Genomic DNA, 57,671 nt, shown 5'->3' on the forward strand with positions numbered 1-57,671 from the left:
GGTACCTGCTGCTGTGGTGGGCGTACCGATCGATTCCCACGCTGCCGCGAACGGCGTCGGTGTCGGTTCTCATGATCGGTGCCATCGAGCTCCAGGTCGCATCCCTGACCCGTCGCCGGCTGGAGGGGCGGCCGGGAACGCGGCCGATCCTCCCGCTCACGGTCGCCCGGCTCGCCGCGTTGGCCAAGGCGAGCTCCGTCGTCGGAGCGGCGCTCGCCGGCATCTGGGCGGGTGTGTTCGGCTACACCATGCCCCGCACGGGGGAGTTCCCGACCGCGGGCGGCGACGCGCTCACCGCGGGTCTCGGGTTGGCTGCGGCGATGGTGCTGTTAACCGGGGGCCTCATCCTCGAACGGGTGTGCCGGGTCAAGAAGCGTTAGCCCGGCCCGGCCCGGCCCGGCTCCGGGAGGAATGTCCTGATGGAACACCGAAAAGTGGTGTGATCACCGATGGGCCGCCTGTTCCGATTCGTATTGGTAGGACTACTCTGGGGTAGATTGCGATATATGACCGTGGTCGGTGTCGGGGTTGTCCTGGGCCACCTCCGTAGGGTGGTGATTGTCGGCGTTGTTCGCGTCGTCGGTGGATGGTGCGGTGACGTGGCGCCCAGGCGCCGGGGGTGGGAAGGGGCGGGTGATGGTCGCTGAGGGCAGGAACTCGCACGGTGGCACGCGCGCGCAGCCGCGACTGAACCATGGTCGGGTGGACCATGGTCGGGTGGGCGATGGCGCCGATCCCGGCCCACCCGCCGGTCCGGTTCGCGACCCGGCGCGGAACTTCTCGGACCCCGTGCGTGATCTCCCTGCCAACGCGGCTCGGGCCGCTCCCCGGTCGGGTCCGGCAGCTGAGGGAACCGCCGCGCCCCGGCGCCGCCAGCCGTCCGAGGGCCGGATCGTCGCGTTCAGCACGCTGGCGACGAGATCCGCCAGGAGGCCCGAGCCCCGCCACTCGCCGCGAGCCGCCGCGCCGACGTTCGACGGACCGGCGTACGGTGACAATCCAACACCGTACGATATCGTACAATCTCATACAGTGACGCCAGCGCAGGTTGATCGGCCGGCCTCGGCTTGGCGGCCCCCGGGCGGGCCGGTCCCGCCCGGGGAGCGGCCCGAGCCGGCGCAGCGATCCGAGCCGGCGCAGCGATCCGACCATCGCGGCGGTTGGCCCGACCCACGCGGCGCGGGTGTCTCCCCGCCGGGTGGGGNCGATGCCCCCCGGCACCGACCCGCGTATTCCTCGTCTCCCCCGGACCCGCGCGCGCCGTCCGGGCTGGACCGGGGATCTCCTCCGGACCCGGACGGCTTCTCCCGGGGCGGCGGTCGGCCGGGTTCCGGACTTCGGCCGGGTTCCGGGCTACTGGACGAGGTCAGCTTCACCGGGTACCAGCACGCGATCAGGGACGACGGCCCACGGACCGCCGGGGAACCCCGGCGCGCCCCGGATCGGATGTCACCGGGCGCTGCCTCCGGCCGGCCACGAGCGGACCCGCCGGGACAGGGTCGGCGGGGGAGTCCTGAAGTCGACGGGCCGGATGCCGGCGACGCTGCCGCCGTCTCGGAGCCGGCCCGCCCGCACGGCCGCGTGGCCGGTAGCCGAGCCCGTACCCGAGCCGGTACCCGAGTCCCGGCTGGAGGGGGCCGCCAGCCGCGTAACCCGGTACTCAGCGCGATTCAGGCGGCGGTGCTCGCGGCGGTCCTCGTCGTCGGCGTCTCGCTCGGCCGGACACTGGCCCTGCCCGGTGACGCCGGGACGATGTCCCGGGTCGCGGACTGGGGACGGGTGAACCATCTGTCCTTCCTCGTGGATCAGTTCGACCGGCGTCGTTAGGGCTTGGACCGGCGCCGTCGGCGGAGATTGGGCTTCGCGGCTCAGGCCCGTAAAAAGTTCGCAAAGATGGCATACAACGCAGAGGTTTGTCGACCAGAGAGCGATTGTTGTCACCGTTGCCGTACTTGTCGCTTTATGGTCTCCATTGAGTATGATCGAAGCAATGTCCAGGTAACCTGTGGATCCTCGGCCACGCGGACCATCCGGGCCGGCGGAGCAGGAGAAGCGGTCCCGGCGAAATTGGTTGCGCCCAGTTTGCCGAATCCTCTTGCATCCGATGGCCCCGGGCGTGTGAAATCGGTATCGGTAGGTCTGTCGCATTCCGTCGACCTCGCCGCGAAGAGGCCCGTCTCGGGCATCCTGGTCGCCGATGTTCGGCCGAGCGCGCGTCCTGGCCTGCCAAAGCATCCAGGGAGGCCACGTGCGTCCAAGACCCGCACCTTCTCCTGCGGCACCCCTGACCGTGAACAGTGGCGGCCAGGGGCGGGTGGGCCAGGACCGGGCCGGGCAGGGCCATGCCGGCAACGGCCGGGCCGGGCAGCTCCCGGACGCCTCCGACGGACCCGGCCGGCTGCCCACCGAGGCCGAGGCCGCCGCGATCACGGCGGCGGTCTTCGACAGCCCGCTGGTGTCCAGGGTGTCGCCGGATGGTCTGCGCATCACCGGCATCCGCACCTCGACCGGCGCACCCGACTGGGCGTTTGCGGTGTTGTCTCCGCTGGGCGGTACCGATCCGGCGATCGCGGTACTGCGGTGGGACACCAGCTGCGGATGGGTGCTCGATCAGGTGGGGACGGCCCGGGTCGGGATCGGCGGTGGAGCGGCTGGACGGCACGACGACCTGCCGCGCGGGGCCATCACCCGTCGCCGCGGTGCCGGTGTCCGCCGCGGTTGCGAATCCGGCATCCGCCCAGGTGACGCGGCACGGCCCGGCTGAGCGACGGCGCCCTGTCGGCCTGGCGTCGCGCCAGCTACCGTCGTGAGGGTGTCGATGCCGGCCGCCGAGGCCTCAGGACAGCGCCCGTGACCCTTGTGGACTGGTTGCGTGCGCTTCCGGATCAGGCGTTGACCCGGCTCTTCCTCCTACGGCCGGACCTGGCGACGCCGCCCCCACCGGACTTCGAGGTGCTTGCGGCCCGCCTGGAGATCCGGGTCAGCGTGGCCCGCGCGTTGGAACGTCTCGACACGGGCGCCTGCGAGCTCCTGGAGGCGTTGACGATCCTTCCCCGGCCGGTGTCCCTGGCGGAGCTGACAAGGTTCTGCGGGCATTCGGAGGTGTCCGAGCCGGTGGGCCGGCTTCGTGACCTCGGGCTCATCTGGGGCGACGATGCCGAGCTGCGGGTCACCGGGATGGTCGTCGACCTCCTCGGCGTGCGCCCGCTGGGGCTCGGCCGTCCCGTGCGAGCCTGCCTGACGACGTACCGGCAGTCCCAGCTCGCCCGGCTCCTGACCGCGGCCGGCCTGCCGGTGCCCCGGGGCGCGGTCGACGAGACGACGACCGGGGTCGCCGTCCGGGAAGCGATGATCGACGCGTTGAGCGACGCCTTCGCGGACGCGGATCGGGTGCGGGAGTGGATCGAGACCTGCTCCTCCCGGGCGCGGCAGCTGCTGGACCGGCTGGCCGCGGGTCCGGCGCTCGGCGCCACCACGGAGGCGGGCCGGTTGCTGGGGGTGTCCGCGGCCCGAACCCCGGTGGAGGAACTACTCGCCCGCGGCCTGCTCGTCGGATTGGACGAGGAGACCGTCGAGCTGCCGCGCGAGGTTGGGCTGGTCGTGCGCGGCGAGCATCCGGCCGGGGTCCTGCACCCGCATCCGCCCGCCGTCGAGGGAGAGGTCGTCGGGGTGGCGGCGGTTGACGCCGTGGCGGCCCTGGCGGCGGACACCCTCGTCCGGTGGGTCACCACCCTGCTGGACGCTTGGGGCGCGAGCCCGGTCACTCCGCTGCGCACCGGCGGGTTGAGCGTGCGGGACCTGCGGGCCGCCGCGAAACTGCTCGACGTTGACGAGCGGACCGCGGCCTTCGTGGTGGAGCTGGCCGCGGCGGCCGGCCTGGTTGACGCGACCGCGGGGGTTGACGTCCAGTACGTGCCGACCACGGCCTACGACCGCTGGGGCACCGACCTGGTGGCGGCCCGGTGGGCCGTACTGGTCGAGGGCTGGCTGCGCTCGCCGACCGCCGCCTGGCTGGTCGGCGAGCGGGACGAACGGGGCCGGCAGATCGCTCCCCTGTCGCTGGACGTGCGGCGGCCGGCCGTGCAGGACCTGCGTGCCCAGGTCCTGCGGGCGCTGGCCGCGGCGCCCGCAGGGGTGGTGCCGACCGCGGAGTCGTTGCGTGCCCTGCTGACCTGGCGAGCGCCCCGGCGCGGCGGAATGCTGCTCGCCGGGATGATCGACGGAACGATCGTCGAGGCCGAGCTGCTCGGGCTGACCGGCCGGGGCGCGCCGAGCACGGTCGGTCGGTTACTCGCCGCCCAGCTCGACGCGGAGAACGCCGATCCGACGCGGAACGTGGGCGTGCCGAGCCGATCGGCGGCTGGTGATCCAGGGCTGTGCGTCAGGCTCGCCGACGCGCTTGCGCCGCTGCTGCCCGAGCCGGTCGAGGAGCTGCTGCTGCAGGGGGATCTCACCGCGGTTGCCCCGGGCCCGCTGGTACCCCGGGTGGCTGCGGAGCTGGCGCGGATGGCGGATGTCGAGTCCGCGGGCGCGGCCACCGTCTATCGGTTCTCCGAGGCCTCGCTGCGTCGCGGCCTGGACTCGGGCCTGGTAGCGGAGGACATCCACGCGATGCTCGTCCGTCTCGGTCGAGGCGGGGNGCCGCAGGCCCTCACCTATCTGATCGACGACACCGCCCGGCGGCACGGCCGGTTGCGGGCCGGTCCCGCCGCGAGCTACCTGCGCTGCGAGGACACGGCGCTGCTCGCCGAGGTGGTCGCCAACCGGCGTACCCAGGCGTTGGGGCTGCGCCGGATCGCGCCGACGATCGTCATCTCCCCACTGCCGACCGCGGAGATGCTCGCCGGCCTGCGCAACGCCGGGTTCGCCCCGGTCGCGGAGGCCCCGGACGGGCGGGTGGTGCTGCGCCGGCCCGCCGCCCATCGGACGCCGGCGCGTCCCCGCGCGGCGTCGGTCGACGTGGCCGACACCCGGATCAACCAGCTGCGCGACGTGGTCCGGCTGGTCCGCCGGGGCGACGACAGCGCGCGGGCGGTCCGGGCGGCCGGCGAGGTTCCCGGCATCGAGGTCGGGCTCACCCGGTCCGCGCCGTTGATCCTGGTGCTGCTGCAGGGAGCCGTCCGGGACCGGCGCCGGGTGCTGCTGGGCTACGTTGACCAGCAGGGTGCGCCGAGCGACCGGATCGTGCGGCCCACCGTCGTCGAGGGCGGCTGGCTCACCGCGTGGGACGAACTCAGCGCCGGCCCGCGTCGTTTCGTCCTGCACCGGGTGACCGGCGTCGCTGACATCGACGACGCGTTCGGCGGACCGCCGGTGGCGGCGGACTGGTCGGCCGCCGCGGAGGATCTCGCCGATCCGCCATGAGCCGGGCGGGCCGGTGGGCCGGTGGGCCGGTACCTGTACCGGTACCGGTGTGCCCGCTTGCCCGCGGGACCCGCGGTGGTTTCGGTCGGGCTTCGGCCCCTCTGGTTACCGTGTCGGTGGTCGGCTGTACCGTCGAAGGGCGCCGGTGAACGAGCAGCGCGCCGCCGGTGTGATCGTGCCGGTGCTACGCCGGTGGCCCGCACCGCACCGATCGGTGCAGGGCGGCTCGTGTTGGTGGTTCACTGATGGGTCGATACCCACGGCGGAACCTACGGCGGACGGAAAGGGCGGTGGCGGGTGACGGACGGCCCGTTGATCGTCCAGTCGGACAAGACGTTGCTGCTCGAGGTCGAGCATCCCAGTGCTGTCGAGGCGCGGTCGGCCATCGCTCCGTTCGCCGAGCTCGAACGGTCTCCGGAGCACGTGCACACCTATCGGGTGACGCCGCTGGCGCTGTGGAACGCCCGGGCCGCCGGTCATGACGCCGAGCAGGTTGTCGATGCGCTGGTTCGCTTCTCCCGTTACGCCGTGCCGCACGCCCTGCTCGTCGACATCGCCGACACGATGGATCGCTACGGTCGGCTGCGCCTGGAAAATGACCCGGCCCACGGGTTGGTGTTGCGTGCTCTCGACCGGGTGGTGCTCGTCGAGGTGGCCCGGGCCAAGAAGGTCGTGCCGATGCTCGGCTCCCGCATCGACGACGACACGATCGCCGTGCACCCCTCCGAGCGCGGCCGGCTCAAGCAGGTGCTGCTCAAACTCGGGTGGCCGGCGGAGGATCTCGCCGGCTACGTCGACGGCGAGGCGCACCGGATCGACCTGCGCCAGGACGGCTGGGAGCTGCGCGACTACCAGAAGGGCGCGGTAGCCGGGTTCTGGGAGGGCGGGTCGGGGGTCGTCGTGCTGCCTGCGGGCGCCGGGAAGACCATCGTCGGCGCCGCGGCCATGGCCCAGGCCGGGGCGACCACGCTGATCCTGGTTACGAACACGGTCGCCGGCCGGCAGTGGCGGCACGAGCTGCTGCGCCGCACCTCGCTGACCGAGGAGGAGATCGGCGAGTACTCCGGGGAGCGCAAGGAGATCCGGCCGGTCACCATCGCCACCTACCAGGTGATGACGGCCCGGCGTAAGGGCGAATACCTGCACCTGGAGTTGTTCGGGGCCCGGGACTGGGGTCTGATCGTCTACGACGAGGTGCATCTGCTCCCGGCGCCGGTCTNCCGGATGACCGCCGACATCCAGTCCCGTCGTCGGCTCGGCCTGACCGCGACCCTCGTCCGGGAGGACGGCCGGGAGGGCGACGTCTTCTCGTTGATCGGGCCGAAGCGGTATGACGCCCCGTGGCGGGAGATCGAGGCACAGGGCTGGATCGCGCCGGCGCAGTGCACCGAGGTGCGCGTCACGCTCACCGAGGACGAGCGGATGGCCTACGCCGTCGCCGAGCCGGAGGAGCGGTACCGGATGTGTGCCACCGCCCGCAGCAAGCGGGCGGTGGTGGAGCGTCTCGTCCGCCAGCACTCCGATGACCGGGTGCTGGTGATCGGCGCGTATCTCGACCAGCTCGACGAGCTCGGGGAACTGTTGGACGCCCCGGTCATCCAGGGTTCCACCCGTAACCGGGAGCGGGAGCGACTGTTCGAGGCGTTCCGGACCGGGGAGATCACCACACTGGTCGTTTCCAAGGTCGCGAATGTCTCCATCGACCTGCCGGAGGCCGGGGTGGCCGTGCAGGTCTCGGGCACGTTCGGTTCCCGCCAGGAGGAGGCCCAGCGGCTCGGTCGGGTGCTGCGGCCCAAGGCCGACGGCCGCACGGCGCACTTCTACACGGTGGTGGCCCGCGACACCCTTGACCAGGAGTACGCGGCGCACCGCCAGCGATTCCTCGCCGAGCAGGGCTACGCCTACACCATCGTCGACGCCGACGACGTCTGCTAGCCCCGCACGGGCCTTCGGCGGGCTTCCCGGGGTAGCGGTCGGCGTCGCGCCATCACTCCGAGTCGGGCGGGTCGATCAGCTCGGCCGGCTGGATCGCCACCGGAAAGGGCTGGGTGGCGGTGAAGGTCTCCTTCCCGCTGACCGTGCGGGTGGCGAGGTACGCGTCGGCGACCAGGTCGTACGCCTCGATGGTGGCGGTGTCCGGGTCGATCAGCCAGCAGGACGGCACGCCGCGTTGCCGGTAGAGATCGAGTTTGAGGGTGCGGTTGTAGCGCCGGGTGCTGGCGTCGGCCACTTCGATGACGAGGGACGGGGTGTCCCGGAACCGACGGCCGGTGTCACCACTCGCCGCCGCCACCACGACGTCCGGCACGAGCAGACTGCGGGGGGACAGCTCCACCCCGATCCCGGCCGGCAGGATATGAGCTCCGGAGGTGGCCGTGTCCGCCAGGATCCGGACCAGGCGCGCCGTGACGCGGGCCCGCAGCGGTGTCGGCCATGGTCGCAGGACGCACAAGCCGTCCAGGAGTTCGAACCGAGCGTCGTCATGCCCGCCCGTGTCGAGATCTTCCACGGTGACCGGGGGGGTGGGAACGGTCATCGAGGGGCGATGGGAGCGCNGCTGTGCGGGGGCCTGAACCACGATGGCTATCGTGCCTGTTGCCGTGGCCGCTGTCTAAAGCTGGCATGCGTTAATTGTCCGTGTCGCGACAAAAGGTCGAAGTCTAACGAAGACGACCTTCGAATTGTTCAAAAGGAGTGATATAAAGCTCTTGTCTCTTGGATTACCCGATGATAATTTGGTCGCCGTCGATGGCGGCCGAGAAGAGCGTTCTTGGAAAGATCGTCTTTGGGAGTGCCTTCCGGCGTTCGCTCCGTCCCGAGTGGCGCCCGGCTCCCACGCCAGAGAGCTTGCCCCCGCGGAACCTCCCGTCCGCGGGGGCAAGCCTTTCCCCGCACGGAGCCTTCGGCCGTGATGCACGGGCGAACGCACGAGGGCGGCCCCGGGAGAACCGGAGCCGCCCTCGTCCAGACGGTGGTGCAGGGTACAGCGGGTGACGAGCTGGACTAGAAGTCCATGTCGCCGCCGCCGCCCGGGACTGCCGGGGCCGGGTTCTTCTCCGGCTTGTCGGCGATGACGGCCTCGGTGGTGAGGAACAGGCCGGCGATCGACGCGGCGTTCTGCAGGGCGGAGCGGGTGACCTTGGCCGGGTCGATGATGCCGGTGCCGATCAGGTCGACGTACTCGCCGGTGGCCGCGTTCAGGCCGTGGCCGGTCGGCAGGTTGCGGACCTTCTCGACCACGACGCCGCCCTCGAGACCGCTGTTGAAGGCGATCTGCTTGATGGGCGCCTCGAGCGCGAGCCGGACGATGTTGGCACCGGTCGCCTCGTCGCCGGACAGGTCCAACTTCTCGAAGGCAGTGATCGACGCCTGGAGCAGCGCGACGCCGCCACCGGCGACGATGCCCTCCTCGACAGCGGCCTTCGCGTTGGACACCGCGTCCTCGATGCGGTGCTTCTTCTCCTTGAGCTCGACCTCGGTGGCCGCGCCGACCTTGATGACGGCGACGCCGCCAGCCAGCTTCGCGAGCCGCTCCTGGAGCTTCTCGCGGTCGTAGTCCGAGTCCGACTTCTCGATCTCGTTGCGGATCTGGCTGACCCGACCGGCGATCTGGTCGGGGTCGCCGGCACCCTCGACGACGGTCGTCTCGTCCTTGGTAACGACAATCTTCCGGGCACGGCCGAGCAGGTCGAGCGAGGTGCTCTCGAGCTTGAGGCCGACGTCCTCGGAGATGACCTGACCACCGGTCAGGATGGCGATGTCGCCCAGGATCGCCTTGCGGCGGTCACCGAAGCCGGGGGCCTTCACCGCGGCGCTCTTGAAGGTGCCGCGGATCTTGTTGACGACCAGGGTGGCCAGCGCCTCGCCCTCGACATCTTCGGCGATGATCGCCAGCGGCTTACCGGTCTGCATGACCTTCTCCAGCAGCGGGAGCAGGTCCTTGACCGCGGAGATCTTGCTGTTGACGATCAGGATGTACGGGTCGTCCAGGACGGCTTCCTGACGGTCCGCGTCCGTGACGAAGTACGGCGAGATGTAGCCCTTGTCGAAGCGCATACCCTCGGTGAGCTCGAGCTCGAGGCCGAAGGTGTTGCTCTCCTCGACGGTGACGACGCCTTCCTTGCCGACCTTGTCGAGCGCCTCGGCGATGAGGCCGCCGATGGCCGAGTCACCCGCGGAGATGGACGCCGTGGAGGCGATCTGCTCCTTGGTCTCGACCTCCTTGGCCTGCTTGGACAGCTCCTCGGAGACGCGCTCGACCGCGACCTCGATGCCCTTCTTCAGCCCGAGGGGGTTGGCGCCGGCGGCCACGTTGCGCAGACCCTCGCGCACCAGGGCCTGGGCCAGGATGGTGGCGGTGGTGGTGCCGTCACCCGCGACGTCGTTGGTCTTCTTCGCGACTTCCTTGACGAGTTCCGCGCCGATCTTCTCGTACGGGTCCTCGAGCTCGATCTCCTTGGCGATGCTCACACCATCGTTGGTGATCGTGGGGACGCCCCACTTCTTCTCCAGCACGACGTTGCGGCCCTTCGGCCCGAGCGTGACCTTGACCGCATCGGCCAGCTGGTTCATGCCGCGCTCCAGGCCGCGCCGAGCCTCCTCGTCGAAGGCAATGATCTTCGGCATGGTTTCTGGGTCCTCCCAGTGGGATGGCAGGTTCGATGGCCTGGCCCTAACGACGCCCGCGACGGACGGCTCCCGCCTGCTCCGGACCCGGGTGATGCACCTCGGACACAGCGCGGATCGGGCAGCCTCGCCGTTTCAGCCTTGGCACTCCCTAGGCGAGAGTGCCAGGTCTTGTTTAGCACTCGGCCTGGGTGAGTGCAAGCTGGCCCATGGTTCCGCGTGCCCGACGCCGATCCCCCGCGGCACCCCGCCGTCGTCCGCGGCCCTTCCGTTGGTCCGGCGTGGTCCACGAAGTTCGTCGAATGCGCTGTGCCGTGCCGGGCCCGAGTCAGTCGTCGCCGAGGCCGGCGGCCTCGAAGGCGCGCAGCGACGGCTTGATCGTCGCGGTCGGTCCGCCCGTCTCGACGAGGGGGTCGAGCGTCTTCAGCCCATCGCCGGTGTTGTAAAGGACGGTTTCGGCGGCCGGGTCGAGCAGCCCCTCGCGCAGCAGCCTGCGCAGGGTGGCCACGGTGACGCCACCGGCCGTCTCGCCGAAGACGCCCTCGGCGCGGGCGAGCAGCCGGATCCCGTCGATGATCTCCTCGTCGGTCACGTCCGTGATANCCCCGCCGGTCCGCCGAGCCACGTCGAGGGCGTAGGGGCCGTCGGCCGGGTTGCCGATCGACAGCGACTTGGCGATTGTGGCGGGCCGGACCGGGGCGACCGTCTCGACGCCGCGGGCGAACGCGGCGGCCACCGGGTTGCAGCCGGCCGCCTGCGCACCGAACACCCTGTACGGCGTCGGCTCGACCAGGCCGAGCCGGCCGAGCTCACCGAAGGCCTTGTCGATCTTTGTTAGCAGTGAACCGGAGGCGATCGGCACGACGACCTGCTCGGGCAGCCGCCAGCCGAGCTGCTCGGCGACCTCGTAGCCGAGCGTCTTGGATCCCTCGGCGTAGAAGGGGCGGACGTTGACGTTGACGAACGCCCATTCGTACTCTCCGGCCAGCTCGCTGCACAACCGGTTCACGTCGTCGTAGTTGCCCTGGATGGCGACCAGCGTCCCGCCGTACACCCCGGTGGAGACCGTCTTGCCAGCCTCGAGGTCGTGCGGTACGAGCACCACCGAGCGCAGCCCGGCACCGGCCGCGTGCGCCGCCACCGACTGCGCGAGGTTGCCCGTCGAGGCGCAGGCGACCGTGGTGAAGCCCAGCTCACGGGCGGCGGTGAGCGCCACGGAGACGACCCGGTCCTTGAAGGAGTGGGTGGGGTTGGCGCTGTCGTCCTTGATATAGAGCGTCTTCATCCCCAGCTCCGCGGCGAGCCTCGGGGCCGGGCGCAGTGGCGTCCAGCCGGCCCCGAGGGAGACCCGCCGCGCCGGGTCATGCCCGGCGGGCAGCAGCCCGACGTAACGCCACAGGTTCGCCGGACCACGTTCGATGGACTCTCGGGTCACACGAGCCAGCAGGTCCGGGTCGTAGGCGATTTCCAGAGGAGCGAAGCATTCCACGCACACATGCGTAGGGGACAGCGGGTAGGTGGCGCCGCAGTGCCGACAGGACAGCGAGACCGCGGGGTTCGCGACCTCGAGGGTGGGACTGGTGGCACGCTCGGGCGCGAGTGTCATGAAGAAGCTCCTCATCTTTCCCGGGGCAGTCTGCCACCAGGCCGGAATTAGCACCTGCCGCGCACGGGATGCGGGTGGTTGCCGGGGCTTCGCTGGGCCGTTCCCTCTGCCCCTCTGGATGAGCCAGATGAAGTTGTCTGTCCGTACTGTAGACCGTGCGCGGGTGGTCGTGCACCGGTGTTGCCTCTGGTTGTGGACATGATATGGGTCGGTCGGAGGTTTCTCGGTGTGGTCCCACCGGTGCGGGCGGGGCCTGCCCGCTCCTACCGGCCGCGCGTGCCCCCATGCCCGGAGATCGACCCGATCATGCCAGAGCCAGGGAGTCTGTAACAGTGAGTATCCGCGTCGTCTATACCGATCTTGACGGCACGATGGTCGGTCCCAAGGGTTGTTTCTTCCGGGCGGAGGGGGGAGCGATCACGCTGGAGCCGGCTCGCGCGCTCGCCGAGCTGCACGACGCCGGCATTGCGCTGGTTCTGGTCAGCGGGCGTACCCGTCCGCAGCTTCTCGAGGCCGCGGCGATCTTCGGTGCGGACGGGTTCATCGGGGAGCTCGGCGCGATCGTCGGCTGGAACGAGGGGCGCGACAGCGAGATCCTGCGCGGCGCGATGCCGCCCGACTTCGACCAGGTACCGGAGTACCTGCTCGACCGGATGGTCGAGCGCTACCCCGGGCGGCTGGAGCTGCACACCCCCTGGCACTCCGGCCGGGAGGTCGACGTCATGCTTCGCGGGAAGATCGACGTGTCGGAGGTCGACGGCTGGCTCACCGAGACCGGATTCTCCTGGTTGAGCATGCGTGACAACGGGCTGATCTCGCCGGTCCACATGCCTGATCTTGGGGTGAATCCGCACGTCTACCATCTGGTCCCGGACGGTGTGGGTAAGGGGGACGCGGTCGCCTACGACCTCAAGCGGCGCGGGGTGTCACCGGCCGAGGCGATCGCCATCGGCGATTCCGCCAGCGACCTGGCCATGGCTCCCCATGTCGGGCGGATGCACCTGGTCGCGAACGCGGTGCGGCACCCGGACATCGCCGCCCTGCTGACGCGGTACGACAACGTCACGGTCGAGGCGGGCCCGGTCGGCGCCGGCTGGGCCAGCGCGGTGCGAGCGGCCGCCGCCGTCTGAACGCCGCCGTCTGAACGCGGTCCGCGCGTCGACGTTCGGCCCCGGCAGGGCAGACCGGACGGTCACCGNTCGGCGGCGAGGGCGTGCAGTTGGTCAGCGAACCAGCGCTGGGGCGGTAGCCGCCCGGCGACGGCGGCCAGCTCCTCGGCGCGCCGACGCCGTTCGGGGGCGGGCATCGTCAGGGCGGCGTGCAGGGCCCGCGCGGTCGCCTGGATGTCGAACGGGTTGACGACCAGCGCCGCCGTGCCCATCTCCGCGCAGGCTCCGGCCTCCCGGGAGAGCACGAGGACGGCATCCCTGGTCGAGACGATCGGCCCCTCCTTGGCGACGAGGTTCATGCCGTCCCGGATCGGGTTGACGACGAGCACCTCCGCGAGCGAGAGGGCCGCGATCGACCGGGGGTAGTCGTCGGTGATCTCCAGCCGCAGCGGCAGCCAGGTGTCCGTGGCGAACTCGTCCTCGATCTCCGCGGCCAGGCGCTGCACCGCGGCGGTGTACTCCCGGTACTCCGGCAGATCGTGCCGTGACGGGTAGGCGCAGACCAGGTGCATCACCTTGCCGCGCCATTCCGGACGGGTGCGCAGCAGCTCCCGGTAGGCGTCGAGACCGCGGACGATGTTCTTGGACAGCTCGGTGCGGTCGACCCGGACGATGAGCCGCCGCCCGCCGGCCAAGTCGACCAGCTCGGCGGCCCGGGCGGCCACGTCGGTGGCGGCGGCCCGGCCAAGCAGCTCGTCCGCGCTGACGCCGAGCGGATGCACCCCGATCCGCACCGTTCGGTGCCGCCCGGCCTCCCGTCCCGACCCGGCTCCCCGTCCCGACCCGGCCGTCCCGATGGTCACCGCCCGCCGGTCGATCCGCAGTCCGAGGAGGTCGCGGCAGCATTCCTGGAACGCGTCGGCCCAGGCGTCGGTGAGGAACCCGAGCCGGTCGGCGCCGAGCATGCCGCGCAGGATCTGTTCGCTGACGTCGTCCGGGAGAATCCGGAAGTACTCCGGCGGTGCCCAGGGAGTGTGGCTGAAGTGGGCGATCCGCAGATCCGCCCGCAGCGCCCGCAGCCGGGCCGCGACCAGGGTCAGGTGGTAGTCCTGGATCAGCACCGAGGCGCCCGGGGCGGCCTCGTGCGCGAGAGCCTGGGCGAACATCTCGTTGTAGGTCTCGTACGCCTGCCAGTCGCGGCGGAACGCCGGGCCGAAGACCGGCTGCGACGCCGGCGCGTAGAGCAGGTGGTGGATGAACCAGAGCGTGCGGTTCGCGACCGCGTTGTAAGCGCGGTCGAAAACGACCTGGTCGACGTCGAGCATCCGGACGGCGGTGCCGTCGGTGTCGTGGCCGGCGAGATCGAGGCGGCCGGCAGGCGCGGAACGCGCCGCCCGGCGATCGGCGTCACTGAGGGCGGCACACACCCACGCCATCGGACCGTCACCGTTGTCGGCCGCCACCCGGCTGAGGCCACTGACGAGGCCGCCGGCGCCCCGCCGGATTCGCAGCCTCCCGTCGTCCCCGACGGCGAACGCCACCGGCCCCCGGTTGGAGGCGACCAGCACCCGCGCGGTGCCGGTCGGCCACAGCCGCGGCAGGGTGTCTTCCTCGGCTCCCGGCATCCGACGCACACTGCGGAGAGTAGGCCATCCGCTCAGCCCTGTACGCCGGTCCATCAAGATCGTATTTTTGGGCGGCGGAGGCTCACGAATCGGCGACAGATGTCTCACGGAAATGCCCCTGGCTCAGGTTTTCCATCCAGAGAGATCACGTACAGTAATGAATCATCGAGTTGGTGGCGCTGACGAACACGCACCGGCGGGTCGTCGGCATTGAGATGCTGGTCGGCCCGAACCGGCCGTACGGCGGTGGCGCCGAGCCCACCCTGACGGCGTGGATCCGCCTGCGGGAGGACGACCACCCGCCGGACACGAACCGGCTGATGCGGGTGGGATGAGCCCCGGGCGGGCTGAGCGCGCCCTGCGGGGATGAGCGAACAGGGCGCGGGCGGTCAGCCGCTGAGCCGCTCGACCAGCACCTCCAGCAGGGCGACCATCCCGGGGGGCCCGCCCACGACCAGGTCGGCGCGTTCGCGGATCACGTCCGGGACCTCCGGGCTGTCGCTGCACACGGTGATACCGGGCAGCCCGCCCGCCCGTAGCTCGTCGACGGCCTCGAATGCCGGCAGATCGCCGTAGTCGTCCCCGGCGACCAGCACCGAGCGCGCCTGGCAGGCCGCGATGAGCCTGCGCAGCGCACCGCCCTTGTCGTGCCCGGGCGGACGCAGCTCCAGCACTCGCTTGCCCGGTGCCGCCTCCATCCCATGGTCTTCGGCGAGGGCCGTCAACGCCGGCGTGAGCGCGGCGAGCGCCGAGTCCGGATCGGCGGTGCGCCGCACGTGTACCACCAGCGCCTGGTGCTTGTCCTCGACGGCGGTGCCGACCGGGGCGTCGCGGAGCAGTTCGGGCAGCGCCGCGCGGACCGCGGCGACACCGGGCAGCGGCTCGGGACTGCTGATCGCGCGGCTGCCCGAGTCCCAGCGTTGCAGTCCGTACTGGCCAAGGATGATCAGGTTCCCGAAGTCGGGGATCTTCTCCAGCCCGGTCAGTTTCAGCAGAGAGTCCACCGGCCGTCCGGTGATGATGGCGAGGGTGCCGATCTCATGGGAGATCCGGCGCAGCGCATCCATCGCCCCCGGCGCCGGGACGGCGTCCGACGGCCGCGGGACGATCGGCGCGAGGGTGCCGTCGTAGTCGAGGGCGATCAGGGCGCGTTCGGGCGCGGTGAGCAGGGCGGCGAGTCCAGCGCCCCCGGCGGGTGTGCGGGGGGCGGGNGGGCTGTTCGGCGCGGATTCGGTCACTGGGCCTTCCTCGGTCACGGGTCGAGGTGGTCGGGCGCCGGTGAGGAGCGCGGCGCGGCGGTCAAGTGATCATTTTTCCGGATGGGCGGGGAAGTCGCGGGTGATCACCAGGATCAGTGTGTCGGTGGAGACGATTCTGGTCTTCGACCGGGGCACGATGCTCTCGATGCCCGGCATCGCCTCCTTCAGGGCGCGGGCGGCGTCGGCGTCGGCGTCGTCGTAGAAGACCGTCGTCACCGGGACGTTGTAGATCGACTGGTAGTTGCCCACCCGCTCGACCCGGAACCCGGCCGACTCGACCTGCTTGGCGGCCACCTCGGCGAGTCCGGCGATCCGCGAGTTGTTCAGGACGACCACCGGGGCTGTGGCCTTTGGTCCCGGCGGGGCCGGCGGCTTCGTCGCGGTGGACGCGGACGGCGCCGGCGTCGGTTTCGGGGACGCCGGCGCCGTCTTCGTGGCCCTCGGGCCGGGGGCCGGGGCCGCCGCGCGGTGCGGCGGCGGGGCCGGAGTGGTCCGGCCGCCGCCGGCTTGGTCCGTGCCCGGCCGCGCCGAGCGCGTCGGGGCCGCGACCTGGGTGGTGGAGCCGTCCGTGTTGGACGAGCCGTTCAGCAGATTGACCACCAGGATGCCCGCGAGTACGGCGAGAACCGCGACGACGCCCGCGCCGAGGGTGTGGAGCCGGTCCGGGCGCCACCGGTGGGGACGCCGCTGCGGTGCGTTCGTGGCATGTGTCATGCGTGGTCTTACCTCTCGGCCCGGTCATGTCGGCCGGATCGGGCCGCCCGGCGTTGCTCCCGCAGCCGGCGCAGCCGGCGGACCAGCATCGGATCGGCTATCAGCGCGGCTTCCGAATCGATCAGCCGGTTCAACAACTGGTAGTAGCGTGTTGATGACAGTCCGAACTCGACCCGGATCGCCTCCTCCTTGGCTCCCGGGTGACGCCACCAACCCTGCTCGAAGCGCAACATGCGACGATCGCGATCGGACAGTTCGTTCGGCGGGACGTCCGCCCGCGCCGGTTTCTCGGGCGCCGGTTTCTCGGGCGGCAGTCTCTCGGGCGGCAGAGGATGTGCTGCCTCCACAGCGGGACCTCCTCGGGACGCATCCGGGACGATGGGCGCGATGGTGCGCCGACGTACCACGCCCGGTATGGTGCGCCGCCCACTATTTCACCCCGTGGGTCCGACATCTTCGGCGTCTCCGGCGACACACGTCCCGCCCACGGCCCGGCCGCCCGGCGCGGATACGATGAGATGTTCGCGGGAGGCCCCCACCCGGTTCCGGCCAGCTCCGAGTTCCGGCCAGCTCCGAGGGCCCCGATTGGCTACCGTTGGCGCTGATTGACTTCCGGGCAGGCGGGGCACGCCGTGTGGTGGCCTACCCTTGGCCGGTGAGCCGGCGCTTCACCCGCACCACCGAGGACTTCGTCTGCCTGGTCTGCGCGACGGCCGTGCGTGGTGACGGGTACACCAACCACTGCCCGTCCTGTCTGTCGTCGCGGCACGTCGACGTCAACCCCGGCGACCGGGCGGCGCGGTGCGGCGCTGTGATGCGGCCGGTCGCGGTGGAGAGCCGTACGCACGATCTGGTCATCACGCACGTCTGCGAGCGGTGCGGGCATCGGCGCCGCAACCGGTCCGTCCCGGCGGACGATCACGACACGCTGCTGGCGGTCGCCGCCGCGGCCGCGCAGGCTGCGACGGCCCCAGGGCTGCCGGCCCCAGGGGCACGACCGCCGCGCCGCCCGGGGCGCGCGCGGCGGTCATGACCGCCGGTCAGGGATACAGACCCCGGGTCCGGTGGGCGTCGGCCACCCGGCCGACCCCGATGACGTGCGCGGCGTTGCGCATGCTGATCTTCTGGGTCGTGGCCAGCAGGGAGACCTCGCGGTACGCGCGGTCCATCAGCGCCCGGAGCCGGTCGCTGACCTCGTCCTCGGACCAGAAATACGCCTGGATGTCCTGCACCCATTCGAAGTACGAGACCGCCACCCCGCCGCCGTTGGCGAGGATGTCCGGCACCACCAGGACGCCCCGGTCGTCCAGGACCTGGTCGGCCTCGGCGGTCACCGGGCCGTTGGCACCCTCGACGATGATCGGCGCGCGGACCCGGTCGACGTTCTCGACCGTGATGACGCCCTCCAACGCCGCGGGGACGAGCACGTCGACGTCGAGCTCCAGGAGCTCGTCGNTGGTGATCGTGTCGGTTCCCGGGTAGCCGACGACCGTCTCCGCGCCGCCGGCGAGATGGCGGATGAGGGCGGCCGGGTTGAGTCCCTGCGGGTTGTAGATCCCGCCCTTCACGTCCGAGACCGCGACCACAGTGCAACCGGCGTCGTGCAGGTACTGGGCCGCGAGCGCCCCCACCTTGCCGAAGCCCTGGACCGCGATCGTCATCGCGTGCGGGTCGCGCCCGGTCTCGCGCAGCGCGGCGAACACCGAAAGCTGCNCCCCCAGGCNGGNCNCCCCGNCCCGNCNGGNGNAACCGCCGATGGACAGCGGTTTGCCGGTTACCACACCGGTGGTGGTGTACCCGGTGTGCGCCGAGTAGGTATCCATGATCCAGGCCATGGTCTGCTCGTCGGTGCCCACATCCGGTGCCGGGATGTCCTTCTCCGGTCCGATCAACGGGACGAGTTCGGCGGCGTAGCGCCGGGTCAGGCGTTCGCGTTCCGGCAGGGAGAGCATCGCCGGTTCCACCGCGATGCCGCCCTTGGCCCCGCCGTAGGGGATCCCCATCAGCGCGCACTTCCAGGTCATCCACATCGCCAGCGCCTTGACCTCGTCGAGGTCGGTGGTTGGGTGGAAGCGGATCCCTCCCTTGCCCGGGCCACGGGCGAGGTTGTGCTGGACGCGATAGCCGGTCAGCACGGTCAGCTGACCGTCGTCGCGCTGTAGCGGAACGCTGACGGTGATCGCCCGGCGGGGCGTGCGGAGCAGGTCGTGCATACCGTCGTCAAGGCCCAGATGACGAGCCGCGTTCGCCAGTTGAACGCAGGCCGTGTCCCATGCTGAGCCGGATCCGAGGATCACAGGCACCTCCGCGGCGCGTTTCGAGCCACCCTTCGCCGCCGAACGCGCCGCCCGGTCCGCCGGCCACGGCGCGCTCCGTTGCGCGCCGCGGTGGTGACTCGATATGGCGCAAACAATAGGTGACGGGAGATGCCGTCCGTCAGGTGCGCGCAGGGCGCGCCATCGCCCACCAGGCACCTGCGGGTACGGTCGCGAGCGTGCGCGCGGACCCGTCGAGCCGCCTCCCGGTGCCGCGGCGCGCCGGGGGGCCGGCTTTGTCCGCACCCGGACGGCCGGCCGCGCTCGCTCGTCCCGGAGCCGGCACCCCCGACCGGTCAGCCCGGCGCCTCTGGGCATGGTGGCTGGTCAGCCGTGCCGTCCTCGTCACCCTGGTGGTGACCGACCAGGCGTTCGGCATGCAGCAGAGCGTGCTCGGCGATCTACACATCTATGCGGAGTGGGGCCGCGGGCTCAGTCGCGGCGAGGGGATGCCCACCGGTGACGACCGTTGGCAGTATCCGCCGGGCGCGGCAGTTGTGTTCGTGTTGCCCGACGTAACTCACGCCTATCTGGGATTGCCCTATCGAGCGGTGTTCGTCGGGATGATGGTGGCCGTCGACGCCGTCCTGACCGCCGCGCTGGTGCGTCGCTCGGTCCCGGCGGCGGGGTTCTGGGTGGCGGGTCTCACCGCGTTGGGACCGGTGGCGCTGGCCCGTTTCGATCTGCTGCCGGCCGCGGCGGCGGTCGCGGCCGTGCTCGCGCTCGCCGCGGGCCGGTTCGGCCGGGCGGGATTTCATCTCGCCGCGGGTGCGCTGCTCAAGATCTGGCCGGTCCTGCTGCTGATCGCCCTGTCCCGTCCGCCGCTCCGGTCCCCGGGTCGGTCGGCGTCCATCGATCCGCCCCCCGATCCGCCCCCCGGCCGGCCCACCGGTCGATTCCCGGCGCCCTCGCCGGACTGGTTGCGTCTTGCCGCCGGCGTCCTGTGCGCCGTCGGGGGGCTCGCGGCGCTGTTCGCGCTCACCGGGTGGTGGCGGGACGCGTTCGGGTTTCTCGGCGCGCAGCAGGCCCGCGGACTACAGGTGGAGGCGGTGGCCGCGACGCCGTTCGTCGTCGCCCACATGCTCGGCCATGGAACGGCACCCGGCTATTCCTACGGTTCGCTCCAGTTCGACACCCCGCTGGCCCGCGGCGTGGCCACCGCATGCTCGTTGACCGAGATCGTAGTGATCGCCATTTCGGCCCTGTGGTGGTGGGGGTGGGCGCGTCCGCCCGCGGCGGCGGACGGCGCGGGCCGGGCCGGTGTGCTCGTGGGGCGCACGCTCGCGCTGCTGCTTGTCGTGGTCGTGACCGCCCGCGTGCTCAGCCCGCAGTACCTCGTGTGGATCATGGCGCTCGTCGCGGTCTGGATCGCGATGGCCCGGCCCGCCGGCTCCGGCGGCCTGACCGTCCCGGCTGGTGGACCGGCTGCCCCCGTCCCGGCCGGTGGACCGTCGTGGCGGTGGGTGGCGCTGCTGCTGATCTGCGTTGTGCTCTCCCAGGTCGTCTATCCGTGGCGGTACAACGACGTCGTCCAGGGACGGATCATGATGAGCCTGGTCCTGGTGGTCCGCAACGTCGGACTGGTCACCGTCTGCGGGTGGGCGTGGCGTGCCGCCGCCGGATCGCGACCAGCGTGATGACCGTTCCCGCGGCCGCAAGGCCGGCGCAGCCGATGACGGCCAGGGACGTCTCGACGCGCCCGAGCAGCCGCCAGGTCGCGGCGAGCGGCGCGAGGGTCGTCAGGCACAGCCAGGCCGACGTGACGACCACCAGGGCGATGGTCCACCCCCCGACCCCCCCGACGATCCGCTCGACGGCCGCCCCGAGACGCCTCATGCGGCGTGGTTGCATCCCCGGCGTCCTGGGACGGGCCGTTCCAGGGTGGGGCGTCGGCGGGGTTGACCGGGCGAGGGCCACGACGACCGCGAGTGCCGGCAGGCACAGCGCGAGGTACCAGGGGTAGAGCACCGGGCTGCCGAGCGCCACCGCCAGCCCGCCGTAGCCGAGCACGATCAGGTCGTGCCGACGGCCGGTGTACCCGTCCCGGTCCCGCCAGGCGCGCAGGGCGAGCCAGGCCACCACCAGCGCCGCGCCGGCCAGGCACAGGGCCCGAGTCGCCCGCTGCGTTTCGGCGCCGGACGGATGGCGGCCGACCGGACCAAGCATGCCGTCGACCCCGTCGACCGCCGCGGCGAGAATCGAGGCCGGTGCGGTCCCCGTGGTCAGGGTGCCCGACGTGGACAACGCGTGGATCCAGGTCGGGCCGAAGCCGCCAGCCACCATGCTCAGCCCCGCGGCGAGCGCGACCGCGGCGGCATCGGCCGCGAGCAGCACGGCGCCGGCGCGGATCGGACGCCGCGCCGACCGGGCGGCCCGCAGATGCGCCAGCACCAGCCAGGCGACGCCGAGGAGGGCGGTCGCCTTGACGCTTCCGGCCACGCTGACCAGCGCCGTCGCCGCGGCGCCGAGCGCGGCCTGCCGAGCCGTCGGCGTGCTCCTTCCCTCCGGGCCGGGCGCCGGTGCCGAGGCGAGCCGTCGGCGGTCCACCACCAGCGCCGCCACGAGCAGCGCCGCGGCCGTTGCGTCGAGGTGGGCTCCGCCGATCAGGTGCACGACGACGACCGGATTGGCCGCGACGAGCACCATGACCAGGGCCCGTCGGCCCGGCTCCGGTCCGGCGAGCCGTAGCGTCAGGACGACCATCGCGATCGTTGCGAGGATCGCGACTATCTTGAGCAGCGCGACCGTCCCGGCCGGCCCGCCGCCGAGGGCCGCGGCGCTCTTCTCCACGGTGACCGCGGCACCGCCATAGGGCGCATGGGTGTTCCACCACCGGGGGTCAACGGCCCGGACGAACGCCGAGCCCGAGCCCTCGGCGGTCAGCAGGGCGGAGACGCCGTGTGTCGCCGGATCCAGGCCGAGCCTCGCCAGCTCACCCTGAGCGGCGTAGGCGTAGATGTCCCGGCTGAACAGTGGTGGGCCCACCGCGAACGGGAGGCTCCAGACGATCCACGCCGCGAGGGCGGCCCGCGGGGAGGTGCGGCCGGCGATCGTCGCGCGCACAAGTCCGCCCCAGCACAGACACAGAGTGATGATGCCCAGGGCCGCCAGGCCGGCCAGGACGCCCCTTGCGGTATCCGACGAGGCCGCCGATGGGAGAATGCCCCACCAGGAGGAAGGGTCGGTCGTGTGCGGATCGCGCGAACCGAGCCGACCCTCGCTCATCATGGCCACGACCGCGGCGCCGCCACCGGCGAGGACCAGCAGGGTCACCCTGGTCGGGGCCAGGATGCCGGCCGGTCGGGGCCTGCCGCTGCCCGGTCCGGACGGGACGGGCGCGGCCTGACGCCGCCCGCGGGGCAAGCTGTCGGGTGATGACCGGTCGGAGACGGCGGATGGACTGTCGTCGGTGTGTGGGGGGGTCGCGGGTGACAACGCTCGCGACCCCGGGTTCCCCGCCTGACGCCATCTCGGGGGGGCGGACGGCGTCGACCGCCCCGGCGACGGGTGGGCCCGGGCACCCCGGGTCGGAGCCTCGCGTGGCCACACTGCCCCAGACCCCTTCCATCGCCCTCGAGCCGCCGCGGCACCGCGGACCGCTCGTGCGGGGTGTTCTCGCTGTCGTCGTGGCGGTTCGCCGCTGGCCCTGGNTTCTGACCGCCGCGCTCTGCCTGCTGTGCGTCGGTCTTGGCATCACCGGTCCGGACACCCCCGCCCAGGAGTACCGGGTCTGGCTGTTCCGGCACGGCGGAGTGGTGCTCTGGGATGATCAGTGGTACGGCGGTCACACCATCCCCGGCTACAGTGTGCTGTTCCCCCCGCTCGGTGCGCTTGTCGGGGNACAGCCGCTCGGCGCGATCTCCTGCGTCGCCTCGACGATGATCGTGACCCGGTTGCTCCGCGGTCCTGGCCGGCGGACCGGGCATGATCTGGTCCTCGTCTGGTTCGCGGTCTCGACGGTGGCGAACCTCGTCGTGGGCCGCATGCCGTTCGCGCTCGGGATGACCTTCGGTGCTCTGGCGCTGGTCGGCGCGCGGGAACGGCACACGAAGCTGACCTGGATCGGCGCGGTCCTGTCGTCGCTGGCGTCTCCGTTGGCCGGCGGCTTCGTGCTGCTCGTCGGCCTCGCGTTGCTGCCGACGATCGGATGGCGCCGGGCGCTCCCGTTCGCCGGCGCCGGATCCGGCATCATCGTCGCGCTCGCGTTTCCCGAGGACGGGTACCAGCCCTTTCCCGCGCTCACCTTCCTGTCGCTGCTGACCCTCATCGCGGTCGGCCTGCTCGTCGTGCCCGGGCACGCCCGGCTCATCCGGCCCATCCGGCACGGCCTGTTGCTCTGGGCGGCCGCGGCAGTGGTCTTCTTTTTCGTGCCCACCCAGATCGGCGGAAACATCACCCGACCGGCGACGCTGCTCGCCGGCCCTACCGCGGCGTTGTTGCTCGCCGAACGCCGCCGCGTCCTCGCGGTCGTGGCGATCCCGCTGATCGGCTGGCAGATCGGGCCGGTGCACGGGGCGCTGCTTGTCCACGGCGATCCGTCCGGGTCGAAGGCCTATTACACCGAGCTCCTCGACTACCTCGACCGCGGCGCACCGGTGTCGGCCGGGCGGGTGGAGATCCCCTTCACCCGGGCCCACTGGGAGGCGCGCTTCGTCGCCCCGTCCGTACCCATGGCCCGCGGCTGGCTGCGCCAGCTCGACAGCAAGTACAACGCGCTGTTCTACGACGGGACACTGAACGCCGAGACCTACCACGAGTGGCTGCTCGCCCGCGGCATCCGCTACGTCGCCCTCCCCGACGTCGAGCTGGATCCCTCCGCGGTCGCCGAGGCCAGGCTGCTGCGAGCCGGTCTGCCTTATCTCGATCTCGCCTGGCAGAACGCGCACTGGAAGGTGTGGCTCGTCACCGACTCCCCGGGCCTGGTGCAGGGACCGGCCTCGCTCACCGAACTGGGGGTGAGTTCGGTCGCGGTCGACTTCCACGCGCCCGGGGTCGCCACGGTGCTCGTGCACTACACCCCCTACTGGCAGCTGTCGGGGGGCACGGCGTGCGTCTTCCGGGCGGCCGGGGGCTGGACGGGCATTCTCACCGAGTCGTCCGGACCGGTGCGCCTGTCCGCCCGGCTGTCCGTCGACGGCCTGACCCGCGCCAGCGCCCTGGACTGCCCGGTCGGTCAGCGCGTCTCCTGACTTCTCGGGGCGGCTGTCGGCGGGTCTCAGCCCGTCTATCTAGGACGTCCGGACACCGGGCCGGACGACCGGGTGTCCGGGNGTCCGGACGAACTCACCGGGCGGCGGGTTCGGACACCAGATCCGCGACGACGATGGTGGTGTCGTCCCGGGCACCGGCCAGCAGGGCCGCTTCGACGAGCGCGTCCGCGGCCCGCTCGGGCGGCTCGGGCCCCAGCGCGCTCAGCAGGCCGTCGAGCTGTTCCGGGCTCATCACCTTGGTGATGCCGTCGCTGGCGAGAACGACCCGGTCACCGGCGCGGACCGGCTCGCTGAAGATGTCCGCCTCGATCTCGTCAGCGAGCCCGACGGCGTTGAGCAACGGACCGTTACGGATCGCGTGCGGCGTGGTCAGTGCCCGCGGCCGTCCCTTGCCGGGCTGCAACCACACCGAGCTGTCGCCCACGTGTGCGACGGTGAGGTACTCGCCGGTGCTCTGCTGACGCCCGAGGATGACGACGTCCAGCGTGCAGGCCATGCCGAGCCAGGCCGGCTCCTCTCGAGCCCGGGTCCGGACCACCCAGTTCGCCCGTTCCANGGCCTTGCGCAGGCCCTNGAGCGGATCCTCGGCGTACTGCGGGCGGAAACCCGCCACCGTGGTGACCGTCAGCGTGGACGCGATCTGGCCGGCAGCCTCGCCACCGACCCCGTCCGACACCGCCAGCAGCCCGTCGACGACGACGAACGCGTCCTCGTTGGGACCGCCGCGTTTGCCCCGGCGGGTGCGCCCCGCGGCGGCGAGTCGCAGCGCGGCGGCCGTCGTCTGCTCCGGCTCGATCGCCATGAGATCGCCCGTCTGCCCCCTCGGGGGAGCGGGCGGAGCCACGGGGATGGTCGTCGCCGTGGGGGAGCTCTCCCACGGCGTGTCCTCAACCGTTCGGGTTGACTCGGCGCCGCGCGGAGCCGGCGCGTGTTCCCCGGGTGGCGGGAGGGGATAGTCGCCGGTCGCCGGGTCGTAGTAGCGGGTGGCATCCGCCCGTTCGTCACCGAAGGCACCGGGCCCGAGGTGCGGCTGACCGGCGGGCGGTGGCGTCCAGCCGGTGGAGTCGGGATCGCGGTCGCCTTCACCGCCGCCGACGGAAACCTGCGAGGTCACATCCCCTCCCCATGCCGCGCCTGCGTCCGGGACGCCGCTCGCGCTGTCCGCTGACCTGTCCGCCGTGTTGCCCGTCGCACCGGTTGCCGAGGAGACCGGCGCCGGCTCGGCGAAGCCGGGCACGATCCCGTCGGGCGGGGTGGCGTCAGAGCTGTCACGGATCGGCACCGTACCGTATCGGTGGCGCTGATGGTCGAGGCCACGAGAGCGTCGCTGGTTCTCCCCGGGCCGGACGGGCCGGTTGTTGAGGATGACGAAGACCAGCCCACCCACCAGCAGCATCACAATGAGCATGATCGGTACCAGCGGGCTACCCATGGCCTCCGTCCTCGCCGTAGCAATTACGATCACGCTGTAGGACGTGTCGCCAGCCGTCTTCCTTCATACCTAAAGGCATCAACTCAGAAGAGACCGGGTATGTGTCGCGACACTGACACAAGTGCTGAGCATTGTTCCAGACTTGGGCGCGGCCGAGTAGGGCCGACGCCCGGGCGGCCCCGCCGAGAGGCGGGCGCCACGAAGGATGCCTCCGATGAACGGTGACGGCCCGTATCGGGGGGCGCGAGACGGTGATTGTTCGCCGCCGCATCAACGCGTCACGGTGATGAAGATCATCAGGGTCAGGCACAACGTCACGGCGGTCACGGCGACTCTGGTGGTCATGGCGGTCGTGGCGCGCCACGGGAGCAGGCGGCGGCGCCTGAGCGGTGCGGGTCGGCCGATCGCGGCGATCACCTGGCTCTCGACGAAGCCGGGCAGCTCGCTCGCGGCCCGCAGCCGCGGGTCGTCGGGGAGGTAGAGCGCCACCAGCCGGCGCACGACGCGTTCCAGGTCGGCGGGGAAGGGGTGATCTGCCTCCGATCCCCGCACTGTTCGGCGGAAGTNCCTCTCCGCCGCTCTGGCCNACTCCGGACCCGTCAACGGCCCCTCCTCCGGATGGGCGGTTTCCTGGCCCGGGGCACCGTCCCGGCGGATAACCTCGTGCAGATCCCAGGCGTCGTCCCAGTTCGGAACGTGTCGGACCAACAGCCCGAAGATGCGGGCCGCGTTCGGCTGGCCAAGCTGGCAGGCTCGGAGGAAGGCGATCGCCGGATCGGGACCATCCGGCCAGGTCGGCGGAATGCGGGCGGTGAGCTCCGCACCCAGGACACGTAGATCGTTCTCGAGTGCTCCTGGTGCTCCTGGCGGACCGGGTTCGTGGGACGCGCCGGGCAGGTAGAGGCCGGCGATGCGCCGCACGGTCTGCATCAGCGGCCCGTCGCCTCGTCCCGACGCGGCCTCGACCGCGACCAACCGCTCGAAATACGGGCGCGCACCGGCTCCGAGTACCTCCGCCTCATGTGCCCGCGACGTGGGCCGGCCGGGTGGCCCGACCGGGGAGGCCCCCGCGTAGGCGATGTCATCGCGGATGTCCTCGGCGGTATGCCATCCCGGGGCGTAGAGAACGAGCAGCCGGAACGCATCAGCTCCCCGGGCATGGGTTTCGCGCAGCAGACGCACGACTTTCGCCGCGGCCGACTCCGGGGGCCACCGCGACCCGCCACCCGTCGGTGCGGCGCCTGTCACCACCTCGTCTGCCAGGGCTCTGGCGAATTCGAAACCCTCGGGCAGGCCGAACAGGTCGAAGAGGGCCCGCAGCGTCTGATGGATCAGATCGATGCGGCGCCCGGCCCAGACGGCGGGGTCTACCGCGGCCGCCGGGATCGCGAGCGCGGCGAGCCCCGCGACCAGCCGGGTCAACATCTCCACGACTTCGCGCTGCATCGTCGTCACCGCGCGGTGCACCGCGTCGATGTAGGCGGCGCGGTCGTGGTCGCTCTGGTAGGCGTCCGGGGCCAGCCGTCGAGTGATGGCCTGAGTGACGTCGCTCGCGGCGCGGGCCAGGACATCGGTACGGTGGCCGGGTGGGCGTTGAGAGACCGTTCCGAGAGGAGACCGGGCGGGCTCGCCGCGCTGCGGCAGGGTGCAGTGCAGCAGGTCACGTAGCGCGGCGAGCTCGCGGAGTTCGGTGGGTGACTCGAGCGGATCGACGAGAGGGTCGTACGCCGCGTCGCTGAGGGAGATACCCAGCGGGACGCCCAACGCGGCGAGCAGCCGGTCGATCGGGTGCAGACGATCGTCCCAGTACGACCACTCCTGCCGATACGCCTCCGCGACGTGTCGGATGACGGCGTTCCCCGCGTCCCGTTCCAGCCGTTCCAGGTGCCGCCGTTCCCCTGGGCCCGGATCGGTTGGCTGCGCGGTGGCCGATTCCGGGGTGGCGGGCGGCGGCGTGGCAGGTCGGGGGACGCGGCGCACGGTGACGGGGAGTCGGGCGGGTCGGGAAGCAGCGGTAGGCGACGCCGACAGGTGGTCCGGTCGGGCGGCGCGCAGCGCCTCGACGGTCTCCGTGGCCAGCCGGATCGCGTTGTCGCGCGCGGAGGTCATCCGGTATCCCGAGAAGATCGACTCCAGGGCGACCGCGAGCAGCGGGACTGCCTGGCGCAGTGGCTCGTCCCGGCGTGGTGGCTCGTCGTGGACCTGTGCGGGCGAAGGAACCCGCAACGCGGCGAGTTCGTCCGCGAGGGCGGAGATTGTTCCTTCGACCTGGCGCTGCTCCTCGGAGACCGCGTTGGCGACCGCGTTGGAGATTTTGTCGATCATCCGGCCGGCCGGCTCCTCCTCCCGCAGCCGGCCCAGAATGACGCCGACGATCTCCTCGCGCAACCGTTCCCGGGGCCCGGGGCCCGCTGCCCGGGCCGCTGGCACGAGCCCGCCGCCCGGGCCGGCGACGGGGCCGGCCAGCAGCCCCGCGACCCGGCGCAACTGACCGCGCAGCCGCTCCACGCTCGCCAGGTCCGCCGGCAGACCTACCGGTTCGATGAGGGCGGTGAAAAGACGGCGCACGGGGTCCGCGGCCGTGCCCTGTTCGGCGGAGCTCGACCAGTTCGAAGCCCGCAGGCGTTCGTACCGTTCGCGGAGGTGTTCGCGGACGGCGAGCGCTCCGGCGCCTGTCGTCGCTGCCGGTGCCGGATCGCCCGGCGCGGCCGGGGCCGTCGAGTGTCCCAGGCCGACGGCATCGGTCGTGGTCGAGAGGGGTGCCGGATCCGGGGGACCCGACGTACCCGAACCACTCGCGGTACCCGGGACGCCCGTACGCGGAGCACCCGCGGTATCCGCGAGGGTGGCCAGGTCGCCGCCGGGCGGCGGCGCGGTGGTCCTCTCGACCCCGTTCTCCATCACCCGCCGGCACCAGGCTTCCGGCCGGCTCGGGTCGAACATCTCGTCACCGACCAGGGCCAGCAGGTCGCCGATTCCCCGCATCCCACCGCGGCCGTGGAGGTCCACGAGCAGCCGGGCGGCGGCGGTCATGATCGGTGGAGCGTCCGGCCCGACCCGCGGATCCACGTGGATCGCGGCAGGCTCCCCGTTGCCGGCACACTCTGGTTCGAACGGGACAAACAGGAACCGCGGGCCTGGCTCGTCGGTGTGCCGCGCGCCCGAGGGGGTGGCGCCTGAAGGGACGGTGGTCGCATGCGTGGAGAAGGTCAGCCGGTAGGGCAGAACGCCTTCGAGGATCTCCACCAGGGCCCACATCAGCATGAGCGCCTCATCCGAACCGGTGTGGGCCACCACGAAGGGACGCTCGGCCCGCGACCATGCCAATACCGTCGCGATGAGCGTGACGAGCCGATCGCGCCGCACCCCCGCGCGCGCCGACTGGCGCAGGGTCCGCTCGCCCGTCCGCCGGCGTGCGGTGAGGTCGCGCAGGTGCAGGGGAGCCAGCCGCGGGATGGTGCGGGAGTTCCCCACCACGACCCCACCCGCCGCGTACAACGCGAGCCCCACCCGTTCGGTCAGATAGTCCGCCCGGCCGATCAGGATGTGGGCACGCAGCCGAGCCCGGCTGTCGCCGCCGCGTTCCGGGATCCGGATCCGGTGCACGAGCGCCGCCTCCGGGATGCGGTGCGGATCCCTCGCCGTAAGATGATCCGGCGCCTCGGGATGATCCGGAGATCGGATGAGGTAGGCGAGCGCCGACGGTGGGTGGGGGACCCGGCTCTCGTCGAGCTCGACCTCGCCGGCGAGAAGCCCGCTCCAGGACCTGGTCACCGTGGAGCCCAGGGAGCTCGCCGCCGGGAGGTGACCCTCGCCACCCGTCCTGCTTCGGCGCGGCCAGGCATAGATCATCTGGTCGAGCCGCGTTGCCTCCGCCGCCCGGCCGGACCGCGCCATCGACGTCCCCAGGTGATCGATCACGGTAGACACCCGTTCCGCCGGACCCGGCGGCGTCGCTGAACGTGCCAGCCGCGACAAGCGCCGAGGACGACGGATCCGGCGGCGACGCCTTCCCGGGCGTCTTNAAANCCGCTCGCACCCGCCGGTGATACTTTCTTCCGGGGACCGTAATACCGGGCCGCGTAATGCTGGTCCCGTCCGAAAATCCTGGTCATAGCGGGTGGGCCTGAGGGCAGGAGCCCCCTGGCCGCTCGCTGCTTCTCAGCCAATGGTCGCCCCCCAGACGGCGGTCCCTCAGCCGGGCATTGATCGTGCTATCCCGGTGAATTGTGGCGTGCTGGCGGAAAAATATTCCTGGCGCCTGGTGGATGTCCAGAGGAGTCCTGAAAAATCGGCCTTGCGATCGCTGCCGGCCCGTCGGTTGCGATCCTTCCGTGGGGTGTGCCGTCGCTCCCGCCCGAGGAAGGATCGGCAACCGGGCCCAGGGTCGTACCCCCGACGAAGTTCTGTAGTGCCCGCTGCCGCGCCGCCGGTATACGCGTGCGCCGGTGAACTTCCGCGGTCGTCCTTTCGTCGCATGGTGGGTCGCCGTTGTATCCATGATGTTGACATGATGTTATTCGGCTCGTTCGTCGTCCCGGATGTGCCCGCCACCGCGCGGGCGCGGTTTGTTCGCGGAATTGGCGGGATCCATCGAGCTGATCGGTGCAGCGGCGGTGGTTCCGGCGCCAATAATCCGACGGATCTCACAGCGAGTGACGCTATCCCGGGGGCGGATCTGACGTTGAATACCGTCACACGATGCGAGCGGTGAACGGTCTTCGGTCGAGATCGAGGTTGTCATGGTCGTGGCACGATTCCTGAGCTCCCGCCGGAAGGGCGATCAGAACCGGCCCGCTTCGCACCGTCCGACGGCTTCTCGGTCGGGTGGCCGGTCAGGTGGTGGGCACGGCCGCGTCGGCGCGTGGCCGGACGAGGGTGAACCGGTCGAACGGGACCGGCGTCGGTGCACTGGAGTCGTACACGGTCACCCGGATGCTCGTCGAGCCGCCCGGTTCACCTGGATCCACCTCGAAAGCCGCGAAGGCGTATGGATGCTCCGGTGCCCGGAAGGCGAGCCAGGGCGCGTCCTCTCTCGCCCGGACCGATTGGCGATGCCACCGGCCGGGATCCTGTTCGTGCACGCCGACGATGACCCAGCAGGCGGGTGGATCGAACAGTGCGTGCGCGGACGGCGACGAGGATCCTCCGGTGCCCACGAGCAGGTGGACGGTGCCCGCCGAGGTGTCGAGCAGGTCACCGGCCCCGTCACCGGCCGCGGCGCCCGCTCCGTCAGCGGTCTTCCGGGCGGGCGTCGTCGCGCCGGGGGNCGGGCGGGGAGTCCGGGTCGCGCTGTCCGGCACGACCCCGCGCAGCGGATGAGTGCGCTCGTAGTGGTGCTCGTGGCCGCAGAGCACCAGATCCACCTCGTAGGTGTCGAACAACGGCAGCCATTCTTCCCGGATACCGAGGTCGGCGCCGTTGTGCTCCACCGCGGTCGACACCGCGGCGTGGTGCATGCCGACGACGATCCAGTCGATACCGGGATCGGCGCGGGCCTGTTTGAGGGTCTGTCTCAACCAGGAGGTCTGCCGGCCGGCGCTGTACCCATGGAGGTAGACCCGCCCGCTGTCCTGATAGCAGACGTCGGCGGCGCTGAGCATGACGAACCGCACGCCGCCGACGGTGAACGCGTACCAGAGCCCGGCGAGGTAGGCCTCCTCGTCGTGCTGGGGAAGGGCGAAGTAGGTCTGGTAGGCGGCGAGCCCCAGAGCTCCGTTGCCCCGCTCGGTCTCATGGTTGCCGTTGCAGGGCATCCACGGCCGGAACCGGGCGGAGGCGCTGATCATCGCGAACCAGTCGAACCAGGCGCGAACCGGATCCGTGCGCTGGTTTGCGTACGACAGGTCACCGTTCGCGAGGTTGAACAGTGGCGCGAGGCGTTCCACTCCGGTTATCACGTGGCGTGACGCAGCCGAGCCGTACGGATCGTGCGGCTCGTCGGTGCCCTGGTCGCCGAAGCAGGTGAAGCTGAAGGCGGCCCGATGCCGCGGAGCCGTGCGGAACGACCCGTGGGCCAAGCCCCAGCGCCCGTCATGACCCACGTCATAGCGGTAGTCGGCAGCCGGCAGGAGCCCGGACAGGTGCGCATGGTGGGCGAAGACCACCTCGTTCGTCAGGGCGTCCGTGTAGGAACGGGTGAGCGCGGTCACCGAGCCGGTAGATCCGCCAGCCGCCGGACCGAACCGTACCTGGGGCCGAGGGACGGCCGTTCGGGTCAGCCACGAGACGACCATGGACGTGGCGGGATCGGAGCCGAAGGTCAGGTGAACGCCGAGCGCGACGTCGGGACTACCAGTCACCAGCGGAGCTCTCCCGTTCGCCGAACCAGCAGTCCGAATCGTCCTCGGGGCGATGAAGTTGTGCCTGTGCTCGTGCCTGCGCCGGCAACCGGACCCGATCTCGCCGGATGCCCCGGCCGGCAAGGTGGTTACCCGGTGGCTGACATTTTCCCATATTCTGTTACCGGTCGCCGATCGAGCGGTGCGACCGAGCGATGTGTGAGAGAACGAACGTGTTCCAGCTCTGGAGCGACCAGCCCGGCTACGCGGCCGAGACTGCGATGGCCGGAGCAGCCGCGGGGCTACTCCGGCCATCGCGTCCGGCCCTCGCCGGGTCACCGGACTGGCCGCCTCCCGGGAGGCGGCACGGAATTCCCGACCGCCTACTCGCTGGACTTGGCCAGATCGACCGGCGGGGCATCGGGCACCTGGTTCGGCTTCGCCTCGCCGCGGAAGACGAACTTCGCCTCGTCACCGTCGCCTTCGACATCCCCGACGACGATCTCGCCCGGCTTGAGCGTGCCGTAGAGGATCTTCTCGGACAGGACGTCCTCGATCTCCCGCTGGATCGTCCGGCGCAGTGGCCGGGCACCCAGCACCGGGTCGTACCCCTTCTTCGCCAGAAGCGCCTTGGCGGCCGACGTCAACTCGAGAGCCATGTCCTTGTTCTTGAGCTGGGCGTCCACCCGGGCCAGCATGAGATCGACGATCTGGATGATTTCGGCCTCGGACAGCTGGTGGAAGACGATGATGTCGTCGATCCGGTTGAGGAACTCGGGCCGGAAGTGCTGCTTGAGCTCGTCCTGGACCTTCGCCTTCATCCGCTCGTAGTCGACGGCGCCTTGGCCGGTGGCGAAGCCGATGCCGGGGCCCTTGGAGATGTCCCGGGTGCCCAGGTTCGACGTCATGATCAGGACGGTGTTCTTGAAGTCGACCAGCCGGCCCTGGGAGTCGGTCAGGCGACCATCCTCCAGGATCTGCAGCAGCGTGTTGAAGACGTCGGGGTGGGCCTTCTCGACCTCGTCGAACAGGACCACCGAGAACGGCTTGCGCCGGACCCGTTCGGTGAGCTGGCCGCCCTCCTCGTAGCCGACGTAGCCGGGCGGGGAACCCACCAGCCGCGAGACGGTGTGCTTCTCCATGTACTCGGACATGTCGAGCTGGATGAGCGCGTCCTCGTCGCCGAAGAGGAACTCGGCGAGCGTCTTGGACAGCTCGGTCTTACCGACACCGGACGGGCCGGCGAAGATGAACGAGCCGCCGGGGCGCTTCGGGTCCTTCAGCCCGGCGCGGGTGCGCCGGATCGCCTGGGAGACGGCCTTGATGGCCTGCTGCTGGCCGATGACGCGCTTGTGCAGCTCGTCCTCCATGCGCAGGAGGCGCGCGGTCTCCTCCTCGGTGAGCTTGAAGACCGGGATGCCCGTCCAGATCGCGAGCACCTCGGCGATCTCCTCGTCGCCCACCTCGGCGACGACGTCCATGTCGCCGGCCTTCCACTCCTTCTCCCGCTTGGCCTTCTCGGAGAGGAGGGTCTTCTCCTTGTCCCGCAGGGACGCAGCCTTCTCGAAGTCCTGCGCGTCGATCGCGGACTCCTTGTCCCGGCGGACGGCGGCGATGCGCTCGTCGAACTCGCGCAGGTCCGGCGGGGCGGTCATCCGACGGATGCGCATCCGCGAACCCGCCTCGTCGATCAGGTCGATCGCCTTGTCCGGCAGGAACCGGTCGGAGATGTAACGGTCGGCCAGGGAGGCCGCCGCCACCAGGGCGGCATCGGTGATCGAGACGCGGTGATGCGCCTCGTACCGGTCCCGCAGCCCNTTGAGGATCTCGATCGTGTGCNCCNCCGNCGGCNCCGCGNCCTGGATCGGCTGGAACCGCCGCTCAAGAGCGGCGTCCTTCTCCAGGTGCTTGCGGTACTCGTCGAGCGTGGTCGCGCCGATGGTCTGCAACTCACCCCGGGCGAGCATGGGCTTGAGGATCGACGCCGCGTCGATGGCACCCTCGGCCGCGCCCGCGCCGACCAACGTGTGCAGCTCGTCGATGAACAGGATGATGTCGCCGCGGGTCCGGATCTCCTTGAGGACCTTCTTCAGCCGCTCCTCGAAGTCACCGCGGTAGCGGGAACCGGCGACCAGAGCGCCGAGGTCGAGGGTGTAGAGCTGCTTGTCCTTCAGGGTCTCGGGCACCTCGCCCTTGATGATCGCCTGCGCCAGCCCCTCGACCACGGCGGTCTTGCCGACGCCGGGCTCGCCGATGAGGACGGGGTTGTTCTTGGTGCGGCGCGACAGCACCTGCATGACGCGCTCGATCTCCTTCTCGCGCCCGATGACCGGGTCGAGCTTGGACTCGCGCGCCGCCGCGGTGAGGTTGCGGCCGAACTGGTCGAGCACCAGGGAGGTGGACGGGGTCCCCTCGGCGGGCGCGCCGGACGTGGCGGTCTCGCCCTTGCCCTGGTAACCGGACAGCAGCTGGATGACCTGCTGCCGCACCCGGTTGAGGTCCGCACCCAGCTTGACGAGCACCTGAGCGGCGACACCCTCGCCCTCGCGGATCAGGCCCAACAGGATGTGCTCGGTGCCGATGTAGTTGTGACCGAGCTGCAGCGCCTCCCGAAGCGACAGCTCCAGGACCTTCTTCGCGCGCGGCGTGAACGGGATGTGCCCGCTCGGTGCCTGCTGCCCCTGGCCGATGATCTCTTCGACCTGTGACCGCACACCCTCAAGGGAGATGCCGAGGGACTCGAGAGCCTTGGCGGCGACGCCCTCGCCCTCGTGGATCAGGCCGAGCAGGATGTGCTCGGTCCCGATGTAGTTGTGGTTGAGCATCCTGGCCTCTTCTTGGGCCAGGACGACGACCCGACGTGCCCGGTCGGTGAATCTCTCGAACATGTGCGCTCCTTCGAGCTGCGACCGACCACACGACAGCCGGTATCCGCATGCTAGCTCCGCCGAGGCATGTCCTCACGCATCNAACANAANCCTACCCGCCGGCACCGCCCACATCGTCGTGGGCGGCGGACCGGCGCAAGTGCCGGCCGTCCAGCGGAGACGTCTAATGCAACCGTGGCCGACCAGCCATGACTCCGTCACGTCGTTCCGCCAAGAGCAGAACGACGCCACCCGCTTCGCGACGCCACCCGCTTCGCGACGCCACCCGCTTCGCGACGCCACCCGCTTCGCGACGCCACCCGCTTCGCGACGTCTCCGGTCGGACGTACGGTGCGGCGGGACGCGCCAGGCGGTGCGTCCCACCTCGGTGAGCCTCCTCACCGATGCTACCGACGGTAGTGGATGAGGAGGTGCATCTTGTTGTGATTCAACTCACATGTATATCGTTTTGCGTTGTCAATGTTACTCATTGTCGTCGCCCTGGGGAGTTTCGGCGACGGATCTTGCTTGCATCTCGCGAGTAACTACTTTACGTGCGCATACTCGGGCTGTACTTCGGGTGGCTCTCAGACCGCAAGGCCTCCATTGCCCTGCGTGTCGATCCAGGCGCGCAGCCGTTCCTCGCGATCCTGGTCACCAGTAAAGGGACACGAGGTGCAGTAGTCGTCACCAAGCCGGTAGGCCAGGCAGCACGACCCACGGCGTATGCCGGTGTACCGTCGGCCGTGGTGGACGAACTCGTGCCAACGGGGCCGGGCCCGGATGGTGGGCGTGGCCCGGGAGAAGAAGGCGTCGGCCTCCACTCGGCCGAGGTGGGGATCGCCGGTCGCGCGCTCGGTCAGCAGGAAGGCGCGGGCGCACTGCGCGGCCACCGCNCCCCACAGCGCCGGAAGGCCGAGCCGGACCCGTCCCCGCAGCTCCTCGACGAACGGTTGGAGATGCGCGAGCACCTCCTCGACCAGGCGACCGCGCAACGCGGCGACGTCCCCGACCACGCCGATCCGGGCATTCATCCCGTCTCCGGCGGTGGCGCCCCCCGCGATCGGGTCATCCGCCAGGACGGTCATGGCCGGTCGGTGGAACGCGGTCTGGTCGAACCAGCCGCCGTCGAGGACGCGCAGGGACATCGTCGCCGGGGTCAGGGCCGGCACCCGGTGCAGGAGGACGAAACAGGCGATGGCCGGGGCGGCGACGTTCGCCGAGTACCAGTTCGCCAGGTAGCTCGCGGCGACCTCCGGGCTGGCGCCGTGCGTGTCGCCCACCCGGGCCAAGGCCTCGGCCACGCCTGCTGGCCCGGTCAGGAAGGCACAGTCGGCCCAGCCCGGGCCGTCCGGCATCCCGAACTGCACACCGCGTGGCTCCAGCACCTCGGCGAGGTCCCGCAGGCTCGCCTCGAACGGCGGTTCGGCGCACTGAACGGTACCCCCGGAGAATTCCGGCGCCGTCCCCTCGGGGGCCACCTCCCTGGAAGGCGCCGCCGGGGACGCCGCCGAGCCGGTGCGGCGTTCGTTCACCGACTGCTTCACTGCCGGGACCGGGAGGTGTGTCGCGGCTGGGCCGGGCGTAGCTGTGCCAGGGTGCGGGATCTCCCGCGGAGTGGCGTGAGCGTGAGCATGAGCATAACTTTAAGTAAGCCTAACTTCATGTCTGGCGTCAACTGGAGTCGCCATCAGTGCTATGCCCACGAGTCATCGGGTCGGCATCATGAGTGGTTCGACATCGCGCGGTTGCCGGGATGGTCGGCCCGCGTCACCAGCTGTCCATGGCGAGATGGCGCTGGACGGCCTCGGCGATGGCCTGCTGCCCGTGCATGGTGGGGTGCGCGCTCAGATCACGTGTCGGTCCGAACAGATTGACCGGAGCCACCCACGGGTCCGGTGTGCAGATTTCGTGACCGCGTAGCACCCGATCCGTCGAGACGAACTCCACTCCCGCATCCGACGCGGCTTTTCTGATGACCCGGTCGAGCTGTCTGTTCAGCCTCGTCAGCTGTCGACGTTCCCTGTTGGTCAGCCAGGTACAGATGTTGTTGAGTTGGTTGTCCGGAAATATGTAGGGATAGCCGACCACGATGATCCGCGAATGCGGGGCGGCGGCCTTCACCGCCGTGTAGTTGGCGCTCAGGACACCCGGGAGTTCCTTGGTGACAAGATCGCGCTCGCGGCGGTCGTTGCCATCCCAGAAGCATCTCCACGCATAACAACTGAAGATGACTCTGCCGAATCCGGCATCGTTGCCGCCGATGGTGATGGTGACGACGTCCGGGGCCCGGCCCAGTGCACGTAGCTGGGCCAGCTGGGGTTTCTCGCCCTTGAATGACTCGTGTAGGGCGCCGGTGGTGGCTCCGGAACACGCGGCGAACAGCGAGACGGTGACCCCCGATCCCATACCGCCCAGTAGTCGTGGCCAGGCCTGGCTGCTCCGCCGGCACCGGGGGGCCAGCGAGTCGAAGGGGGGATTGCCCTCTCCCGAGGAGTAGGAGTCGCCCAGCACGGCCAGGGTACGGGGCTGCGGACCGGCCGAAGCCGGATCATTCCAACCGTATGTAATCGGAACCGCGGCGAACAAGAATGCTGCCATCGCGGTGACAAGAAAGGGATGAGTGAAGTATCCGCTGCCGGGATGTGACGATACGCCGGGTTGTGTTCCCGAGATTCGGTCCCGCATGGCACGGAATCGTAACCGAGTCGCGGGAGGGCGGTCCGTNGAACCCGGTGGCTGTCGCTCGGCAGAGTCGGTTGCCTAATCCGCTGGACCGGCCGAAGCCCCGGAGATGCACGATCGTCGTAATTAGCCTGGTCGCCGTAAGGCAGCCCGAACGAGCCCGAACGAGCCCGGTCGGGATCGGTCGGGATCGGTCGGGACCGGATCAGATATTCTTCTCGAAGACGAGACGCAGGCCGATGAGTGTCAGATGGGGCTCGTGACGGTCAAGGGTCTCACTTTCCTTGATGACCACGGACGCGAGACCCCCGGTGGCGATCGCCACCGCATCCGTGTCCAGCTCGGCCCGGATGCGGCGTACCAGGCCGTCCACCTGGCCGGCGACGCCGTAGATCATGCCAGACTGGAGTGCCTCGACCGTGCTCTTGCCGATGACGGAACGTGGCGCGACCAGTTCCACCTTACGGAGCTGGGCCGCCCGGGACGCGAGTGCGTCCAGCGCGATCTCGATGCCCGGTGCGAAGATTCCGCCGATGAACTCGCCGCGTGCCGAGACGATGTCCAGGTTCGTCGAGGTGCCGAAGTCGACGACGATCGCCGGCCCGCCGTAGAGGTGGTGCGCGGCGAGTGTGTTCATGATGCGGTCCGCGCCGGCTTCCTTCGGATTGTCGATGAGGATGGGAACCCCGGTCCGCGTCCCCGGTTCGACGATGACGACCGGGATGTCGTGGAAGGCCCGGACCACCATCCGGCGCAGCGCTCGAAGCGCGGCGGGAACGGTTGAGCAGATCGAGACACCGGTGACCTGGTACTCGCCGAGCAGGCCGCGGTAGAGAAGCACCAGTTCGTCCGCGGTCGCCTGCGGGTCGGTGCGCACCCGCCAGGAGTCGGCGAGGTGTTCACCCTCGAACACGCCGACGACGGTGTTGGTGTTACCGACGTCGATGGCGAGCAGCATCAGGATTCCTCCACGATCAGATCCTCGATCGGTGGGCCCGCGGTGGCCGATCCCGGGCGATGATCGGGGTCCAGGGCGAGATCGAGGCCGAGGTCGAGAGCGGGCGCCGAATGGGTCAGGGCGCCGACGGCGAGATAGTCGACGCCGACGGCTGCCACCGCCGCCGCCGTTCGCAGGGTCAGGCCGCCGCTCGCCTCGAGCCGCACCCCGGCCGGACGGGCGAGCTGGACCGCGGCTCGCAGGTCCGCCAGCGACATATTGTCGCAGAGGATGAGATCACATCCGGCATCGACGGCCTCCGCGACCTGGTCGACGGTGTCGCATTCGACCTCGACGGGCAGCCCGGGGAACCGTGCCCGCNCCGCGGCGAACGCCGCCGCCACGCCGCCCGCCGCGACCACGTGGTTGTCCTTGATCAGGGCTGCGTCCGTCAACGACATGCGGTGGTTCACCCCGCCCCCGCAGCGCACCGCGTACTTCTCCAGCGCGCGCAGGCCGGGTAGCGTCTTGCGGGTGTCGCGGATCATCGCGCCGGTGCCGGCGACCGCGTCGACCCAGGCCCGCGTCAGGGTGGCGATCCCGGACAGGTGGCACAGCAGGTTCAGCGCGGTACGTTCGGCGGTGAGCAGGCCGCGGACCGGCCCGTTGACGTAGGCCACCGTGGTACCCGGCGGGACAGGGTCGCCGTCGCGAGCGGTCAGGGTGACGGTCGCGGCCGGCCCGAGCAGGCTCTCGAAGACGGCGGCGGCGACCGGCAGGCCGGCGACGACGCCCGCGGCCCGCGAGACGATGGCGCCGTGCCCGACGAGAGCGGGGTCGACCGTCGCCTCGGAGGTCGCGTCGACCGCGCCGATCTGGCCGGTCACCTCGTTCTCCTCCCAGACCGGGAGGTCCTCCACGAGCGCGCGGCCGACCAGGGCCACCACCCCGTCCGGGTCGAGGCCGGCCGAGGCGAGGGCACTGCGGGTGGCGGGCGAGAGCCGTCCGCCGGGCACACCGGCGGAACCGGGCCCGCAGACGGAGCCGGGCGCGGAACCGCTCACCGCGAGCCGCGCATGGGCTCGACGTCCACGATCAGTTCCCCTTCTGGATTGAGCCGGGTGAGGATCCGGCCGAGCCAGTGTTCGTCGTCCCGCTCACCGAAGTCCTCTCGCCAATGGGACCCGCGGGTCTCCGTCCGGCTGGCGGCGGCGGCGGCGAGGGCCGTCGCAACCGTGCGCAGGTTGGTCATCTCCCAGGCCGGCGGCCCGGCCGTGACCGTCGCCCCGCTGACCCGCAGGTCCCCGAGACCGGCCAGTACCTTCGCCGTCGCCCGCAGGCTGTCCGCGCTGCGCAGCACCCCGGCACCGTCGGTCATCGCGCGCGCGAGCTCCGCGCGTTCGGCGGGGTCGGTCAGACCACTGCCGCGACCGACCACCGGCGCGGCGGGGATGGCGACGCGGNGCCGGCCGCCGGGCGCTGTGCCGGCCAGGTGCTCCGCGATGCGTGCGGCGAAGACCAGCCCCTCCAGCAGGCTGTTCGACGCGAGCCGGTTGGCGCCGTGCACCCCGGTGCAGGCCNCCNCCCCGCAGGCGTACAGGCCGGCCACGCTCGTGCGGCCCCACAGATCCGTGCGCACCCCGCCGCTGGCGTAGTGGGCGGCCGGCGCGACGGGGATCGGCCTGGCGACCGGATCGATGCCGGCGGACCGGCAGCGCGCGGTGATCGAGGGAAACCGCCGCTCGATGGTCGCCGCGCCCAGCCCCCGGGCGTCCAGGAACAGGTGATCGACCCCCTGGGCCGCCATGACCCGCGACATCTGCTTGGCGACGACGTCGCGCGGCGCGAGGTCGGCCAGCCGATGGACGCCCGCCATCACCCGTTCGCCGGCCGCGTCGACGAGAACGGCACCCTCCCCCCGCATGGCCTCGCTGACCAGTGGCTGCTGGCCCCCGAGCAGTTCGGCGACGGCGCCCGGCCTGGACGGGGGTAGCCACAGGGCGGTCGGGTGGAACTGGACGAACTCCAGGTCCGCGACGACGGCGCCCGCGCGCAGAGCCAGCGCCACCCCGTCCCCGGTGGAGACGCCGGGATTGGTCGTCGACGCGAAGATCTNCCCCANCCCGCCGGTCGCCAGGACCACCGCGCCCGCCGTCACCGCGCCGACGCCGTCCCGGCTGCCCTCCCCCAGCACGTGCAGGGTAGCGCCGGCGGCCCGGCCGTCGGAGTCGAGCAGCAGGTCGAGGACCAGGGCGTGTTCGATGACCTCGATGCTCTCATCGGCCCGGACGGCGGTGATCAGGGCGCGTTCCACCTCCAGGCCGGTGGCGTCCCCACCCGCATGGATGATGCGGTTGCGCAGATGGCCGCCCTCCCGAGTGAGGGCGAACGAGCCGTCGGTGGTCCGATCGAACCGGGCGCCGAGCTCGGCGAGCTCACGCACCCGCGCCGGTCCGTCGCGGACCAGCACTCGGGCTGCGTCCTCGTCGCACAGCCCGACGCCGGCGACCAGGGTGTCGGCAAGATGATCATCGGGCGAGTCCTCCGCGGCGAGCGCGGCGGCGATCCCACCCTGCGCCCACCGGGTCGACCCGGCGTCGAGGTGCGCCTTGGTCACCAGCAGCACCCGGGCGGCGGGCAGCGCCCGGCGCAGGTGCAGGACCGTCGTGAGCCCGGCGATGCCCGAACCGATGACGACGACGTCCGCGGCGCGCATCCATCCCGGGCGGGGCGCGCCGAGCCGGCAAGGTAGCACGGTCACTGCGTAGCCATGGCCGATCGGACCGCCGCCGCGGCTGTGGGTACCGGGATGTCGACCGGGATGTCGACCGGGATGTCGCCACGCAGGCTCGACGGGTCGCCGGGGAGCGGTTCGGCCGGGTCGTCGCCGTGCCCGATGATCCGGTTTGCCGCGTCGACGAACAGCACCTTCGGGACGTGCCGGCGCGCCTCGGCGTCGTCCATGAGCCCGTACGCAATGATGATCACTAGGTCGCCCGGCTGGACCAGGCGCGCCGCGGCACCNTTAATNCCGATGANCCCGCTTCCCGCCGGTCCCGCGATGGCGTACGTCTCCAGCCGGGCGCCGTTGTTGATGTCGACGATCGTGACCTGCTCGCCAGGCAGCAGGTCGGCGGCGGCCAGCAGGTCCGCGTCGATCGTCACGGAGCCCACGTAGTGCAGATCGGCCTGGGTGACCGTGGCACGGTGGATCTTGGCGGTGAGCATGGTGCGCAACACGGTCAGGCTCCCGGGTGATCGCGGTCGGCGGGACGGTCCGGTCGGGGGGTGACGGCGGGGGATCCGGCTGATGCCGGAGTTCCGGTGGGGGCCGGCGCCGGGGATTCCGGAGGCAGGACGAGATCGATGTTGTCGATCAGGCGGGTGGTGCCCACCCGGGCGGCGACGAGTAGCAGGGCGGGACCGCTCCGGACCGGACGTAGATCGTCGGGGCTGGCCAGGGCGAGGTAGTCCACGTCCACCCCGTCCGCGGCGGCCAGAACCTCCCGCGCGGTCGCGAGCACGGTGTCCCGCCCGCCCGCCTGGGCCCGTGCCCCGGCGGCGAGCGCTCGGGACAGCGCGAGCGCGCTGCGCCGCTGGTCGGGGGTCAGGTAGACGTTCCGGCTCGACATCGCGAGGCCGTCGGGCTCGCGCACGGTCTCCACGCCGATCACGGTGACGTCGAAGGCGAGGTCCGCGACCATCCGGCGGATGCAGACCAGCTGCTGGGCGTCCTTGCGCCCGAAGAACGCCAGGTCCGGACGGACCAGGTGGAGCATGGTCCCCACCAGGGTCAGCATCCCATCGAAATGGCCCGGACGGGCGGCGCCTTCAAGCAGCTCACCGAGCGGCCCGGCCTGCAACCGGACGAGCGGCGGCGGGTCGTGGATCGCCCGGGGGACGAAGACGAGATCGACCCCCTCCCCCGCGCACACGTCGAGATCGGCGGCCAGGGTGCGCGGGTACCGGTCGAGATCCTCACCCGCGCCGAACTGCAGCGGATTAACGTAGATCGTGGCAACCACCTGGTCCGCCTGGGCCCGGGCGGCGCGCAACAGCGAGGCGTGGCCCTCGTGCAGCGCTCCCATTGTCATGACGACGGCCCTGGTCGGGCGCGGGTGCCCGGCTGCCGCCCGAGTGGGCGCGTCGTCCGGCGCGGGCGGACCGCCCTCACCCCGCCGGGCGATGTTGGCCTGCCGGTCGAGCGCGGCGAGCCCGGCGCGCAGCTCGGCCCGGTCTCTGGCCAGGACGGGACGGGACGAGCCGGGGAGCGTGCTGGGCCGGGCGGAGGGGGCAATGCTCCTTGCGGAGGGGACCGTGGCGGTGGCCGCCTGATCGCGGGATTCCGTCGATGGGCGGCCGGGCGTGGNGGAGGAAACAGTAGTCATGATCCGTTCCAGTCCTCGGATGGGGTACCGGACGTCGTTGGCAACTGTAACTCGGCTGCAATGGTTGCCGCCCTCCCCTGTGAGCTGGGCTTCGTTCGGGCGATCGTCCCGAACGAAGCCCTCTGCTCACGCCGGAAGGTGCAATTTGTTGCTTTATGACGTTATGCGCCACTTCGTGGGGGCGGCGAGTCCACCGGAGTTCAGGCCCCGGCGTGCGTGGGCTCAGCCCGCTCAGGGGCCTCGGCCTCCTCGGGGGAGGAGGGCGTGGGGGCTCCTGGGCGGGTGTGCTGCGCGACGTAGGTGCCGGCGGCGATCGCCGCCGCGACCGGCCATTCGATGATTGAGGCCGCGGCGAGCCCGCCGAGTCCCAGGTAGTAGGCGCTCTTGCCCAGTGACGGCCACTGCATGCTCGTACCTCGTCCAACCTCGAACCGCGACGTGAGTAGCGGTGCCCGGACCGTGAAGGTGCGTGTGCCAGACGACCGCTCGGGGCCCGTGGGCGCGGCCGGCTGCTGCTGGTCCCGCTCAGGGGCAGAGGTGTCCGTGTCCTCCCGGTGCGGCTGTGGCCGTGCCCGTGGCGGGGTGTCCGTCTTCGTGGCCATGGCAGCTCACCTCTCTCGATATCTCGATCTCCTTCTAGGAGAGAACCTAAGATGAACTTATAGTACCCAGAAGATAACTTCTCGTGTTGTTCGCGGTGCGAGCGCGGTCAGACGGTGGACAGGTAGTCCTTGAAGGAGATGCCGGTCAGCCGCTCGTAGGCCTCCACGTAACGGACCCGGGTCGCCTCGACAACGTCCGCGGGCAGCTCCGGCCCCGGCGCGGTCCTGTCCCAGCCGGTACTCGTCAGATAGTCACGGATGTACTGCTTGTCGAAGGACGGCTGGGAGGCCCCGGGCCGCCAGGTGTCCTCCGGCCAGAACCGGGACGAGTCAGGGGTCAGGACCTCGTCGGCGAGCCGCAGCGTGCCCTGGGTGTCATGACCGAACTCGAACTTGGTGTCAGCGAGCAGGATGCCGCGCTCGGCTGCGAGGACACTGGCCCGGCCGAAGATCTGCAGGGTCAGCCGCTCGAGCTCGGCGGCAAGCTCGGTGCCGATCCGGCCGGCCGCGTCGGCCCGGCTGATGTTCTCGTCGTGCTCACCGATCGGCGCCTTCGTGGACGGCGTGTAGATCGGTGCCGGCAGCTTGCTGCCGTCCACCAGCCCGGTGGGTAGGGGATGCCCGCTGACCGCGCCGGTGCGCTGGTAGTCCTTCAGCCCGCTGCCGGTCAGATAACCACGGGCGACGCACTCGATCTGCACCATGTTCAGGCGTCGGCACAGCATCGACCGGCCACGCAGCTGCTCCGTGTACGGAGTGAGCTCGGCCGGGTACTCGTCGACGTTCGAACTGACGACGTGGGACGGGACCAGGTCGGCGAGCTGGTCGAACCACCACAGCGAAAGCCCGGTGAGAACGGCTCCCTTGTCGGGAATCTCGGTCGGTAGGACCACGTCGAACGCCGAGATGCGGTCGCTGGCGACCAGCAGCACGGCGTCGTCCCCGACCGCGAACAGCTCCCGGACCTTGCCCGAACCCAGGTGGGTGAGTCCGGCGAATTCCTCATGTGTCAGCGGCATAGACAGACCGTACCCAGGGAGAACAACAGCACCTGCCGGCCGGGGCACCGCGCCATGCCTGCGCGGCTGCGCGGCGGGTCAGGTGCGGGGGTGCGGGTCAGGTGAGGGCCGCCAGGGCGTCGAAGACCGAGCCGAGGCGCTCGGTGTAGCGCTCGGGCCGGCTCACCTCGTTGAGCCTGGCCTCGTCCAGGGGCAGGCCGCGGTCGCCGGCGTGCTTGCGCAGCGTTTCCCAAAACGGCACGCCGGTCTGCCAGGTCTCCATCGCCGCCGCCTGGGTGACAGCGTAGGCGTCCTCGCGGGACAGCCCCGTCTCGACGAGTTCGAGCAGCACCGCCGAGGTGTAGACCAGCCCGCCCGTGGCATCGAGGTTCGCCCGCATCCGTGCGGTGTCCACGACCAGCCCGGTGACCAGCCGGGTCGTCAGGTGCAGCAGGTAGTCGACGCCGGTGGCGGCATCCGGCAGCGCGATGCGCTCGGTGGAGGAGTGGGAGATGTCGCGCTCGTGCCACAGCGGCACGCCCTCCAGCACCGGGACGTACTGCGCCCGGACGATCCGGGCGAGCCCGGCGATGCGCTCCGACATGATCGGGTTCTTCTTGTGGGGCATCGCGGAGGAGCCCTTCTGCCCGGAGCCGAACGGCTCGGACAGCTCCCGGACCTCCGTGCGCTGGCCGTGCCGGACCTCCAGGGCGACCGCCTCGCAGACGGTCGCGAGCCCGGCCAGCGCCGCGACCCAGGAGGCGATGCCGTCGCGCAGCACGACCTGGGTGGCCACCGGGGCCGCGGTGAGGCCCAGCTTGTCGGCCACGTAGGCCTCGACGTCGGGGTCGATGTTGGAGTACGTCCCGACCGCGCCGGAGATCTTGGCGACGGCCACGTCCGCGCGGGCCGCGCGCAGCCGGTCGCGGCAGCGGGCGAGCCCGAACGCCAGGTCCGCGACGCGGTGCCCGAACACCGTCGGCTCGCCGTGGATGCCGTGCGTCCGGCCGACCCGCAGGGTGTTCCGGTGGGCCAGGCCGAGGTCGCGCAGCGCGGCGACGAGAATGTCCGCCCGGGCGAGCAGCAGGTCGGTCGACTCGACCAGCTGCAGCGCGAGCGCCGTGTCGAGCAGGTCGGAGGAGGTCATGCCGAAGTGCACGTAGGCGGCGGCGGACCGGGGTTCGGTGCGGTCGGCCCAGGCGGTCAGGAAGGCGATGACGTCATGCTGGGTGACGGCCTCCACCTCGGCGACGGCTTCGGGCGTCGGAGCGGGGGCGGCCCGGACCGGCTCGATGGAATCGGCGGGGATGCGGCCCGCGGCGGCGTGCGCCTCCATGACCAGCACCTCGACGCGACACCACAGCTCGTACTTGTGCGCCTCCGACCACACCCGGCCCATCTCCGCCAGGGTGTACCGGCCGATCATGGCTGGCTGCCGGCCGCGGCCGCCGCGCTCAGCCCGTCCGCCGCGGCCTGCTCGAACTCGTCCTTGAACGCGGCCAGCTTCAGCCCCAGATCGGGATCGGCCAGCGCCAGGATCTGGATCGCCAGGATCGCCGCGTTCGTCGAGTTGTTCAGACCCACGGTCGCGACCGGGACGCCCGGCGGCATCTGCGCGATGGCGAGCAGCGAGTCCATGCCGTCCAGCGCCCCGCCGGAGATCGGCACGCCGATTACCGGCAGCGTGGTGAGGGCCGCAATGGTGCCGGGCAGCGCGGCGGCCAGGCCTGCCCCGGCGATNACCACCGAGATGTCGCGGGCCCGTAGCTGACCCACGTAGTCGGCGAGGGTGCGCGGCGCGCGGTGCGCCGACAGCGACACCTGCTCGTAGGGCACACCGAAGCGTTCCAGAGTGGCGCCGGCCTTGCTCATGGTCTGGGTGTCCGACGGTGATCCGAAGACGATCGCCACCTGGGGATGATCCGGCCCGGGGGTGCTCTGCGACACGGTCTACTCCTTCTTTCTATGTCCTGCGGGATCCTCGCCGGACGCGACGTCCGTTCGACGGACGTCGGCCGCGTGGCGCATCCGGGACGGATCTCCGATGTCGGTGCGGTAATGGGCGCCGGGCAGCGAGATGCGGCTGACGGCCTCGTAGGCCGATCCTCGCGCGGACTCCAGGTTGGAGCCGATGGCCGTGACGGACAGCACACGGCCGCCGGCCGAGACGACCCGACCATCCGGCTCCCTGCGGGTACCGGCGTGCAGGATGTCGACGCCGGCCAGCGCGCCGGCGGCGGCGAGCCCGCGGATCGGGTCGCCGAGCCTGGGGGCCGCCGGATAGCCGTGCGCGGCGACGACGACGCTGATCGCCGCGCCGGAGCGCCACACCGGTGCCCGCCGGCCGGAGAGCACGTCCGTCAACGGCGTCGTGAGCAGGGCGAGGATGGCCTGCACCTCGGGGTCACCGAAGCGCACGTTGAACTCCACCACCCGCGGCCCGCGGGTGGTCAGCGCGAGCCCGGCGTAGAGCAGACCGGTGAACGGGGTGCCGCGCCGGGCCATCTCGGCCACCGTCGGCCGGATCACCGTGGTGACGATCTTCGCCGGCAGGCCATGCGAGGCCCAGGGCAGCGGGGTGTACGCGCCCATCCCCCCGGTGTTCGGGCCGGTGTCGCCGTCGCCGACCCGTTTGTGATCCTGTGCCGGCAGCATCGGGAGGACCGCGCCGGACTCGGTCACCACGGCGAACAGGGAGACCTCGGGCCCGTCGAGGTACTCCTCGAGGACAACCCGGTCGTCCGGTCCGCGCAGGCTCGCGCGGACCGCGGCGACGGCCGCGTCGCGATCCTCGGTCACCGTGACGCCCTTGCCGGCGGCGAGCCCGTCGTACTTCACCACGTACGGTGGCCCGAAGACGTCCAGGTCGGCCAGGGCGGGCTCGATCTCGGTGTGGTCGCGAGAGGCCGCCGTGGGCACCCCGGCGGCGCGCATGACCTCCTTGGCGAACGCCTTGCTGCCCTCCAGCCGGGCCGCGGCCGCGCTCGGGCCGAAGACCGCGAGACCGCGGGCGCGTATCTCGTCGGCGGCCCCGGTTACCAACGGCATCTCCGGACCGATGACGGTGAGGTCCGCGCCGACCGCCTCAGCAAGGTCGGCGACGGCGTCCGGGTCAGCGACGTCGAGCGGGCGGGGCTCGGCGAGCTCGGCGGTTCCGGCGTTTCCGGGCGCGCAGACCAGCGAGCCGACCCGGGGATCGCGGGCGAGCGCCCGGCACAGCGCGTGTTCACGGCCGCCGGAGCCGACAACAAGAATCTTCATCAGTTCACCTCGCGACGCAAGCAGCGGCCCGGTGCGCGGCGGCGAATTCCCGGTAATGCCGGCGGAGCGGGCCGCGTCGCCGCCACGGCCGTGCGCGGGGGACGCGAGGGTCGGTGGCGGCCGTCACCGGTTGTCCCTGGCGCGCGGCGCCGGGACGGAGATCCGGACCGGGCGCGGGTGCCATCGCGAACCGGCGAACCCCGTCTGGGGCATCGCGTCGTCGCAGTTCGGTCGGGTCACGGTTCCACAGTAGCGGGTGTGCTGATCATCGTGCGCGTCGTGCCCGGTCGGTGCCGGTGACTCCCGGCCGATCACCTGGGACGATCCGCGCTGAGCGACTACAGCCCGACACCCGACCGCCAGAGCAGGTGGGCCATGCCGTGCACCAGGTGCAGCGCGCAGCGGCGTGCGTCCACCTCGGCCATGCCCGCGACGATGGCGGCGGCGTCGACCGGCCAGACCCGGACCTCCCGGCCGAGCACGGTCAGCGGGGCGGGATCGTCGCGGCCTTCGAAGGCGCGCCCACCCGGTTCGACGAACAGGTGCAGCGACCGCCCCGCAGCCGGGAAGTTCTCGCAGCGCCAGTACAGCAGCGGCCACGCCTGCAGCCGTTCCCGCCGTCCCGGCCAACGCCGGCGGCGACCGGGGTCAACGGCCGCCTCACCCGCGTCCGCCCGGTCCGCCCGGTCCGCCCGATCCGCCCGGTCCGCCCGATCCGCCGGGTCGGCCCGGGCCGCCGGGTCCGTGACCGCCCGTGTCGCCCGTGTCGCCCCGCCCTCGCTCAGGTCCAGCGCGGGCAGCGGCCGCCCGGCACGGTACCGCGCCGGCGCGCGGTGCGGCGCGGTGCGGGTCGCCCGCACCGTGACCGGTGGTACCAGGTGTTCGGCCGCGCAGAAGTCCAGGAAGTCACGGATCTGGGCGTCGACGTGACTGGCGACGGCCGCGGCGCGTTCGAGCCGCTGTGCCTCGGCCCGCTTCGAGCTCCGGATGGCGTGGCTGCCCCGCAGCAGCACGTCGGTCAGGGTCTGCGGCAGAGCCTCGCCGGTGGGGGAGAACCCGACCGGCCAGGCGTCGGAGTCGGTCGGGTGCAGGTAACCGCGTCTCACGGCTGGTGGCCAACGGGCCGGTTGCGGGGCTTCGGCCGGTTCCGGCAGCGACAGCGGTGTCCGCCCGGGGATGGAAGGATCGTCATCCGACGGCCGGGACCTGACAACGGCCACCGCCACCACCCCCGGACGTCATTGCTTTGCGTGACCGCCCAAGCGTCGACGGTAATGCTTCCGGGTGCAACCGGAACCGACCGGATCTCGGCCCGCGCCGGGCGGGATCAGATCAGGTCCGTTCCGGACCAGTCGTTTCAGACCAGGTCATTGATGACGAGCGTCTGGNCCCGCCNGGGACCGACGCCGACCGCCGACACCGGGGCGCCGGAGAACTCCTCCAACGCCCTGATGTAGTCCTTCGCGGCGCCGGGCAGGTCGGCGAACGACCGGACGTCGGAGATGTCCTCGTGCCAGCCGGGCAGGTCGGTGTAGATCGGCTTGGCGTGGTGGAACTCGGTCTGGGTCATGGGCATCTCGTCAACCCGTTCGCCGCCGAGGTCGTAGCCGACGCAGATGGGCACCCGGTCGAAGCCCGACAGGACGTCCAGTTTGGTGAGGAAAAGGTCGGTCAGGCCGTTGACCCGCACCGCGTAGCGGGCGATTACGGCGTCGAACCAGCCGGTGCGCCGCGCCCGGCCGGTCGNCACGCCNANCNCCCCGCCGATGCGGCGCAGCTCCTCTCCGACCTTGTCGTCCAGTTCGGTGGGGAAGGGGCCGGCGCCGACCCGGGTCGTGTAGGCCTTGATGATGCCGATCACCCGACTGATCCTCGTCGGGCCGATGCCGGCGCCGGTGGCCGCGTAGCCGGCGGTCGGGTTCGATGACGTGACGAACGGGTAGGTGCCGTGGTCGACGTCGAGGAGGGTGCCCTGGGAGCCTTCGAGCAGCACGACCTTGCCCGCGCGCAGCGCCCGGTCGAGGATCAGACCGGTGTCGGCGATGTGGGGTTGCAGGCGTTTCGCGTAGTCGGCGTACTCCTCGACCACCTCGTCGAGCTCGATCCGGCGCCGGTTGTAGACCTTGGCCAGGACCTGGTTCTTCTCCCGTAGCACCAGTTCGAGCTTCTTGTGGAAGATGCCCGGGTCGAGGAGATCCTGCACTCTGATGCCCGTACGGGCAACCTTGTCGCCGTAGGTGGGACCGATGCCGCGACCGGTGGTACCGATCCGCGCCTTGCCCAGGTAACGCTCGATGACCCGGTCCAGCGCCCGGTGATGGGGCATGATCAGATGGGCGTTCGCGCTGATCAGGAGCCGGGAGACGTCGATGCCGCGGGCGGTGAGCCCGTCCATCTCGGCCAGCAGCACGCCCGGGTCGATGACGACCCCGTTGCCGATCACGGGAACGCAGTCGGCCCGCAGCATGCCACTGGGAATCAGGTGGAGCGCGTAACTCTCCGCCCCGATGACCACGGTGTGGCCGGCGTTGTTGCCACCCTGGTACCGGACGACGTAATCGACGGCGCCGCCCAGGAGGTCGGTCGCCTTTCCTTTTCCCTCGTCGCCCCACTGGGCACCGATGAGGACAAGAGCAGGCACCGGGCGAGGTTACTAGGGATGGCGGGGTCGTGGGGCCGGCTGCGGCATCCTCGCTGGTCTCCACCACCGACGCGGCCTGATGAACTCACTGTCAGGTGAAGCCGAGCTCACTGGCAGCGACGGAATCGCTGTCGGCCAGGAACGTCCGGCAGCGGGTGGCCTCCTCGGCCTCCCCGATGGCCGCGGCCGCCCGACCGAGAGCGGCGAGCGAACGCAGGAACCCGCGGTTGGGTTCGTGTGACCAGGGGATCGGCCCGTTGCCCTTCCAGCCCGAGCGGCGCAGGGCGTCGAGGCCGCGGTGATAGCCCGTGCGGGCGTAGGCATAGGCCTCGACGGGTCGTCCGCCGGTGAGCGCGAGCTCGGCGAGCGCGGCCCAAGGCACGCTGAACGCGGGCAGCCGGGCGGCGACGGCATCCGGCGGATCACCGGCGACCAGCGCATCGGTCGCGGCCGCGTCGGAGGGCAGGAGCGTCGGCGGCGGACCGGAGAGCAGGTTGGGCTTTCCCGAGGTGGACGGCGTCGTCATGAGTGCATCCTGCCCGACGACCGGCCGCACACGTCATGGAGGTCACCCCGGACGCGCTTGCCCTGCGCGCACGGTGACCGGTCGGTCAGGCCCTGACGCTGACGTTCCACAGATTCTGGCCGACGACCCCGGGTTGACCGTCGCTCACCCGGGTGAGGTACGAGTACAGCGCGGCGATGCCCTGCGACTGCGGTCCGAACTTGCCGTCGACGGTGAGTACGAAGCCCTTCTGACGCATCCTGTCCTGCCAGACGAAGGCGTCCGGGCGAACGTCGTCGCTGAGGGACGCGTCGAGGACCGTGCCCCTGAACGAGCCGTCCCCCATCTCCCGGCGGGCCCGGTCCAGCGTCATGGGGGGTTCCACCGGGGTGATGGCCTGCTGGATGACGTCACCGGAGCCGCCCGGGACACTGGCCGGGCCGTTGTTGNTCAGGCCCATCTTGACCGAGCAGGACGGCCATGGCTGCCAGCCCCGCTGGTTGTAGAGCTTCGCGGCCGCCTCGTCCTGCGTGGCGGGCGATGCCTGGTACGGGCGGCCGGAGTACCCGAGCCCGNGCCAGGTCTGGTCGTCGAACTGGTAGGCACCGGAGAAGCCGTTGCCGGTGTTGACCGCGTAGTTGCCGCCGGACTCGCATTGGCGGAGCTTGGCGAAGTCGTCGGAGGTGGCCGCGCCCGCCGGAGCCGCGGTGACCGCGAGGCCGCTGCCGACGATGGCCGTGACCGCGCCGGTGGTGCGCAGGATGCGACCGGCGGGCGATGGGGCCTGCGGTGCTCGATGTCTGCCGCCACGACGCCCAGAGGGCATGTCAGTCCAATCCCGTCGCCTGCGGGGTGAGCTGTCGGGTGCGGGCTGGGATGGCCCGGCCGGAGGATCCGACCCCGGGTGGGAANCGCTCTCCACCATGGGCCGGGACGCACCGGCTTTACCCCAAGGACGCCGCTTGCGGCGCCCGAAATGTGGGTCCCCCACTCCTGCCCGCTGCGGTCGATGTTCGTTCCGGCCGCTCGTACGGGGGCAGGACTCGGCGTCCGTCCGGGCGGCCTCGCCGACGAGGCGAGTGAGCGGCACTCTAGCGAGAACCGCTCATGGAGCGCAAACCGGGGTGGTCCGGAGTAACCAGTGAGGATCGCGCGAATCGTGCCACTTCCATACAGGTTCCGCAGGTGGCTCGCTGGTCCTGCTGTTCCTCGTCGGCCTTGCCGAAGATCGGCTCTGCCGAAGATCGGCCCTGCCGGAGGCCGGTCAGGGTGCGGTCCTGGTGATGCTGGTGGTGGGTTGTACGGGCCGGCCCGTACGGGCCGTCAACCGGAGATCGTCCGGAGACAGGTCGGGCCAGCCCGTCGTCGAGGTGAGATCCCCTGACCGGTGTCGCCGGGGTGGGATGTCCGGTTCCCGCGGCGGTCGTCCCTCCGCCACGGGGGCGGAGCGAATGGATCAGCTGATGGAGCTGATGGGGCTGATGGGGAGGATCAGCGGAAGGTGGCCCGCCAGGTCGCCGGGCCGACGATGCCGTCGACGGCGAGTCCCTTGGCGGCCTGCAGGGCGCGGGCGACTGCGGCGGAGCGTGGTCCGTAGCGGCCGTCGATCGTGATCGGATAGCCCAGATGGTTGACGCGGGCCTGCCAGGCCCGCACGTCGTCACGTACCTGCCTGGCCAGTGCGGTCGTCAGGTTACGGGTGAATACGGGGGTGCTCATGGAGATGGGGCTGACCGTCAGCTCGCGGCGTTCCGTCGTGCGCGAGGCCTGGCCCGAGGAGCTCGACGAGCCGCCCGCGAGCTGGTCGGCGCCCATCCCGCGGCCACAGGCCGGCCACTGGCCGAAGCCGGACCGTCGGGCGAGCTTGAGCGCGGCCTCGTCCTGGACGGCCGGGGAAGCCTGGTGCGGCAGACCGCCGTAGCCGAGGCTGTGCCAAGTGCTGGCGGAGAACTGGTAAGCGCCGTAGTACGCGTTGCCGGTGTTGGTCGTGTAGTCACCGCCGGACTCGCACTGCCGCAGGCCCGTCCAGGTGGTGGCCGCATCGGCCGGCTGGCTGAGCGCGAAGGTGCCGCCCACCGCCGCCGCGAGTACTGGTGCGACCACGAGGGCCCGGGCCCGGCTGCGGGTACCGGCGCGGCATTGTCGGCCACTGATACGTGCGTCGGACATGTCTTGTGGTCCTTCCCCACGCCTGCGAGGTGAGCTGTCGGATTCGGGCTGGGAACTGCCCGGCCGTGCCAGGGATCCCTGGAGACGGAAGCCGCACCGGAAATACCTTTCCGGGTGGTCGTCGCACATGGCTTCACCCCGAGAGCATCGAATCCTTTCGATACTCGGAGATGGGTCCCCCGTTCCTGCCGCCCGGTTCGAGAAATCGTCGGCCAGGGGCAGGATTCGGCGTGCCGCCCGACGAATGCCCGACGTTGTTGCCGGGCACGGCGAAAACCATAACCACGCCGCCCGGCGAGTCGCCAAGCATTGAATAGGGTGCGTGAAAAAGAGCACACTCGGCGCGCCTGCTTGAGTAGGAACTGGCGGCCTGGTATCGCGCGTGCGCGCCCGCTCATCAACCTGGCGGTACGGCGTGCGGAGGCATTTGTGCTCGGCCGATCACCCTGTTTGCCGATGGTCGACGATGAGCGGAGAGTCCCACATCAGGCCAGATGCGTGACATGTCGACAAAGGCGTGACGGCCCTGCTACGAGATCGACGCGAGTGATCGGCCTGATACTACGCTTCGTCCATTGAAGCCTGTTTTTGTGAGAAAAACAACGGAAATCGGGCGGTAACTTGCGGCGTTGTGATTTTTGCACACGGCGGATTCAATCGGACACCGACTGTGAAAAGCGCCCGTCGGATCACCACAGTGGGCGAAGGGGTTCCCTGGGGGTGGGGCGGTAGGTGAACGGTTACCGAAGGTCCGGTGCGTGTCCGCTCATTTGGCCGAAACCTGCTGGTTGCCGGCGGGGGCGGCGTTACGCGAGGAGCGGGATGCCGCGCCCGCTAAACAGTGGTCCCCCAGCCGTCGGAGCGACCGGGGGACCGCGCGGGCCGGCATAGTACGGGAAATCGGCGGGTCGTGCATCGGACCGGGGCGGGNCGGNTGTCCGCCGCGTGCCGGNCGTTCCGTCCGCCGGAAATGATGGAGAGGGTCGGACCGAGGGGTCCGGAGAATGTCCTCGGACGAGCGGCGGCGGTTGCTCGGTTGCCCGTTCGCGGCCGGCGGCTATCTGTCCGCTTGTCCGCCGGCCGGCGGACAAGCGGCCGGTATCCGACGAACCGATCCCGCCAGCCGGCGTGCGCTCCTGGGCCCGACTATGCCCGCCCGAGGCTGGTGCCGGCGGAACGGAGGTCCTCACACGCCTGGGCGACGCGGGCCGCCATGCTGCTCTCCGCGAGCTTTCCGTAGGTACGCGGGTCGTACGCCTTCTTCACGCCGACCTCACCGTCCACCTTGAGAACGCCGTCATAGTTTTTGAACACGTGGTCCACGATGGGGCGGGTGAATGCGTACTGGGTGTCCGTGTCCACGTTCATCTTGACCNCCCCGTAGTCGAGGGTCTCGCGGATTTCGGTGAGAGCCGNCCCGCTACCGCCGTGAANGACGAGGTTGAACGGCTTCGCGCCGGCTGGCAGCCCGAGCTTCCTGGCGACGTACTCCTGTCCTTCGTGCAGAATCGTCGGGCGTAGCTTGACGTTTCCGGGCTTGTACACACCGTGCACGTTGCCGAAGGTGGCGGCGAGCAGGTAGCGCCCCTTCGCGCCGGTGCCGAGCACCTCGGCCGTCCGCCACATGTCCTCCGGCGTCGTGTAGAGCTTCTCGTCGATCGCGCCGACGACGCCGTCCTCCTCGCCGCCGACGACCCCGATCTCGACCTCGAGAACGATCTTCGCGGCGGCGGCGTCCGCGAGTAGTTCTTCGGCGATCTTGAGGTTCTCCTCGAGGGGGACCGCCGAGCCGTCCCACATGTGCGACTGGAAGAGCGGCTCGCGTCCCTGGGCCACCCGATTCTTCGAGATCGCGATCAAGGGGCGGATGTAGGTGTCAAGCTTGTCGGCCGGGCAGTGGTCGGTGTGCAGGGCGATGTTGACCGGATACGCCTTCGCGACGTGGTGGGCGAACTCGGCCAGTGCCTCCGCGCCGAGGACCATNTTCTTCNCCGTCGAGCCGGACAGGTACTCGGCACCGCCGGTGGACACCTGCACGATGCCGTCACTGCCGGCTTCGGTGAAGCCCCGCAGCGCGGCGTTCAGGGACTGCGACGAGGTCACGTTGATCGCGGGGTAGGCGAAGGACTGGGCCTTCGCCCGGTCGAGCATCTCGGCATATACGTCTGGCGTGGCGATGGGCATCGGTGGGGCTCCTTACGAACCTGTAGGGGCGCCGATCAGCCATGCACCCGCGGTGCAGGGCAGCCGGATCGGGCCGAAGCCCGCCGTGGACTCCTGATGGGCGAAGGGTATGACGCCTTGCCCCGTCCCGGGGTCGGATGCGGCTGACGTCGCCGGCGCGGTGCGGATCCGCGCGATGTGGTCCCCGCCGACTTGGTCGGCGGGNGCCGACCAGGGGCCGGCACACTGGTCGAGTGGACGTCGGCAGCCTGTCCGGGATGACGCTGTACGTCGTCCTCTTCGCGGTCATCTTCGTCGAGAGCGGGATCCTGATCGGGTTCTGGCTTCCGGGTGACACCATTCTCTTCGCGGCCGGGCTGATGGCGGCGGACGCGGCGTCGAACGTGTCCGTCGCGGTCCTCTCGATCGGGGTCGCGGCGGCAGCCACCGTCGGGGCGGCGGCGGGCTACTACACCGGGCATCGTCTCGGCCGGCCGTACCTGGAACGCAGGCACGCCACGGTGCTGGCCCGTACGGAGGAATTCTACCGGCGGTTCGGGCCGATCACCCTGGTCGCGGCCCGCTTCGTGCCGTGGGCGAGGACGTTCGCGCCGGTACTCGCCGGGACCGTGGCGATGTCATGGTCCCGCTTTCTGATCGCGGTCGTGCTCGGGGCGCTCGTCTGGGGGACCGGATTGATCCTTCTGGGCTATACGGCGGCCGCCATTCCTGGGCTGCGGGACGCGGCGGTGTGGATCGCGCTCGTAGTGATCGTCATCTCCGTCATCGCCGGGATCGCCGGCGAGCTGCTGCGCCGGCGATCGGGCCGGCTCCCCGACCAGGGGCCGCGGTAGTCCGCGTCGGGCGAGGAGCGCCGAGGGGGCGGGCGAGGAGCGCAGGGATGTTGTCCGTCAGTGCCCCGCGGCGCCGGATCATGCCGGGAGATCCGTGGACCGGTAGTCTCCACGACGTTACGACCAGATCACATTGGACGATCAATTCCCTTTCCTATGGCAATTTCTGGCTATGGCCGGCTAACCTTGATCGATCCAGGTACGCGGTCGGGGGTCCGACCACCGAAGGATTCGATGCTTCGACAGCACGGGCGGCACCATGCGGGACGGCGTCGCGCCGGCCCCGTCCTCTGCAGCGCGGCAGGGGCCTTGACCGCGGTTCTGACGGTCGTGCTGCTCGCGGGTGGTCATTCGGCACCGCGTGACGGTGACCGCCTGGCCGGCCGCGCCGGCACGCAGCCGGATCGGGGCGTGGTCGGGGTGGCGGCCGGGGTCCCCCCCACGTCGATCGCGGGTCGGATCGCGGATCGGGGTGCGCCGACCGGACCCGGGGCCGAGCCTCCGCCCACCGCTCGCCTGGCCGGTCCGGATCAGCTGGCCGCCGCGCGGGCGGCGGCTCTGGCCCTGGCCGCGCCGGTGACTGCTCCGTCCGCGTCGGCCCCGGCCGTCGCATCCCCCCACCCGCCGTACCTGCCGGCCTCCTGGATGAGCCTGGTCGGTCAGGTCGCGACCTCGACCAACTTCGAGCGCCGGGCGGCCGGTTGTCCTCCGTTGATCGTCGACTTGCGGTTGGCCGCCGCGGCCCAGGCACACAGCGTCGACATGGCCACGGTCGGCTATTTCGGCCACGGCAGCCCGGACGGTCGCTCGCCCTTCGACCGGATCGCCGCCGCCGGCTTCTCCTTCTCCATCGCCGCCGAGAACATCGCCGCCGGTCAGCGCACCGTGGCCGAGGTGATGCGCGGATGGATGAACAGCCCGGAGCACCGATCGAACATCCTCACCTGCTCGCTGACCCGGATCGGCGTGGGCTACGCGACGGGCGGCAGGTACGGCACCTACTGGACCCAGGNCTTCGGGACGCCGTGAGGGCCGGCCCACCTGCCGGGCGCGACCGGCCCGTGGCATCCCGGGAGGTGCACCCGACCTCGATCCTCCCGACTCGCGGGGATGTCCCGGTCCTGATCAGTAGTCGATCCCGTAGGGTCGGGTCGTCGCCGACGGCAGCGAGCACGGCAGCGAGCACGGCAGCGAGCACGGCAGCGAGCGTGGTAAAACCCGCGGACCCAGCCGGTGGACGGGCCGGCGGGCCGCGCGGCAGCGCCGTCGGCGAGGGNGATCCTGGCAGGAGGAGCGACCTTGGTTCGGGCGGTGGTCACCGGCGCGGCCGGCTTCCTCGGCGGAGCGCTGGCCCACGCGCTGCGGCGGCGCGGTGACGACGTTGTCGCCATCGACATCCGGCGCGCGCCGGGTGTCATGCAGGCCGACGTCAGCCGTCCCGGTGAGTGGGAGAAGGCCTTTTACGGCACGGAGCTGGTGATCCATGCCGCCGCCATCGGGACCGGTGGCGTCGCGGAACTGACCCCGGTGCGTCCCGGCCGAGCCGGAGCGCCGGTACGGGTGTCCGACGCCGAGATCCGGCGGGTGACCCTCGGCGCCACGGCGGCGTTGCTCGACGCCGCGGGTCGGGCCGGGGTCGACCGCTTCGTCCATCTCTCCTGCGTGGACGTGCTTGCCCGGACGAGTGGCCCGGTCCCCGGCGGGACCGGGGACCGCAGGCCCGCGCGAGCCGTCGGCCGATCATTGGACGAGACCACGCCGATCGGACTGACCGGCGACGTCCGCGCCGACGCCATGGCCGCCGCGGAACAGGCGGTCGGGTCGGCCGCTGCGCACGGACTCGGCGCGACCGTCCTACGGATCGGGGATGCCTACGGTCCCCGGGCCGGTCGCTGGACCCTCTGGCCGGTGCTGCTGATGCGGGCCGGGCGGTTCGTCCTCGTCGACGGCGGCTGGGGTGTGCTCAGCCCCGTGCATGTCGACGACGTGGTCACGGCGGTGACCACCGTCGCCGGTGCGGACCGGTCGGCGGTCGCCGGNGNGGNGCTGCACGTGACCGG

General features: G+C 71.1%; 44 protein-coding genes and 3 riboswitches (2 of these 47 only partly in view). Of the genes, 13 read left to right on the top strand and 31 right to left on the bottom strand.

The features are described from left to right. The 5 genes from ALLO2_RS01380 to ALLO2_RS01395 form a co-directional block, all read left to right on the top strand. Positions 1–380: the 3' portion of a DUF3180 domain-containing protein gene (locus ALLO2_RS01380; protein ID WP_011438758.1), read on the top strand. The gene continues 58 nt to the left of window position 1, outside the view; the window shows 380 of its 438 coding nt (coding positions 59–438); its start codon lies off the left edge, out of view; its stop codon occupies positions 378–380. A gap of 1,300 nt (positions 381–1,680) precedes the next feature. After that, on the top strand, positions 1,681–1,827 hold the full coding sequence (locus ALLO2_RS26150) for a hypothetical protein (protein WP_023840655.1): 147 nt from the start codon (positions 1,681–1,683) through the stop codon (positions 1,825–1,827). Positions 1,828–2,248: 421 nt separating this feature from the next. Continuing rightward, positions 2,249–2,764, top strand: coding sequence for a hypothetical protein (locus ALLO2_RS01385; RefSeq protein ID WP_011438756.1), 516 nt, complete (start codon positions 2,249–2,251; stop codon positions 2,762–2,764). 86 nt (positions 2,765–2,850) lie between these two features. Beyond that, positions 2,851–5,364, top strand: a complete 2,514-nt coding sequence (locus tag ALLO2_RS01390) for a helicase-associated domain-containing protein (RefSeq protein WP_035729120.1) — start codon at positions 2,851–2,853, stop codon at positions 5,362–5,364. A gap of 297 nt (positions 5,365–5,661) precedes the next feature. Continuing rightward, complete coding sequence (locus tag ALLO2_RS01395; RefSeq protein ID WP_035729122.1) at positions 5,662–7,299, top strand: DNA repair helicase XPB; 1,638 nt, start codon at positions 5,662–5,664, stop codon at positions 7,297–7,299. A gap of 52 nt (positions 7,300–7,351) precedes the next feature. On the opposite strand, the gene ALLO2_RS01400 is transcribed toward ALLO2_RS01395, so the two are convergent. From ALLO2_RS01400 to thrC, 3 genes are all read right to left on the bottom strand, one after another. Then, on the bottom strand, positions 7,352–7,900 hold the full coding sequence (locus tag ALLO2_RS01400) for a Uma2 family endonuclease (RefSeq protein ID WP_011438753.1): 549 nt from the start codon (positions 7,898–7,900) through the stop codon (positions 7,352–7,354). Between the two features lie 467 nt (positions 7,901–8,367). Next, a complete protein-coding gene (gene groL / locus ALLO2_RS01405; RefSeq protein ID WP_011438752.1) occupies positions 8,368–9,990 on the bottom strand; it encodes a chaperonin GroEL in 1,623 nt (540 codons plus the stop codon). A gap of 328 nt (positions 9,991–10,318) precedes the next feature. Then, positions 10,319–11,596 (bottom strand): threonine synthase, encoded by a 1,278-nt coding sequence (gene thrC, locus ALLO2_RS01410; protein WP_035729124.1) that lies wholly within the window; start codon positions 11,594–11,596, stop codon positions 10,319–10,321. Between the two features lie 8 nt (positions 11,597–11,604). After that, positions 11,605–11,721, bottom strand: a riboswitch (SAM riboswitch). Between the two features lie 207 nt (positions 11,722–11,928). On the opposite strand from thrC, the gene ALLO2_RS01415 reads away from it, so the two are divergent. Next, complete coding sequence (locus ALLO2_RS01415; protein WP_011438750.1) at positions 11,929–12,726, top strand: HAD family hydrolase; 798 nt, start codon at positions 11,929–11,931, stop codon at positions 12,724–12,726. Positions 12,727–12,788: 62 nt separating this feature from the next. On the opposite strand, the gene ALLO2_RS01420 is transcribed toward ALLO2_RS01415, so the two are convergent. Continuing rightward, positions 12,789–14,330, bottom strand: a complete 1,542-nt coding sequence (locus ALLO2_RS01420) for a trehalose-6-phosphate synthase (protein WP_051874767.1) — start codon at positions 14,328–14,330, stop codon at positions 12,789–12,791. A gap of 173 nt (positions 14,331–14,503) precedes the next feature. On the opposite strand from ALLO2_RS01420, the gene ALLO2_RS25300 reads away from it, so the two are divergent. Then, positions 14,504–14,665, top strand: coding sequence for a hypothetical protein (locus ALLO2_RS25300; protein ID WP_023840657.1), 162 nt, complete (start codon positions 14,504–14,506; stop codon positions 14,663–14,665). 54 nt (positions 14,666–14,719) lie between these two features. Here ALLO2_RS25300 and otsB read toward each other — a convergent pair whose 3' ends face one another. The 3 genes from otsB to ALLO2_RS01435 all read right to left on the bottom strand — a co-directional run bounded on the left by otsB (position 14,720) and on the right by ALLO2_RS01435 (position 16,650). Further along, positions 14,720–15,568: a trehalose-phosphatase gene (otsB, locus tag ALLO2_RS01425; RefSeq protein WP_023840658.1), complete on the bottom strand. Its 849-nt coding sequence runs from the start codon at positions 15,566–15,568 to the stop codon at positions 14,720–14,722. A 69-nt stretch (positions 15,569–15,637) separates the two neighbouring features. Beyond that, the gene (locus ALLO2_RS01430; protein ID WP_023840659.1) at positions 15,638–16,303 is read right to left on the bottom strand and encodes a LytR C-terminal domain-containing protein; all 666 of its coding nucleotides are present in this window, start codon (positions 16,301–16,303) and stop codon (positions 15,638–15,640) included. A gap of 8 nt (positions 16,304–16,311) precedes the next feature. Further along, positions 16,312–16,650 carry a DUF3263 domain-containing protein gene (locus ALLO2_RS01435; protein ID WP_023840660.1) on the bottom strand — a complete coding sequence of 113 codons (339 nt, stop codon included), beginning with the start codon at positions 16,648–16,650 and terminating at the stop codon, positions 16,312–16,314. Positions 16,651–16,958: 308 nt separating this feature from the next. On the opposite strand from ALLO2_RS01435, the gene ALLO2_RS01440 reads away from it, so the two are divergent. After that, positions 16,959–17,336, top strand: a complete 378-nt coding sequence (locus ALLO2_RS01440; protein ID WP_049761025.1) for an RNHCP domain-containing protein — start codon at positions 16,959–16,961, stop codon at positions 17,334–17,336. A 7-nt stretch (positions 17,337–17,343) separates the two neighbouring features. Here the strand turns inward: ALLO2_RS01440 and ALLO2_RS01445 are convergent, their stop codons facing one another. Further along, on the bottom strand, positions 17,344–18,600 hold the full coding sequence (locus tag ALLO2_RS01445) for a Glu/Leu/Phe/Val dehydrogenase (protein ID WP_035729126.1): 1,257 nt from the start codon (positions 18,598–18,600) through the stop codon (positions 17,344–17,346). A gap of 143 nt (positions 18,601–18,743) precedes the next feature. Here ALLO2_RS01445 and ALLO2_RS01450 point away from each other — a divergent pair, with 143 nt between their 5' ends. Continuing rightward, positions 18,744–20,255: a glycosyltransferase 87 family protein gene (locus tag ALLO2_RS01450; protein ID WP_232234817.1), complete on the top strand. Its 1,512-nt coding sequence runs from the start codon at positions 18,744–18,746 to the stop codon at positions 20,253–20,255. On the opposite strand, the gene mptB is transcribed toward ALLO2_RS01450, so the two are convergent. Then, positions 20,203–21,891, bottom strand: coding sequence for a polyprenol phosphomannose-dependent alpha 1,6 mannosyltransferase MptB (gene mptB, locus ALLO2_RS01455; protein WP_023840662.1), 1,689 nt, complete (start codon positions 21,889–21,891; stop codon positions 20,203–20,205). The two genes, ALLO2_RS01450 and mptB, sit on opposite strands and share 53 nt — an antisense overlap. Positions 21,892–22,157: 266 nt before the next feature. Here mptB and ALLO2_RS01460 point away from each other — a divergent pair, with 266 nt between their 5' ends. Continuing rightward, a complete protein-coding gene (locus tag ALLO2_RS01460) occupies positions 22,158–23,807 on the top strand; it encodes a hypothetical protein (RefSeq protein ID WP_157493230.1) in 1,650 nt (549 codons plus the stop codon). Between the two features lie 94 nt (positions 23,808–23,901). On the opposite strand, the gene ALLO2_RS01465 is transcribed toward ALLO2_RS01460, so the two are convergent. The 22 genes from ALLO2_RS01465 to fbaA form a co-directional block, all read right to left on the bottom strand. Further along, positions 23,902–25,260: a PP2C family serine/threonine-protein phosphatase gene (locus ALLO2_RS01465; RefSeq protein ID WP_035729132.1), complete on the bottom strand. Its 1,359-nt coding sequence runs from the start codon at positions 25,258–25,260 to the stop codon at positions 23,902–23,904. Between the two features lie 270 nt (positions 25,261–25,530). Beyond that, positions 25,531–29,181: a hypothetical protein gene (locus tag ALLO2_RS01470; protein ID WP_232234818.1), complete on the bottom strand. Its 3,651-nt coding sequence runs from the start codon at positions 29,179–29,181 to the stop codon at positions 25,531–25,533. A gap of 914 nt (positions 29,182–30,095) precedes the next feature. Continuing rightward, a complete protein-coding gene (locus tag ALLO2_RS01475) occupies positions 30,096–31,856 on the bottom strand; it encodes a metallophosphoesterase family protein (RefSeq protein WP_051874773.1) in 1,761 nt (586 codons plus the stop codon). A 68-nt stretch (positions 31,857–31,924) separates the two neighbouring features. Continuing rightward, positions 31,925–34,429, bottom strand: coding sequence for an ATP-dependent Clp protease ATP-binding subunit (locus tag ALLO2_RS01480; RefSeq protein ID WP_035729136.1), 2,505 nt, complete (start codon positions 34,427–34,429; stop codon positions 31,925–31,927). A gap of 566 nt (positions 34,430–34,995) precedes the next feature. Next, positions 34,996–35,955 (bottom strand): (2Fe-2S)-binding protein, encoded by a 960-nt coding sequence (locus ALLO2_RS01485; protein WP_023840666.1) that lies wholly within the window; start codon positions 35,953–35,955, stop codon positions 34,996–34,998. Positions 35,956–36,178: 223 nt separating this feature from the next. After that, the gene (locus ALLO2_RS01490) at positions 36,179–37,009 is read right to left on the bottom strand and encodes an SGNH/GDSL hydrolase family protein (RefSeq protein ID WP_023840667.1); all 831 of its coding nucleotides are present in this window, start codon (positions 37,007–37,009) and stop codon (positions 36,179–36,181) included. A gap of 289 nt (positions 37,010–37,298) precedes the next feature. After that, complete coding sequence (locus tag ALLO2_RS01495) at positions 37,299–38,051, bottom strand: type III pantothenate kinase (RefSeq protein ID WP_011438733.1); 753 nt, start codon at positions 38,049–38,051, stop codon at positions 37,299–37,301. After that, the gene (gene nadC, locus ALLO2_RS01500) at positions 38,051–39,046 is read right to left on the bottom strand and encodes a carboxylating nicotinate-nucleotide diphosphorylase (RefSeq protein WP_232234819.1); all 996 of its coding nucleotides are present in this window, start codon (positions 39,044–39,046) and stop codon (positions 38,051–38,053) included. The genes ALLO2_RS01495 and nadC overlap by 1 nt, the downstream gene beginning before the upstream one ends. 44 nt (positions 39,047–39,090) lie before the next feature. Further along, a complete protein-coding gene (locus ALLO2_RS01505) occupies positions 39,091–40,791 on the bottom strand; it encodes an L-aspartate oxidase (protein ID WP_035729138.1) in 1,701 nt (566 codons plus the stop codon). Next, the gene (panD, locus tag ALLO2_RS01510) at positions 40,788–41,270 is read right to left on the bottom strand and encodes an aspartate 1-decarboxylase (RefSeq protein ID WP_035729139.1); all 483 of its coding nucleotides are present in this window, start codon (positions 41,268–41,270) and stop codon (positions 40,788–40,790) included. The genes ALLO2_RS01505 and panD overlap by 4 nt, the downstream gene beginning before the upstream one ends. Positions 41,271–41,272: 2 nt before the next feature. Further along, the gene (gene panC, locus ALLO2_RS01515; RefSeq protein WP_035729141.1) at positions 41,273–42,418 is read right to left on the bottom strand and encodes a pantoate--beta-alanine ligase; all 1,146 of its coding nucleotides are present in this window, start codon (positions 42,416–42,418) and stop codon (positions 41,273–41,275) included. 200 nt (positions 42,419–42,618) lie between these two features. Next, positions 42,619–43,020 (bottom strand): hypothetical protein, encoded by a 402-nt coding sequence (locus tag ALLO2_RS01520; protein WP_023840669.1) that lies wholly within the window; start codon positions 43,018–43,020, stop codon positions 42,619–42,621. A 107-nt stretch (positions 43,021–43,127) separates the two neighbouring features. Continuing rightward, the gene (locus tag ALLO2_RS01525; protein ID WP_011438727.1) at positions 43,128–44,039 is read right to left on the bottom strand and encodes a phosphoribosylaminoimidazolesuccinocarboxamide synthase; all 912 of its coding nucleotides are present in this window, start codon (positions 44,037–44,039) and stop codon (positions 43,128–43,130) included. Between the two features lie 97 nt (positions 44,040–44,136). Continuing rightward, on the bottom strand, positions 44,137–45,444 hold the full coding sequence (purB, locus tag ALLO2_RS01530; RefSeq protein WP_011438726.1) for an adenylosuccinate lyase: 1,308 nt from the start codon (positions 45,442–45,444) through the stop codon (positions 44,137–44,139). Next, positions 45,441–45,965, bottom strand: a complete 525-nt coding sequence (purE, locus tag ALLO2_RS01535; RefSeq protein ID WP_011438725.1) for a 5-(carboxyamino)imidazole ribonucleotide mutase — start codon at positions 45,963–45,965, stop codon at positions 45,441–45,443. The genes purB and purE overlap by 4 nt, the downstream gene beginning before the upstream one ends. A gap of 3 nt (positions 45,966–45,968) precedes the next feature. Then, a complete protein-coding gene (purD, locus tag ALLO2_RS01540) occupies positions 45,969–47,279 on the bottom strand; it encodes a phosphoribosylamine--glycine ligase (RefSeq protein ID WP_011438724.1) in 1,311 nt (436 codons plus the stop codon). A 338-nt stretch (positions 47,280–47,617) separates the two neighbouring features. Next, positions 47,618–48,457, bottom strand: a complete 840-nt coding sequence (locus ALLO2_RS01550; RefSeq protein WP_369808115.1) for a hypothetical protein — start codon at positions 48,455–48,457, stop codon at positions 47,618–47,620. Positions 48,458–48,636: 179 nt separating this feature from the next. Continuing rightward, the gene (locus ALLO2_RS01555; RefSeq protein ID WP_035729144.1) at positions 48,637–49,920 is read right to left on the bottom strand and encodes an adenylosuccinate synthase; all 1,284 of its coding nucleotides are present in this window, start codon (positions 49,918–49,920) and stop codon (positions 48,637–48,639) included. 91 nt (positions 49,921–50,011) lie between these two features. Then, entirely contained in the window at positions 50,012–50,446 is a 435-nt protein-coding gene (locus ALLO2_RS01560) for a DUF3151 domain-containing protein (RefSeq protein WP_023840671.1), read from the bottom strand. An 85-nt stretch (positions 50,447–50,531) separates the two neighbouring features. Next, positions 50,532–51,251 carry a transglycosylase family protein gene (locus ALLO2_RS01565; RefSeq protein ID WP_035729145.1) on the bottom strand — a complete coding sequence of 240 codons (720 nt, stop codon included), beginning with the start codon at positions 51,249–51,251 and terminating at the stop codon, positions 50,532–50,534. A 2-nt stretch (positions 51,252–51,253) separates the two neighbouring features. Further along, a riboswitch (cyclic di-AMP (ydaO/yuaA leader) is annotated at positions 51,254–51,443 on the bottom strand. Positions 51,444–51,916: 473 nt separating this feature from the next. Further along, positions 51,917–52,594 carry a transglycosylase family protein gene (locus ALLO2_RS01570; RefSeq protein ID WP_011438719.1) on the bottom strand — a complete coding sequence of 226 codons (678 nt, stop codon included), beginning with the start codon at positions 52,592–52,594 and terminating at the stop codon, positions 51,917–51,919. Positions 52,595–52,600: 6 nt separating this feature from the next. Then, a riboswitch (cyclic di-AMP (ydaO/yuaA leader) is annotated at positions 52,601–52,835 on the bottom strand. 905 nt (positions 52,836–53,740) lie between these two features. Next, positions 53,741–54,778, bottom strand: coding sequence for a class II fructose-bisphosphate aldolase (fbaA, locus tag ALLO2_RS01575; protein WP_035729149.1), 1,038 nt, complete (start codon positions 54,776–54,778; stop codon positions 53,741–53,743). Positions 54,779–55,011: 233 nt separating this feature from the next. On the opposite strand from fbaA, the gene ALLO2_RS01580 reads away from it, so the two are divergent. The 3 genes from ALLO2_RS01580 to ALLO2_RS01590 all read left to right on the top strand — a co-directional run. Beyond that, entirely contained in the window at positions 55,012–55,611 is a 600-nt protein-coding gene (locus tag ALLO2_RS01580; RefSeq protein ID WP_023840672.1) for a DedA family protein, read from the top strand. Between the two features lie 309 nt (positions 55,612–55,920). Beyond that, on the top strand, positions 55,921–56,640 hold the full coding sequence (locus ALLO2_RS23060; protein WP_051874777.1) for a CAP domain-containing protein: 720 nt from the start codon (positions 55,921–55,923) through the stop codon (positions 56,638–56,640). A 270-nt stretch (positions 56,641–56,910) separates the two neighbouring features. Further along, a protein-coding gene (locus tag ALLO2_RS01590) for an NAD(P)-dependent oxidoreductase (RefSeq protein WP_035729150.1) crosses the window boundary here: on the top strand, positions 56,911–57,671 show its 5' portion. Its footprint extends 535 nt past the window's final position; 761 of the gene's 1,296 nt are visible here — the first part of the coding sequence; its start codon is at positions 56,911–56,913; its stop codon lies beyond the right edge, outside the window.

The organism is Frankia sp. Allo2, from assembly GCF_000733325.1.
GTDB classification, from domain to species: Bacteria; Actinomycetota; Actinomycetes; order Frankiales; family Frankiaceae; genus Frankia; species Frankia casuarinae.

Bases quoted from the DNA above. Each gene is read 5' to 3' on its own strand.
- ALLO2_RS01400 (WP_011438753.1), bottom strand. From the start codon at position 7,900: ATGACCGTTCCCACCCCCCCGGTCACCGTGGAAGATCTCGACACGGGC.
- groL (WP_011438752.1), bottom strand. From the start codon at position 9,990: ATGCCGAAGATCATTGCCTTCGACGAGGAGGCTCGGCGCGGCCTGGAG.
- ALLO2_RS01430 (WP_023840659.1), bottom strand. From the start codon at position 16,303: ATGACACATGCCACGAACGCACCGCAGCGGCGTCCCCACCGGTGGCGC.
- ALLO2_RS01490 (WP_023840667.1), bottom strand. From the start codon at position 37,009: ATGGCAGCATTCTTGTTCGCCGCGGTTCCGATTACATACGGTTGGAAT.
- ALLO2_RS01495 (WP_011438733.1), bottom strand. From the start codon at position 38,051: ATGCTGCTCGCCATCGACGTCGGTAACACCAACACCGTCGTCGGCGTG.
- ALLO2_RS01520 (WP_023840669.1), bottom strand. From the start codon at position 43,020: ATGGCCACGAAGACGGACACCCCGCCACGGGCACGGCCACAGCCGCAC.
- ALLO2_RS01525 (WP_011438727.1), bottom strand. From the start codon at position 44,039: ATGCCGCTGACACATGAGGAATTCGCCGGACTCACCCACCTGGGTTCG.
- purB (WP_011438726.1), bottom strand. From the start codon at position 45,444: ATGATCGGCCGGTACACCCTGGCGGAGATGGGCCGGGTGTGGTCGGAG.
- purD (WP_011438724.1), bottom strand. From the start codon at position 47,279: ATGAAGATTCTTGTTGTCGGCTCCGGCGGCCGTGAACACGCGCTGTGC.
- ALLO2_RS01560 (WP_023840671.1), bottom strand. From the start codon at position 50,446: ATGACGACGCCGTCCACCTCGGGAAAGCCCAACCTGCTCTCCGGTCCG.
- ALLO2_RS01570 (WP_011438719.1), bottom strand. From the start codon at position 52,594: ATGTCCGACGCACGTATCAGTGGCCGACAATGCCGCGCCGGTACCCGC.